The organism is Micromonospora sp. WMMD987 (assembly GCF_029581435.1).
Taxonomy (GTDB): Bacteria; Actinomycetota; Actinomycetes; order Mycobacteriales; family Micromonosporaceae; genus Micromonospora; species Micromonospora rifamycinica.
Genome location: NZ_CP120861.1, coordinates 6,321,782 through 6,379,452 on the forward strand (window position 1 = coordinate 6,321,782; position 57,671 = coordinate 6,379,452).

48 protein-coding genes (2 of these 48 running past the window's edge) are annotated in these 57,671 nt (G+C 73.4%); 20 read left to right on the forward strand and 28 right to left on the reverse strand.

The features are described 5' to 3' along the window. Positions 1-711 carry the 3' portion of a DEAD/DEAH box helicase gene (locus tag O7612_RS26925; RefSeq protein WP_282268455.1) on the forward strand. It extends 1,023 nt beyond the left edge of the window, so the window shows 711 of its 1,734 coding nt (coding positions 1,024-1,734); its start codon lies beyond the left edge, outside the window; the stop codon is at positions 709-711. A 297-nt stretch (positions 712-1,008) separates the two neighbouring features. Further along, on the forward strand, positions 1,009-2,226 hold the full coding sequence (locus O7612_RS26930) for an SAM-dependent methyltransferase (RefSeq protein ID WP_282268457.1): 1,218 nt from the start codon (positions 1,009-1,011) through the stop codon (positions 2,224-2,226). Between the two features lie 124 nt (positions 2,227-2,350). Here O7612_RS26930 and O7612_RS26935 read toward each other — a convergent pair whose 3' ends face one another. Then, complete coding sequence (locus tag O7612_RS26935; RefSeq protein ID WP_282268459.1) at positions 2,351-2,788, reverse strand: hypothetical protein; 438 nt, start codon at positions 2,786-2,788, stop codon at positions 2,351-2,353. A gap of 226 nt (positions 2,789-3,014) precedes the next feature. Between O7612_RS26935 and O7612_RS26940 the strand changes: the two genes are divergently transcribed. Next, positions 3,015-3,431 carry a helix-turn-helix transcriptional regulator gene (locus O7612_RS26940; protein ID WP_282268461.1) on the forward strand — a complete coding sequence of 139 codons (417 nt, stop codon included), beginning with the start codon at positions 3,015-3,017 and terminating at the stop codon, positions 3,429-3,431. A gap of 39 nt (positions 3,432-3,470) precedes the next feature. On the opposite strand, the gene O7612_RS26945 is transcribed toward O7612_RS26940, so the two are convergent. The 3 genes from O7612_RS26945 to O7612_RS26955 form a co-directional block, all read right to left on the reverse strand. After that, positions 3,471-4,529 (reverse strand): hypothetical protein, encoded by a 1,059-nt coding sequence (locus tag O7612_RS26945; RefSeq protein ID WP_282268463.1) that lies wholly within the window; start codon positions 4,527-4,529, stop codon positions 3,471-3,473. 217 nt (positions 4,530-4,746) lie between these two features. Continuing rightward, positions 4,747-6,909 (reverse strand): DEAD/DEAH box helicase, encoded by a 2,163-nt coding sequence (locus O7612_RS26950; protein ID WP_282274067.1) that lies wholly within the window; start codon positions 6,907-6,909, stop codon positions 4,747-4,749. A gap of 56 nt (positions 6,910-6,965) precedes the next feature. Then, the gene (locus O7612_RS26955; protein ID WP_282268465.1) at positions 6,966-8,912 is read right to left on the reverse strand and encodes a BTAD domain-containing putative transcriptional regulator; all 1,947 of its coding nucleotides are present in this window, start codon (positions 8,910-8,912) and stop codon (positions 6,966-6,968) included. A gap of 144 nt (positions 8,913-9,056) precedes the next feature. Here O7612_RS26955 and O7612_RS26960 point away from each other — a divergent pair, with 144 nt between their 5' ends. Together O7612_RS26960 and O7612_RS26965 are read left to right on the forward strand one after the other, a co-directional pair. Continuing rightward, positions 9,057-9,893, forward strand: a complete 837-nt coding sequence (locus O7612_RS26960) for a hypothetical protein (RefSeq protein ID WP_282268468.1) — start codon at positions 9,057-9,059, stop codon at positions 9,891-9,893. 216 nt (positions 9,894-10,109) lie between these two features. Then, positions 10,110-10,583: a hypothetical protein gene (locus tag O7612_RS26965; RefSeq protein WP_282268470.1), complete on the forward strand. Its 474-nt coding sequence runs from the start codon at positions 10,110-10,112 to the stop codon at positions 10,581-10,583. A gap of 122 nt (positions 10,584-10,705) precedes the next feature. On the opposite strand, the gene O7612_RS26970 is transcribed toward O7612_RS26965, so the two are convergent. Together O7612_RS26970 and O7612_RS26975 are read right to left on the reverse strand one after the other, a co-directional pair. Continuing rightward, the gene (locus O7612_RS26970) at positions 10,706-12,196 is read right to left on the reverse strand and encodes a transposase (RefSeq protein WP_282268472.1); all 1,491 of its coding nucleotides are present in this window, start codon (positions 12,194-12,196) and stop codon (positions 10,706-10,708) included. Positions 12,197-12,731: 535 nt separating this feature from the next. After that, the gene (locus O7612_RS26975) at positions 12,732-13,865 is read right to left on the reverse strand and encodes a glycerophosphodiester phosphodiesterase (RefSeq protein WP_282268482.1); all 1,134 of its coding nucleotides are present in this window, start codon (positions 13,863-13,865) and stop codon (positions 12,732-12,734) included. Between the two features lie 329 nt (positions 13,866-14,194). Between O7612_RS26975 and O7612_RS26980 the strand changes: the two genes are divergently transcribed. Then, positions 14,195-15,529, forward strand: a complete 1,335-nt coding sequence (locus tag O7612_RS26980; RefSeq protein ID WP_282268484.1) for a potassium transporter TrkG — start codon at positions 14,195-14,197, stop codon at positions 15,527-15,529. Continuing rightward, positions 15,519-16,187, forward strand: a complete 669-nt coding sequence (locus tag O7612_RS26985) for a TrkA family potassium uptake protein (RefSeq protein ID WP_282268486.1) — start codon at positions 15,519-15,521, stop codon at positions 16,185-16,187. The genes O7612_RS26980 and O7612_RS26985 overlap by 11 nt, the downstream gene beginning before the upstream one ends. 124 nt (positions 16,188-16,311) lie before the next feature. Here the strand turns inward: O7612_RS26985 and O7612_RS26990 are convergent, their stop codons facing one another. From O7612_RS26990 to O7612_RS27020, 7 genes are all read right to left on the reverse strand, one after another. Next, entirely contained in the window at positions 16,312-17,970 is a 1,659-nt protein-coding gene (locus O7612_RS26990; protein ID WP_282268488.1) for a serine/threonine-protein kinase, read from the reverse strand. A 71-nt stretch (positions 17,971-18,041) separates the two neighbouring features. Then, positions 18,042-19,595, reverse strand: a complete 1,554-nt coding sequence (locus O7612_RS26995; protein ID WP_282268489.1) for a fused MFS/spermidine synthase — start codon at positions 19,593-19,595, stop codon at positions 18,042-18,044. A gap of 36 nt (positions 19,596-19,631) precedes the next feature. Then, positions 19,632-20,645, reverse strand: coding sequence for a hypothetical protein (locus tag O7612_RS27000; RefSeq protein WP_282268491.1), 1,014 nt, complete (start codon positions 20,643-20,645; stop codon positions 19,632-19,634). Positions 20,646-20,953: 308 nt separating this feature from the next. After that, entirely contained in the window at positions 20,954-21,760 is an 807-nt protein-coding gene (locus O7612_RS27005; RefSeq protein WP_282268493.1) for an inositol monophosphatase family protein, read from the reverse strand. Then, complete coding sequence (locus O7612_RS27010; RefSeq protein ID WP_067310481.1) at positions 21,753-22,205, reverse strand: response regulator; 453 nt, start codon at positions 22,203-22,205, stop codon at positions 21,753-21,755. The genes O7612_RS27005 and O7612_RS27010 overlap by 8 nt, the downstream gene beginning before the upstream one ends. Next, the gene (locus O7612_RS27015; RefSeq protein WP_282268497.1) at positions 22,202-24,037 is read right to left on the reverse strand and encodes a sensor histidine kinase; all 1,836 of its coding nucleotides are present in this window, start codon (positions 24,035-24,037) and stop codon (positions 22,202-22,204) included. Before O7612_RS27015 ends, O7612_RS27010 begins: the two co-directional genes overlap by 4 nt. Next, entirely contained in the window at positions 24,034-25,278 is a 1,245-nt protein-coding gene (locus tag O7612_RS27020) for a fused response regulator/phosphatase (RefSeq protein WP_282268499.1), read from the reverse strand. Before O7612_RS27020 ends, O7612_RS27015 begins: the two co-directional genes overlap by 4 nt. A 243-nt stretch (positions 25,279-25,521) precedes the next feature. Here O7612_RS27020 and O7612_RS27025 point away from each other — a divergent pair, with 243 nt between their 5' ends. From O7612_RS27025 to O7612_RS27040, 4 genes are all read left to right on the forward strand, one after another. Further along, a complete protein-coding gene (locus O7612_RS27025) occupies positions 25,522-27,975 on the forward strand; it encodes a M28 family peptidase (protein ID WP_282268501.1) in 2,454 nt (817 codons plus the stop codon). Positions 27,976-28,057: 82 nt separating this feature from the next. Beyond that, positions 28,058-28,507, forward strand: a complete 450-nt coding sequence (locus O7612_RS27030; RefSeq protein WP_282268503.1) for a GNAT family N-acetyltransferase — start codon at positions 28,058-28,060, stop codon at positions 28,505-28,507. Positions 28,508-28,629: 122 nt separating this feature from the next. Then, on the forward strand, positions 28,630-28,887 hold the full coding sequence (locus O7612_RS27035; protein ID WP_282268505.1) for a hypothetical protein: 258 nt from the start codon (positions 28,630-28,632) through the stop codon (positions 28,885-28,887). Then, complete coding sequence (locus O7612_RS27040; protein ID WP_282268506.1) at positions 28,865-29,011, forward strand: hypothetical protein; 147 nt, start codon at positions 28,865-28,867, stop codon at positions 29,009-29,011. The genes O7612_RS27035 and O7612_RS27040 overlap by 23 nt, the downstream gene beginning before the upstream one ends. 266 nt (positions 29,012-29,277) lie before the next feature. On the opposite strand, the gene O7612_RS27045 is transcribed toward O7612_RS27040, so the two are convergent. The 3 genes from O7612_RS27045 to O7612_RS27055 form a co-directional block, all read right to left on the reverse strand. After that, positions 29,278-29,532 carry a Smr/MutS family protein gene (locus O7612_RS27045; RefSeq protein WP_067315484.1) on the reverse strand — a complete coding sequence of 85 codons (255 nt, stop codon included), beginning with the start codon at positions 29,530-29,532 and terminating at the stop codon, positions 29,278-29,280. Between the two features lie 68 nt (positions 29,533-29,600). After that, on the reverse strand, positions 29,601-29,795 hold the full coding sequence (locus O7612_RS27050; RefSeq protein ID WP_282268508.1) for a DNA-binding protein: 195 nt from the start codon (positions 29,793-29,795) through the stop codon (positions 29,601-29,603). Positions 29,796-29,870: 75 nt separating this feature from the next. Then, positions 29,871-30,083 (reverse strand): DNA-binding protein, encoded by a 213-nt coding sequence (locus O7612_RS27055; protein WP_282268510.1) that lies wholly within the window; start codon positions 30,081-30,083, stop codon positions 29,871-29,873. A 364-nt stretch (positions 30,084-30,447) separates the two neighbouring features. Here O7612_RS27055 and O7612_RS27060 point away from each other — a divergent pair, with 364 nt between their 5' ends. Next, entirely contained in the window at positions 30,448-30,627 is a 180-nt protein-coding gene (locus tag O7612_RS27060; protein WP_282268512.1) for a hypothetical protein, read from the forward strand. 32 nt (positions 30,628-30,659) lie between these two features. Here O7612_RS27060 and O7612_RS27065 read toward each other — a convergent pair whose 3' ends face one another. Beyond that, positions 30,660-31,028, reverse strand: a complete 369-nt coding sequence (locus tag O7612_RS27065) for a tetratricopeptide repeat protein (protein WP_282268514.1) — start codon at positions 31,026-31,028, stop codon at positions 30,660-30,662. A gap of 92 nt (positions 31,029-31,120) precedes the next feature. Further along, the gene (locus O7612_RS27070; protein WP_282268516.1) at positions 31,121-31,891 is read right to left on the reverse strand and encodes an ROK family protein; all 771 of its coding nucleotides are present in this window, start codon (positions 31,889-31,891) and stop codon (positions 31,121-31,123) included. A 701-nt stretch (positions 31,892-32,592) separates the two neighbouring features. Here O7612_RS27070 and O7612_RS27075 point away from each other — a divergent pair. The 3 genes from O7612_RS27075 to O7612_RS27085 all read left to right on the forward strand — a co-directional run bounded on the left by O7612_RS27075 (position 32,593) and on the right by O7612_RS27085 (position 35,529). After that, complete coding sequence (locus tag O7612_RS27075) at positions 32,593-34,230, forward strand: ABC-F family ATP-binding cassette domain-containing protein (protein WP_282268517.1); 1,638 nt, start codon at positions 32,593-32,595, stop codon at positions 34,228-34,230. A 37-nt stretch (positions 34,231-34,267) separates the two neighbouring features. Further along, a complete protein-coding gene (locus tag O7612_RS27080) occupies positions 34,268-34,582 on the forward strand; it encodes a hypothetical protein (RefSeq protein ID WP_282268519.1) in 315 nt (104 codons plus the stop codon). 221 nt (positions 34,583-34,803) lie between these two features. Beyond that, entirely contained in the window at positions 34,804-35,529 is a 726-nt protein-coding gene (locus O7612_RS27085; RefSeq protein ID WP_282268521.1) for a methyltransferase domain-containing protein, read from the forward strand. Positions 35,530-35,586: 57 nt separating this feature from the next. On the opposite strand, the gene O7612_RS27090 is transcribed toward O7612_RS27085, so the two are convergent. After that, complete coding sequence (locus O7612_RS27090) at positions 35,587-36,588, reverse strand: LacI family DNA-binding transcriptional regulator (protein WP_282268522.1); 1,002 nt, start codon at positions 36,586-36,588, stop codon at positions 35,587-35,589. Positions 36,589-36,728: 140 nt separating this feature from the next. On the opposite strand from O7612_RS27090, the gene O7612_RS27095 reads away from it, so the two are divergent. After that, entirely contained in the window at positions 36,729-38,240 is a 1,512-nt protein-coding gene (locus tag O7612_RS27095; RefSeq protein ID WP_282268523.1) for an alpha-N-arabinofuranosidase, read from the forward strand. Positions 38,241-38,307: 67 nt separating this feature from the next. On the opposite strand, the gene O7612_RS27100 is transcribed toward O7612_RS27095, so the two are convergent. After that, positions 38,308-39,804 (reverse strand): amino acid permease, encoded by a 1,497-nt coding sequence (locus tag O7612_RS27100; RefSeq protein ID WP_348774312.1) that lies wholly within the window; start codon positions 39,802-39,804, stop codon positions 38,308-38,310. Positions 39,805-40,388: 584 nt separating this feature from the next. On the opposite strand from O7612_RS27100, the gene O7612_RS27105 reads away from it, so the two are divergent. After that, positions 40,389-41,888: a family 10 glycosylhydrolase gene (locus tag O7612_RS27105; protein WP_282274068.1), complete on the forward strand. Its 1,500-nt coding sequence runs from the start codon at positions 40,389-40,391 to the stop codon at positions 41,886-41,888. Between the two features lie 82 nt (positions 41,889-41,970). Here the strand turns inward: O7612_RS27105 and O7612_RS27110 are convergent, their stop codons facing one another. Further along, positions 41,971-44,829, reverse strand: coding sequence for an adenylate/guanylate cyclase domain-containing protein (locus O7612_RS27110; protein WP_282268527.1), 2,859 nt, complete (start codon positions 44,827-44,829; stop codon positions 41,971-41,973). Between the two features lie 153 nt (positions 44,830-44,982). Next, the gene (locus O7612_RS27115; RefSeq protein ID WP_282268529.1) at positions 44,983-45,207 is read right to left on the reverse strand and encodes a zinc ribbon domain-containing protein; all 225 of its coding nucleotides are present in this window, start codon (positions 45,205-45,207) and stop codon (positions 44,983-44,985) included. Between the two features lie 56 nt (positions 45,208-45,263). On the opposite strand from O7612_RS27115, the gene O7612_RS27120 reads away from it, so the two are divergent. From O7612_RS27120 to O7612_RS27130, 3 genes are all read left to right on the forward strand, one after another. Further along, the gene (locus O7612_RS27120; protein ID WP_282268531.1) at positions 45,264-46,487 is read left to right on the forward strand and encodes a lytic murein transglycosylase; all 1,224 of its coding nucleotides are present in this window, start codon (positions 45,264-45,266) and stop codon (positions 46,485-46,487) included. 72 nt (positions 46,488-46,559) lie between these two features. Then, entirely contained in the window at positions 46,560-47,576 is a 1,017-nt protein-coding gene (locus tag O7612_RS27125) for a GNAT family N-acetyltransferase (RefSeq protein ID WP_282274069.1), read from the forward strand. A 163-nt stretch (positions 47,577-47,739) separates the two neighbouring features. Further along, on the forward strand, positions 47,740-51,012 hold the full coding sequence (locus O7612_RS27130; protein WP_282268532.1) for a lamin tail domain-containing protein: 3,273 nt from the start codon (positions 47,740-47,742) through the stop codon (positions 51,010-51,012). Positions 51,013-51,069: 57 nt separating this feature from the next. Here O7612_RS27130 and O7612_RS27135 read toward each other — a convergent pair whose 3' ends face one another. From O7612_RS27135 to O7612_RS27160, 6 genes are all read right to left on the reverse strand, one after another. Then, positions 51,070-51,651, reverse strand: coding sequence for a helix-turn-helix transcriptional regulator (locus O7612_RS27135; RefSeq protein WP_282268534.1), 582 nt, complete (start codon positions 51,649-51,651; stop codon positions 51,070-51,072). 755 nt (positions 51,652-52,406) lie between these two features. Beyond that, on the reverse strand, positions 52,407-53,390 hold the full coding sequence (hemB, locus tag O7612_RS27140; RefSeq protein WP_282268536.1) for a porphobilinogen synthase: 984 nt from the start codon (positions 53,388-53,390) through the stop codon (positions 52,407-52,409). Positions 53,391-53,408: 18 nt separating this feature from the next. Continuing rightward, positions 53,409-54,989 (reverse strand): uroporphyrinogen-III synthase, encoded by a 1,581-nt coding sequence (locus O7612_RS27145; protein ID WP_282268538.1) that lies wholly within the window; start codon positions 54,987-54,989, stop codon positions 53,409-53,411. Further along, positions 54,986-55,981, reverse strand: coding sequence for a hydroxymethylbilane synthase (hemC, locus tag O7612_RS27150; RefSeq protein ID WP_282268540.1), 996 nt, complete (start codon positions 55,979-55,981; stop codon positions 54,986-54,988). Before hemC ends, O7612_RS27145 begins: the two co-directional genes overlap by 4 nt. Continuing rightward, positions 55,978-57,369 (reverse strand): glutamyl-tRNA reductase, encoded by a 1,392-nt coding sequence (locus O7612_RS27155; protein WP_282268542.1) that lies wholly within the window; start codon positions 57,367-57,369, stop codon positions 55,978-55,980. Before O7612_RS27155 ends, hemC begins: the two co-directional genes overlap by 4 nt. Next, positions 57,366-57,671: the end of a redox-sensing transcriptional repressor Rex gene (locus O7612_RS27160; protein WP_282268545.1), read on the reverse strand. It continues 465 nt past the right edge of the window; only the last 306 of its 771 coding nucleotides appear in the window; the start codon falls outside the window, past its right edge; it ends in the stop codon at positions 57,366-57,368. The genes O7612_RS27155 and O7612_RS27160 overlap by 4 nt, the downstream gene beginning before the upstream one ends.

The following is a 57,671-nucleotide window of genomic DNA, read 5'->3' on the forward strand; positions in this document are numbered from 1 at the left end:
ATCAACTACGACTGCCCCGAAGACCAGGACACCTACACCCACCGGATCGGCCGTACCGGCCGGGCCGGGGCGACCGGCGTCGCGGTCACCTTCGTCGACTGGGACGACATGCCCCGGTGGCGGATCATCGACAAGACGCTCGGCCTGGACATGCCCGAGCCGCCGGAGACGTACCACACCTCCCCGCACCTCTACACCGACCTGGACATCTCGCCCGAGATGACCGGCACCCTGCCGACCGCCGAGCGGACCCGTGCCGGGCTCTCCGCCGAGGTCGAGGAGGACCTGGGCGGCCGGTCCGGCCGCGGCGAGGGCGGCGGCCGGGGCTCCCGGCGCGGCGAGGGACGCGGTCGCGGCGAGGGCGGCGGCCGGGGCACCGGCGGCGGTCGTGGCGAGCGGCGTCGGGGTCGCCCCGGCACCGACGCGCCGGACGCCCCCTCCGCAGCCGGGGAACCGGCCGAGGAGGGCACCCGCACCCCGCGCCACCGGCGTCGTCGCCGGGCCGGCGAGGTGGTCGCGGGCGAGGCGACCGCGGTGACCGGCGGGGAGTCCACCGACACCACCACCGGCGCCAGCGGCACGGCCACCGGCACCGCCGCCTCGGCCGCAGGGCCGGCCACCGAGGGCGAGTCGACCCGGCCCCGTCGCCGTCGGCGTCGGCGTGGCGGCGGTTCCGGCACGGACACGCCGGCCGAGGCCACCGCCGACTGACAGACCCCACCGACATCCCCCGGCCCGCACCGACGGTCCGGGGGATGTCTCGTCTGCACCGGACGACGCTCGTCGGTGCGGGGGCCACCATGATCAGATTGCGATGTCGTACACCCGCCTCGGCGTGTCGTCTCCAGAACTGCAATCTGATCTTGAGATCACTCTGAGTTGCGGGTTGCAGCGGGTGCAGCGGTCGCCAGGGGTGCAGCGGTCGCCGCGGGTGGGCACCGGTGCGGCGCGGGACACCCGGGGACGGCCCGGCCGCGGCACCGGTCGGGTGGGAAGGATGATGACAGGATGCCGGAATCGTTGGACGCCGCCCTGACCGAGGTCCGGGCGCTGCTGCTCGACCCCGCGCTGACCCGCGCCGTCGCCGCCGGCCGACGCCGGGGGCAACGTCCCTCCGTGGTACGCGCCGAGCTACGCCCGGTCGCCCTCAAGGCCGGCACCAGGTTGCAGATCTCCACCTCCGACGGGGTACGGCCGTACACCCGGAACGTGGTGCCGGGCGCGGACGCCGACGCGGCGGTCGACGCGCTGCTCGCCGAGCCGTTCGGCAACTGGCACGTGGAGACCGCCGGGGTGACCCTCCAGCTCCGGGTGACCAAATCCGGCGAGGCCCAGGTGCACCGGGCGGCGGCCAGCCGTCCGGCAGCCGGGCCGGACGGTCACGACCGGGCCAAGGAGTACCTGCTCGACCCGGGGGATCCGATCTTCGCCGAGATCGGTGGCAGCGCGGCCAAACGGCGACAGGTGGACGCCTTCCTGCGCGCGTTGGCCGCCACCCTCCCCGACGACCTCACCGGCCGGCTGCGCGTGGTCGACCTGGGCTGTGGCAACGCCTACCTGACCTTCGCCGCGTACCGGTACCTGACCGGCCGTGGGCTGGACGTGGAGCTCGTCGGGGTGGACGTCCGGGAGGACCAGCGGCGGCGCAACAGCGAACTGGCCGAACGCCTCGGTTGGGGCGACCGGGTGTCCTTCGTCGCCGGTACCATCGCCGACGCGGTGGTGGAGCCCGCCCCCGATCTGGTCCTCGCGCTGCACGCCTGCGACACCGCCACCGACGAGGCGCTGGCCCGGGCGGTGCGCTGGCAGGCCCGCTGGATCCTCGCCGCCCCGTGCTGCCACCACGACCTCGCGGCGCAGTTGCGTGCCCGACCGGCCCCGGCTCCGTACGCGCTGCTGACCCGGCAGGGCATCCTGCGGGAACGCTTCGCCGACGTGCTCACCGACGCGCTGCGGGCCGGGTTGCTGCGGGCGCACGGGTACCGGGCCGAGGTGGTCGAGTTCGTCGACTCCCGGCACACCCCCCGCAACCTGCTGATCCGCGCCCGCCGTACCGGCGGCGACCCGGGCACCGGCGGCGGTGCCACCCGCGCGGAGCGGGCACCCGGCGGACCGGCCGACGACGGGCTGCCGGACGAGTACCGGCAACTGGTGGACCAGTGGCAGGTCACCCCACGCCTGTCGACCCTGCTGGCCGACCACCCCGCCCCGACCGACAGCCACTGACCCCGGACTCAGCGAACAACGCTCGCCACGCCGACGGCTGAGCACGCAGGCCGGGCTCAAGTGATGCCGACGGCTGAGCACGCGGGCCGGGCTCAAGTGACGCCGGTGGGCACGCGGGCCGGGCTCAGCGACGCCGGTCGCCGCTCCGGCCGCCGGGCCGGTCGCCGGTGGACCGGTCGAAGACCGAGGAGACCCGTTCGCGTACCCCCCGCTCGTCGTCGCCGGACAGGGTGGGGAACGGCACCACCGTGCCGGACGTCCCGGCATTGCCGGCCGCGGTGAAGGCGTTCCAGGAGATGTCGACCAGGAGCCGTCTGACCTCGGCGTGCCGGGCGGCGGCGCTGCGTTGCAGGGCCAACCGGACGCCGAGCACCACCCCCACCAGGGAGGTGGTGACGGCTCCGGTGGCGGCCAGGACGTGCGCCCCGGTCACCGTGTCACCGGTCACCACCAGCACCACCAGCCAGCTCCAGAAGCCCACCGCGAACACGCCCGCCTTGGCGACGAAGAAGAGGCTGACCGCACCCGGGCGGTGCGGCACCGGGCGATCGGGCTCGGCCATACTGCTCCTCCTCGGTGCTGTCGGGACGGGTGGGTGGCCCCGCACCGTCCACTGACGGACGACCACCGCCGCCCCGACGACGACCACGATCCGGCTCGCGGCCCCACGATGGAGCTGCCTCCGACCCGGACGGCCGGTCGGGGAATCACCCCGACCGGCCGTCGTACTACCCTCGAAGGGCGCAGCGGACACCCGACTTCCCCGGAGAGGGGACGATCTCACCGGCATGGCTTCGACCGAGGTCTCACCACAGATGGCGTTCGCCCGTTTCGTGCGGCGGGCCATCGACGACGCCCGTGACGAGCGGGGTTGGACGGTGAGCGACCTCGCGGCCCACACCGGTGTCGGCCGGTCCACCGTCTTCCGGTGGCTCGCCGGTGACTGGCAGGACTACCCCGAGCTGGCCAAGGTGCGCGGCTTCTGCGCCGCCCTCGACCTGCCGGTGGCGGCGGCCTTCCGGGCGCTCGGCCTGCCCGACTCGGGGCCGGTGCCCCGCCGCCGCGCCGACGACGGCCCGGTGGAGGCGGACGTCCGGGTGATCCTCGACCGGCTGGCCGACCCGTCGGTGCCCGCCGAGGAGAAGCACCACATCCGCGACCTGCTGCGCTACCTGGCCCGCCGGCCGGTCCGCCGGGCCGGCTGAGCCGGGCTCACCCGAAGCCCAGGGTGAACTGAGCCGGGCTCAGCCGACGCTCAGGGTGAACTCGGCGGTCCGCACCACGCCCGCCACCTGGAAGTCCAGGTACATCCGGTAGCTGCCGGGACCGGGCGCGGTCAGCCAGAACGTCACCGTGTCCCCGGACGGCCCGGGCTCGGGGTGCACGTGCAGGTAGCCCAGGTCGCCTTCGCGGAGGGCGACCAGATGCCCGTACGCGCCGAGGTAGCGCTCCAGGGCGGCGGGCCGGCCGGCCCCGTCGCGGACCTGGAACCGCAGCGGTACGGCGGTACCCACCTGCGGGGTGCCCGCGTAGTCGACGGTGAACCCGGCCACGGTCGCCCGGGTGGCCGGGGCGGGCAGCGGGCGGGGCGTGTAGTCCCCCGGTGCGACCAGGTCCACGCCCAGCGTCGCCGGGGTCTGCCGGCCGTCGTCGGCGACCACGGTGAAATCCGTGTACGCCCGCCAGACGCCCGGCTGCGGCAGGGTCAGCGGGATCGACCAGGTGCCGTCGGCGGCCATCGTCGGGTGCAGGTGCTGGAATCCGGTGAGGTCACGGCGTACCACGATCAGGTGCATCGGCTTGTCGTGCACGACCGCGAACCGGGTGACCGGCCGCCGCTGGGCGTCCCGGATCTGGAACCGCAGTTCACCCGCCCGCCCGGCGGCGAACCCCCCGCCCGACGGGGTGAGCGTGTAGCCGTCGGAGGTGACCGACAGGCCGGTGGCCCCGTCGCCGGCCGGCTGGCCGGCGGTGGCGTCGTGCTGGTGTGCGCCGGTGCCCGGAGCGTGGCTGTGGTCCCCGGCGGTGGTCCCGACGGTCGCCGCCGCACGGTCGGTCGGCCGCCCGTCGACCCGGCCGAGACCGAAGCCGAGCAGGACGGCCAGCGCCAGTCCACCGACCACCAGCGCCAACCGCAGCGTGGCCCGGTCCGGTCCGACCGCCGGCTCCACCGATCGCGCCCCGGCCGGGGGCGACCCTCCGGACAGCGCCCACCCGGCGGGCTCCGGTGCCTCCCCGTCGCCGGCCGACACGCCATGCTCCGCGGGGTCGACCGGCCGGGTGACGGATCGCTGGTCGGCCATCCGACCACCGTACCGCCGTCCCGGTCGGTGACCGGGCAGCGGCCGGTCACCGTGGCGCCGGTCGCATTACCGCCGGCCGGGGAACTTCCCGCCGGTCGGCCCCGACCCGGTGCGGAACGGGCCGCCGCCCGGCGCGCGGGTCAGCCGGCGACGGCGAGTGGGACTCCGGCGACGGCGGGAGCGAACGGGCCGCCGGCAGCGGCGGGAGCGAACGGGATCAGCCGGCGACGGCGAGGGCGAGCGGGAGGACGTCGGGGGCACCGGCCCGGCGCAGCAGGCGGGCCGCCATCGTCATCGTCCACCCGGAGTCGACCAGGTCGTCGACGAGCAGCACCGGGCCGTCCAGCCCGGCCAGCGCTCCGGCCAGCGCGTCGGGGACGGTGAAGGCGTCGTGCAGGGCGCGTACCCGCTGGGCGCTGTTGCCGCGCGGCCCGCCGGCCCCGGCCGGGCCGACCGGGGTGACCGCACCGAGCAGCGGCAGCCGACCGACCGTGGCGATCCGCTCGGCGAGCGAGGCGACCAGGGTCGGGTGGCTGCGGGAGCCGACCGCGACCACACCGGCCGGGCGGCGCGGCCACGGGTCGTCACCGTGCGCCCACGCCTTCAGCACCTCCACCACGGCCGCCGTCACGTCGTCGGGGACCGGACCGTCGGCCGTGTCCGGGCCGACCAGGCCGCGCAGCCGGCCACCCCAGCCCAGGTCGGACAGCCGCCCCACGGCCCGACCGGGCAGCGCCTGCTCCGTCGGGGGGATCCGCCCCTTCAGCGGTACGCCGACCGCGTCGAGCCCGGTCGGCCAGAGCTTCTTGGGGGCGATCTGCACCCCGGGACGGCCGAGGAAGCTCTGCGCGGCGGTCAGCGCGGGGCCGGAGACCTCGGCAGTGAACAGCGGCGTGGCACAGCGGTCACACCGTCCGCAGTCGTCCGCCCCGCTGTCGTCCAGGCATTCCCGCAGGTACCGCATCCGGCAGCCGGGCGTGCCGGCGTACTCGCGCATGGCCTGTTGCTCGGCGGTGCGGGCCTGGGCGACCCGACGCAGCCGGGCCTCGTCGTAGGTCCACGGCTCGCCCGTGGCGAGCCAGCCGCCCCGGACCCGGCGGACCGCGCCGTCGACGTCGAGCACCTTGAGCATCAACTCCAGGCGGGTACGGCGCAGGTCGACGATGGGTTCCAGGGCCTGGGTGGAGAGCGGCCGGTCGGTGTGCAGGGCGGCCAACACGGTACGCACCTGCTCCTCGGGCGGGAACGCCAGCGAGGCGAAGTAGCGCCAGATGGCGGCGTCCTCGACCCCCGGCAGCAACAGCACCTCGGCGTGTTCGACGGCCCGACCGGCGCGGCCGACCTGCTGGTAGTAGGCGATCGGCGAGGGCGGCGCACCGAGGTGCACCACGAAACCGAGGTCGGGCTTGTCGAACCCCATCCCGAGCGCGCTGGTCGCCACCAGCGCCTTGATCTTGTTGTCGAGCAGGTCCTGTTCGGCGGCGCGACGGTCGGCGTCCTCGGCCTGGCCGGTGTAGGAGGCCACCGACCAGCCACGCGCCCGGAGGAACTCGGCAGTCTCGCCGGCCGCCGCGACGGTGAGCGTGTAGATGATCCCGGAGCCGGGCAACGCGTCCAGGTGGTCGGCGAGCCAGGCCAGGCGGTGCGCCGGGCTGGGCAGGTCGAGCACGCCCAGCCGCAGCGACTCCCGGTCCAGGGTGCCCCGCAACACCAGCACGTCGGCCCGTCGCGCGGCCCGGTCGGGCGCCGAATCCTGTTCGGTGCCGAGTTGCTCGGCGACGTCCCGGGTCACCCGCTCGTTGGCGGTGGCGGTGGTGGCGAGCACCGGGGTCCGCTCCGGCAGGTTGCCCAGGAAGGTACGCAGCCGGCGGTAGTCGGGCCGGAAGTCGTGCCCCCAGTCGGAGACGCAGTGCGCCTCGTCCACCACCAGCAGGCCGGTGGTGGCGGCCAGCCTCGGCAGCACGGTGTCCCGGAAGTCGGGGTTGTTGAGCCGCTCGGGGCTGATCAGCAGCACGTCCACCGCCCCGGCGTGGATCTCGGCGGTGATCTCGTCCCACTCGTCGAGGTTGGCCGAGTTGATGGTGCGCGCCCGGATACCGGCGCGGGCCGCCGCCTCCACCTGGTTACGCATCAGCGCCAGCAGCGGCGAGACGATGACCGTCGGCCCGTGCTCGCCGCGCTCGCGCAGCAGGGCGGTAGCCACGAAGTAGACCGCCGACTTGCCCCACCCGGTGCGCTGCACGCAGAGCACCCGCCGCCGGTCCACCACCAGCGCCTCGATGGCCCGCCACTGGTCCTCACGCAGCCGGGCGTGCGCACCGGCCAGCCGACGCAGCACCGCCTCGGCCCGCTCCCGCACCGCCGCCCGGTCCCCACCCACCATCCGGTCCCCACTCACCCGACATGTCTACCAGCCCCGACCGACCCTTCCACCGGTCAGCCATCCGTCGGCGGTACCAGCCCGCCGGGTGGGGTGGAGGCAGGCACACCGGACGCATACACACCGGGCGGCGGAAGGAAGACCAGGACGTCACGGAGCGCTTCGGTCGTCGCGAGTGGCAACGCGCAGCGCCCGGCCAGCTCCTCCATCGACCCGTACGGCCCACGGAGCCACCGGTCCATGACCACCTGACGGCCCTGCGGTTCCGTCAATTCGGCAAGGGTGAGGAGCACCTGGTCGGCGACTGCGTTGACATCGATCAGGCCACCGTCGTCGAAGGTGCGGAACAGGTCGGGACGGCCGATGGCGAACTGGTACCGGCTGGCCGGGTGGTGGTGCAGCAGGTACCGGGCCTGCTCGCGGCGTACCCGCTGTTCCTCGGCGCGGAGCTGCGGGCCGGCGGCCCGGCTGGTGATCGCCCCCCACACCCGCCGACTGAGCAGGAGCACGTGCCCGGCGCCCACCGGCCAGCAGAGGAGCACCAGGCCGAGGCCCAGGAACGCCTGCCACCCCGGCGCTTGCACCGCGGGGTCGAACCGGGCGATATCGTACACGAGCCAGGAGGTCGCCGCGAGGTATCCGACGCCCGCCACCGCCAGCCGCCAACTGCGCCGCCAGATCGCGTACCCGAGGATCACCAGCCAGGTCACGCAGCCGAACGAGAGCAACACCAGCGCCGTACCGACCACCGTGGCGGTGTTGCTTATCCAGCGTGGCACCGGGTCGCGGGGCCCGGGCCGCCGGTGCGGCGCGTCGAGAGGCGGGGGCCGCAGCGCCAACGGCGGCGGCACCGGGGACGGACCAGGCAGTGGTGGGGCGGCGGCCCACGACGTCGACGCGCTGCCGGTGGGCCGACCGTCCACCGGGTGCACCGGTGCAGGGGGCAACGGCCCGTCGGCCCGGGTCGCCGGCCAGCCAGCCAGCCCGCCGCCGACGTCACCCGCATCATCACCTCCGGTCCCGGCAGGCCCCGTGCCGGGAGAACCGGTGCCGGCAGGCCCCGTGCCGGGAGAACCGGTGCCGGCAGGCCCCGTGCCGGGAGAACCGGTGCCGGCAGGCTCAGCGCCGGCAGGCTCAGCGCCGGGAGAACCGGTGCCGGCAGGCTCGGTGCCGGCAGGCTCAGTGCCGGGAGAACCGGTGCCGGGATGCTCGGCGCTGCGGGCGGCAGGGGGAGAAAGCGTCGGGTCGGCGCGGAGGATTCGTCGGTGCAGCTCGCGCAGCGCCTCCCCCGGTGCGATGCCGTGTTCCTCCCGGAGCAGATCGTCGATCTCGCGGTAAGCCGCCAACGCCTCGGCCTGCCGACCGCTGCGGTACAGCGCCAGCATGAACTGGTGCCGCAGCCGCTCCCGCACCGGGAACTCGGCCACCAGTTCCACCAGCTCACCGATCAGCTCCCGATGCCGCCCCTGGTCCAATCGGAGTTCAGCCCATGACTCCAGCGCGCTGGCCCGGATCTCCACCAGGCGATGCCGGGCCGCCTCCAGCACCGGCCCGGTGAGTCCGCCGAACGGCTCGCCGTGCCACAGTTCCAGCGTCGCCCGCAGCTCGGCTGCCGCCTCATCGGTACGGCCCGCAGCCCGGTGCTGCTCCGCCTGCCGTACGCCTCGTTCGAAGCGGACCGCGTCCACCGCTGCCGGATCTATCCGCAGCAGGTAACCGGCGTCGGTGCGGGTGATCACCTGTCCGGGAGCCCGGGGTGACCGTTCCGGCTCCAGCACCCGGCGTAACCCCGCGACGTACTTCTGCACCACGTTGGGTCCGTTCGCGGGCGGGTCCTCCGGCCAGACCGCGTCGATCATCTGGAAGGTGGGCACCGGTCGACCGGCGGAGAGGAGCAGGACCGCCAACACCGCGCGCTGCTTTCCGGGACCGAGATCGACCAGCCGGTCCCCGCACCAGGCGAGCTGCGGCCCGAGCACCTGGAAACGCAACGGCTCTGACACGCGGTTTCCGCTCCTGACGCCCCCGGCCGTGCGGCACGGCAGTGCACGGCAGCCGGACGGCAGCATAACGGCAGCGGTACGGCGGTGCTGTCCATGCAGGATCTCCCCGGCAATCGGCCAGCACAGTGAAGGTGAGTCAACGACATGACGCAGCGAACCGGCACCACCGGAAGCATCCGACGGATCGCGGCTACCGGGAGCGCCCTGCTGACCGCCGCCGCTCTCCTCGCGGGTTGCGCCGCACCCGACCGGAGTTCCGCCGGGTCGACGCCGCCTGCTCCGTCGACGTCCCCCTCGCCCGATCCCAAGACCACCCTGCTGGCCGCAGTGCCGGACGACAACGACCCGCGTTTCCGGTTCACCCACTCTGGGGGTGCCGACAAGTTCTCCGGGGTGGTCGACCCGGCGGCCAGGGCGACGGAGCTGACCTTCTCGCAGCGGAGCACCGATCCCGCCTTCACGATGACCATGTCGATGCGGGTGATCGGCGACCGGGTCTGGATGCGGGTGAAGCTGACCGGCATCGACGGCCTGCACGAGGCGATGAAGTTGCCGAAGCGCTGGATGAAGCTGGACCCGTCCAAGATCAAGGGCGAGGCTGACAACCTGGTGTACGAGGGCGCCGACCCGGGCAACACCGGCGTGCTCATCGGGAGCGCGTCAACGGTGCGGGACAAGGGCTCCGGCACGTACACCGGCTTCATCGATCTGACCGTGAGCGACCAGGCGACCCAGGCGGCGGACGACGTCGACGTGGCCGCGCTCGGCCCGGCTGCCAGGCAGGTGCCGTTCACCGCGGTCGTCGGAGCGGACGGGAACCTCGGTTCGCTGACCCTGAAGATCCCGGCGGCCGGCAAGGAGAAGGCCCGAACCGTGGTCACCCGCTACTACGACTTCGGCAAGGCGCCGAGCCTCACCGCACCGAGCGGTGACCAGGTGCAGACGGCGCCGGCCTCGGCGTACGAGCTGCTGAACGGCTGATCCACAGGTACCGGCACCGGGCGGGGCGCGGCCACACGGGGGGCCTCGCCCCGCCCGGTGCCGCACCTACCGTCCACCGCCGGACGACGAACCGGCGGGTTGTCCCGTGCCGGCTGCGCTCGCCCCCGCCGTAGTCTCGGACCACGATGTCGCGGGTTCCCGGGCCGCCCCGCCTGGCAGGGCTCAGCGTGGGGACCGGTCCGCTACGGTGGGCCGATGCGGCGACTCACCGACGAGACGGTCATGGCCGTCGGCAGGCTGACGCTGGCCGCGACCGAGCTGGAGTACCTGCTCGCCGACATCGGCGCCGGCCACACCGGCCCGGACAGCCACACCGGCCCGGGCCACCAGTCCGACAGGAACCACCAGGCCGACGGGGACAGCCACGCTGGCCGTCACGACCTCGCTGCGATCTTCACCGCTACCGGCGGGCCGGTGCCGGCGGCACGCCGCCGCGCCCAGCAGGCCGAGCCGGCCCACCGTGCCGAGTTCGTCGGGCTGGTCGAGGCAGCCGCGACGTACCTCGTGCAGAGCCGAACGGCCATACGTACGTTGTGGCTCGACGGCAACCGGGTCGATGCGGCGACCTTCGACGAGATCGCCGGTCTCCTCCTGCGCTGCCGGGAACGGCTCCAGGCGCTATGCGACGACCTCGGGCAGCCGGCGGCCGCGTTCCCCCGTCCCCGCTGACCGCCCGCCGGCACCTTCGCGCAGGCACCACCCCGGGCCGCCCGCGCCGAGGCCCGGCAGAGCGCGGACCCGCCGGCAGCACCCCCACGGACCACGCGGCCGAGCGGTTCCCGCCCAGTCTCTTAGTAGTGCTTTGTTAGGTTGGTACCAGTTGGTGGCAGAGTGGGCAGAATCCGAGCCAGGTCGCGAGGTGGTATTGCAGCTCGCGGAGGACGGCGTAGAGGCTCAGGTCTGCCCTGTTGCTTTTGGGTCTGCGAGTCGTAACTGGGTGAGGAACAGTTGGGCGGCTGCGGTGAGGGTGACGTGGCGGTGCCAGCCGATCCAGGATCGGCCTTCGAAGTGGTCGAGGCCGAGGGCGGTTTGAGTTCGCGGTAGTCGTGCTCGATGCGCCAGCGGCTCTTGGCCAAGCGGACCAGTTCGGCCAGCAGGGTGTCGGTGGGCAGGTCGGACAGCCAGTAGTCGGTGGGTTCGTCCTGGTCGGGTGGCCATTGCACGAGCAGCCAGCATTCGGGGAGAACACCGTCGTCACCACAGTGGGGTCCACGTTGGATGGCCCGGCCTGCCGGCCGGACCCGTAGGGCGAGGAAGTGCCCGGCCAGGTCGCGGGAGGTCTGGCCGGGGGCACGATCGGCGGTGGCGATCCGGTCGCGCCAGCGCACCTGCCGGGCGTGGTGGGCGCCGTGAGCGAGGGCGAGATCTTTGAGGCTGCGGGCGGGCTGTGGGTATCTCGGTTTCGGGTGCATACCGACCCCGGCGTAGGGGACCTCGACGGGTTGAGCGTCGCCGGACTGGGCGGTGGTCGACGAGGTGGTCGCCACGATGTAGCCGATGCCGCGTTCGGTCAAGCCCTGGCGGAACTCGGCGACCTGCCCGTAGCCGGCGTCGGCGGTCAGCAACGGCGGACGCAGGCCCCACCCGGCCAGCTCGTCGAGCATTTCCAGGGCCATCATCCACTTTGGCCGATACCGCTGCTCGTCAGGCAGCTTTGAGGCTGACCGTCGCCGCAGGATCTGGTCGATCTGCTCGGCGGGTGGCGGCCGTAGGCGCTCGTGTGGCTTCTTCGCTCCGGCCTGGTCACGGGTCACGGGTTGCTGGCGCAGCCTGCGGGCGTGCGGGTTGGCCACCTTCCCGTCAGTGTCCGCAACGCAGGTCTCGTCCCAGGACTCAGGCACGAACAGCCGCCAGTCGAGCACCGCCGACGCGGTGTCACTCGCGGCGTGGACACTCACGGCGATCTGGCAGTTCGCGACCTTACCGAGGGTGCCGGAGTACTGCCGGGCCACGCACGCTGACGCTTTGCCGTCCTTGGGGAAACCGGTGTCGTCCACCACCCACACCTGCGGGCACACCAGGTCAATAGCGGTCCTCGCCAGCCGCCGCCGCACATCACTGACATCCCAGGTCGACGAGGTCAGGAACTGCTGCAACTGCTGGTGATCCACCCCGAGGCGCTGCGCCATCGGCTGCATCGATTTGCGCCGACCGTCCAGCATCAGCCCCCGCAGATACCGCAACCCGGTCCCCCGCTGATCCGACCGCGGCAACCCCGCGAACAGCCCGGCCGCGAAGTCCTCCAACCGCGTCCGCACCCGTGTGAGTCCTCGCTCGTCCACGCCCGGCAGCCAAACACAACCCAAAGAGCCCTACAAGCGACACACCGGAACAACCTAACAAAGCACTATTAGTGGATTGTGGAGAGTTGTTGTCGCTCGGGCGACAACAACTCTCCACAATCCGATGACCGTGCGGCACTCCGTACTCCGACCCAACCCGGACCCCGGACCGGACCCGCACCCCGACCCACCCTGGACCCCGGACCAGACCCGCAGCCCGACCCCGACCCGGCCCCGGACCAGACCCCGGCCCGACCTAGGCCCAGACCCGCACCCCGACCCACCCTGGACCCCGGCCCGACCCCGGCCCAGACCCGCAGCCCGGCCCGGCCCCAACCGGACCCCAACCCGGATCCGGACCGGAGCCGACCCCGCCCGGACCGGACCCGACCCCCGTCAGCAGCGACAACAGCCGTCCGCCACAGCGACAGCGACGCAGCACCGCAGCGCCCTGAGCCGAGGTGTGCGGTGTCCGGGGCGACCGGACACCGCACAAGCCCCGGGAAAATGCAGCCCGCGCGGGGATGCGGAAGAGTCAGCGGGTGGCCAGGCCGGCGCGGGCGGCGACGGCGGTGTCGGGCTGGTCGGCGAAGACGCCGTCCAGGCCGAGGCCGAGGAAGAGTTCGTACTCGGCGGTGATGTCGCCCCGGGCGTTCGGGTCGGCGCCGATCCGGAAGTCGACCGGGAGGAACTGGTTCTCGGCCCGGAACGTCCAGGCGTGCACCACCAGCTTGTGCCGGTGCGCGTCGCGGATCACCGTGGTCGGGGCGAGCAGCTTGCCGGTGGCGTCCCGGGGGACGATCAGGTTCTTGTTCAGGCCCACCCCGTCGGCGTACCGGGCGATCCCGCGCAGGCCGGCGGCGGTCGCCAGGTCCCGGTAGGTGCGCGGGTCACCGGTGGCGGTGAAGTCGTACGGCTGGCCGGTGGCGTCGAGGAGCTGGACCAGCGGCACGTCGGTCATCCGGTCGAGCTTGCGCAGGTTGGCGGTCTCGAAGGACTGGATGAAGACCGGGTCGCCACGGTGGGTCAGCCTGTTGCGGCGCAGCACCGCGACCAGCGGCTCCTCCAGCGACAGCCCGATCGAGGCGAAGTAGCTGGGGTGCTTGGTCTCCGGGTAGACGCCGATGGTGCGGCCCCGCGCCCTGGACTCGGCGCGGGCCAGGTCCAGCACCTCCTGGAAGGTGGGCACCTCGAACCGGCCGTCGAAGGCGGTGTTCGCCACCCGCACCTGGGGCAGCCGCTCCTTGGCCCGCAGCGTCTTCAGCTCGGCCAGGGTGAAGTCCTCGGTGAACCAGCCGGTGACCGGCACCCCGTCGATGGTCCTGGTGGCCTTGCGGCCGGCGAACTCGGGGCGGGTCGCCACGTCGGTCGTACCGGAGATCTCGTTCTCGTGCCGGGCGACCAGCACCCGGTCCCGGGTGGAGACCAGGTCCGGCTCGATGTAGTCGGCCCCCATCCGGATCGCCAGCCGGTACGCCTCCAGGGTGTGCTCCGGGCGGTAGCCGCTGGCCCCCCGGTGGCCGATCACCACGGGCCGGTGGGTGGCCCGGTCGGCGCGGTCGGCGTCGTCCTCGCGGGCCGAGGCCGCGCCGGGCACGGCCACCGGAACGGCGACGGCCACGGCGAGCAGCGCGCCGGCCACACCGAGGGCGGAAAGGGTACGTCGCAACGCGATCTCCTTGGTCGATGGGCTTCCGGCCCAGCACCGGTACGCCCCAGCGGGTGTCGAGGGCGCTCACAGCAGACCGGGCGCGGCTGACCACCAGTTGCCCGTCGACTGGCCGCCAGGTGAACCCTGCGGGGAGACCGGCGGGAAGACCCAGGGGGAAAGCCGGCGGGCAGACCGGCGGGAAGACCCAGGGGGAAAGCCGGCGGGCAGACCGGCGGGAAGACCCAGGGGGAAAGCCTGCGGGCAGACCGGCGGGAAAGCCGGCGGGAGGACGACCCGGGATACGCGATTCACCGACCCGAGCGCGCTGGAATCGACAGGATTGTCTGGTGCGCCGGTTCCTTCGTCACCCCGTCCGGCTGGTGCCGTTCGGTTTCCTGGTGGCGATCGTGATCGGCACCGGCCTGCTGATGCTGCCCTGGGCCACCAGCGAACACCGCTACACCCCGCTGCTCACCGCGCTCTTCACCGCCACCTCGGCGGTCTCGGTCACCGGTATGAACGTCACCGACACCCCGAACTACTGGAACGGGTTCGGGCTGGTGATGATCACCGTGCTCACCCAGGCCGGCGGCCTCGGCATCCTCACCGGCGCGGCCCTGGTCAGCCTGGCCGTCACCCGCCAGCTCGGGCTGCGCAACCGGCTGCTGGTGCAGGCCGAGTCCACCGACTACGGCATCGGCGACATCCGTCGCCTGCTGATGCACATCGCCGGCACGGTCTTCGGCTGCGAACTGGTGATGACCACCGTGGTCACCGGACGGCTCTGGCTGACCTACCACTATCCCCCGGGCCGGGCGCTGTGGTCCGGGGTGTTCCACTCCGTCCAGGCGTTCAACAACGGCGGTTTCAGCCTCTACTCCGAGGGCCTGGTCGCCTTCGCCCGCGACCCGTGGGTGACGCTGCCACTGGCCCTCGGCGCGATCGTCGGCGGGCTGGGCTTCCCCGCCCTGTTCGAGGCGTTCCGGCAGCGACGTCGCCCGGCCCGCTGGACGGTGGCCACCAAGCTGACCATCTGGGGCAGCGTGGTGCTGCTGGCCACCGGATTCGTCGGCCTGCTCGCCGCCGAGTGGGCCAACCCGTTCACCATCGGCACCTACGACACCGCCGGCAAGGTGCTCGCCACGTTCGCCCAGATCGCGCTCAGTCGCACCGGCGGCTTCGACGTGATCAACGTGGCGGCGTTGAGCGAGGAGAGTTATCCCCTGCTCATCGCCCTGATGTTCATCGGCGGGGGCAGCGCCAGCACCGCCGGTGGCATCAAGGTCTCCACGTTCTTCCTGCTCGGATTCGTCATCTGGGCCGAACTGCGCGGCGAACCCGACGTCACCGTGGGCCGCCGCCGGATCGCCATGGCCAGCCAGCGCCAGGCCCTGACCGTGGCGCTGCTCAGCGTGGCGCTGGTGACCGTCGGCACGCTCGCCCTGACCGTGCTGACCACCGGCGTCCGGTTCAACGACACGGTGTTCGAGGTGGTCTCCGCGTTCAGCACCACAGGGCTCACCATCGGGCTCGCCGAACGGTTGTCCTGGTCGGGCCAGCTCGTGCTGACCGTGCTGATGTACATCGGCCGGATCGGGCCGCTCACCCTCGGCTCGGCGATCGCGTTGAACACCCGACGTCGGCTGTACCGCTACCCGAAGGAGCAACCCGTTGTCGGCTAGGGACGAGGACAGCGGCGACATCGCCGTGATCGGGCTGGGCCGGTTCGGCTGTCACCTGGCCGGGGCGTTGGCCCGGCTCGGCCACCAGGTGCTCGCGGTGGACCACGACGCCGCGCGGGTGCAACGCTGGTCGGTCGCGCTGGACCGGGTGGTGCAGGCCGATGCCACCGAGGAACAGGCGCTGCGGCAGCTCGGCATCGCCGACTTCCGCCGGGTGGTGGTCGCCATCGGCGCCTCGGTGGAGGCCAGCGTGCTCACCGTGCTGGCGTTGACCGAGGTGGGCGTACCGCAGATCTGGGCGCGGGCGACCTCCCGGAAACACGCCAAGATCCTGGCCTCGGTCGGCGCGCACCACGTGGTCTTCCCCGAGGCGGAGACCGGCGAGCGGGTGGCCCACCTGATCGTCAGCCGGATGCTCGACTTCATGGAGTTCGGCGACGACTTCGCCATCGCCAAGGTGCCGGTCCCCCCGCCGCTGGTCGGCCACCGCCTCGACGCGCTGGACCTCCAGGAGCGGTACGGGGTGATGGTGGTCGGTGCGAAACCGGCCGGGGAGCCCTTCCGGTACGCCGAGCCGGACACCCTGCTCGGGCCGGGCAGCATCCTGGTCGTCGAGGGTGGGATCGCCCAGGTGCAACAGTTCGCGGCCCTGCGCTGACCGCACCTGTCGCGGCCTCAGCCCCGCTGCCCCCTGCCGGGACCACCACCCGGACCCCCGACGGGGCCACCTTCCGGACCCCCGACGGGGCCGCCGCCACCGGTGCCGTTGCCTCCCTTCCCCGTCACCTTCCCGCTTTTCCCTTGGCCGCACCCGCCCCCTTGCCCGCCGCCGGGCCGGGCCCCTTGCCGGGCTTCTCGGCCTTCGGCTTGGGCTTCGCCGGGGCGGCCCCACCGGAACCGCCCTTGCCCGATGTCTTGCCGGACGCCTTCGTCGACTTCTTCGCCGCCGGCTTCTTCACCGTCGGCGGCTTCACCACCGGGGCGCTGCCGGCCACCCCGGAGACCCGTACCCCGCAGCTCGACCCGCCGACGGTGAACTCCAGCGGCAGCGGGTTGCCCCCGGTGTACCGGCCGGTCAGCGCGACCTTCTCCGACGCTCCCGGGGCCAGCGCGGCGCGTCCGGCCGCCGGGGTGACCCGGACCGTGCGCCCCTCCTGGCGTACCCCGGGGGTGGTCGTGGTGACGGTCTGCTGGCCGGGGAAGGCGAAGCTCATCGTCCAGTCCCGCAGCTCCCGGGGGCCGGTGTTGGTCAGCGTGAGCTGGGCGGCGAAGTCCCTGCCGGAGTCGCTGCGCAGCGCGTACTCGACCTCGCACGGGGTGGGTTCGGCCAACCCCATCCGGGCCTCGGTGGGCCGGTCGACCCCGCCGCTGGCCGGGCTGCGTGAGGTCACCCCCCAGATCGCCGCGGTCACCGCGACGAGACCCACCGCGACCACCCCGGCCTCGATCCGGCGGCGGCGGGCGGCGACCCGGCGGTTGCGGGTCCGGCCCGAGAAGGGCAGCGCGTCGGTGTCGGCCGACCAGGGCAGGATCGTGGTGCCCGCGTTGGCGAGCAGGGCCGGATCTCCCCGCCCGGGGGCCGGGGACACCGGCACGGCCGCGACCATCCCGGCCGCGCCGGCGAGGGTACGCGCCACCTCGGTCGTCGCCGGCCGGTCCTCGGGACGCTTGGCCAGGCAGCGGCCGACCAGCTCGACCACCTCGTCGGGCAGCCCGCGCACCGGCGGCATCGGCTCCGGGTCGTGGTACATGTGCGCCCGCAGCATCTGGGTGGTGGTGCTGGCCTGCCAGGGCAGCCGCCCGGTGAGCATCCGGTAGAGCAGCAGCCCGACGGCGTACACGTCGGTGGCCGGGGAGACCTGGCCGTTGTCGAGGCGTTCCGGGGCGAGGTAGGCGGGAGTGCCGAGCAGGGCACCGTCCGGTCCCTTCTCGCTCTCGCCGACCAGCGCGGAGATGCCGAAGTCGACCACCTTCACCCCGGTGGCGGTCAGCATGACGTTGCCCGGGGTGACGTCCCGGTGCACCACCCCGCGGGCGTGCGCGGTGGCCAGCGCCGAGGTCACCTCGGCCCCGATGGTCACCGCCTCCCGCCAGGGCAGCTGCCCGTCGCGGCCGAGCCGCGCGGTGAGCGGGCCGCCGTCCACCAGCTCCATCACCACGTACGGCACGGTCAGCCCGACCTGCTCGGACTCGCCGTAGTCGTACACGTTGGTGATGTTGGGGTGGCAGAGCCGGGCGGCGGCCTGCGCCTCGATCCGGATCCGGTGTCGGAAGGCCCGGTCGGTGGCCAGCCGGGAGGCGAGCACCTTCACCGCGACCTGACGGCCGAGCACCTGGTCGTAGCCGCGCCACACCACGGACATGCCGCCCGCGCCGAGCTGCTCGATCAGCCGGTACCGCTCACCGAGGAGCTGGGCGGCGTTGCGCACTCCTGCACCCATGGTCGACCGAGTTGCCCGGGTAGGCCCCCGCTACACCTCGCTGGGCGTAATCGGTCAGGAAAGTCACCCGTTCAGGCGGTCGCGAGCAGTTGGTCCACCGGAGCGTAGTCGTCGGTCAACACCAGGGCGTCGTCGACGAACCGGGTGACCTCGCTGCCGGCGAGCAGATCCGGGATCTTCGCCAGCGTGCCCAGCCGGGTCCGCAGCGCGTCCAGCGGCAGCGGGGCGTCCGAGGCGACGATGAGGAAGTTGCTGCCCTGCCGACCGGCGATCGCCTCCGGCGGCGCGACCAGCGCCACGTGGTCGAACTCGGCGGCCACCGTGGCCAGCTCCGAGCGGATGAACCGGTCCGGCGGGTAGTCGATGACGTTCTGCACGTAGATCCCGCCGGGGCGGAGCACCCGGTCGACCTCCGCCGCCATCTCCCGGGTGGCCAGGTGCCAGGGCACCACCAGGTGCCCGAAGGCGTCCCCGACGACCAGGTCCCGGCTGTCCGCCGGCTCCCCGCCGACCAGCATCCGGGCGTCCCCCACCGTCGCCCGCAACCCCGGCCCGGTCCGGACGCCCAGCTCCCGCCGGTCCAGCTCGACCAGCTCACCGTCGATCTCGAAGACCACGTTGTCGGTGCCCGGCCGGGTGGCGCTCAGGTAGCGGGGCATGGTGAACCCGCCCCCGCCCAGGTGCAGCGCGTCCAGTCGCCGCCCCTTCGGGGCGGCCACGTCGGCGACCGCGCCGATCCACTGGGTGTACTCGTACTCCAGGTGCGTCGGGTCGTCCAGGTCGACGTACGAGTGCTGGGCCGAGTTGAGGTAGAGCGTGCGGCCGCCGGCCCGGTCCGGATCACGCTCCACCCGGGCGCAGTGGTAGGCGGTCTCCACGTCGCACGGGTTCGGCGCGACCGCGCTCAGCCCCGCCGCGACCAGCCCGAGCACCGCCAGGGTCGCCTTCAGCCGCGCCGGACCGGGCAACCCGGCGGCCTCCTGCCGGCGCAGGTAGACCCCGAGCGCCAACCCGACCACGCCGAGCGCCGCCGCCAACCCGATCAGGATGACCGTGCTGGGCAGCGCCGCCACCAGCACGAACCCGGTGGCCAGGGTGGCGGTGATGCCGCCGAGGGTGCCGATGCCGGACAGCCGCCCGACCACCTGGCCGGTCCGCCGCAGGTCGGCCAGTTGCAGCTTCACCACCAGCGGGGTGACCGCCGACAGCAACGCCGCCGGCACGAACACCGCCAGCGCGGTGAGCAGCAGAATGCCGCTGACAGCGCCGCCGCGCAGCAGCTCACCGGCGTACCGGACCACCGGCAGGGTGACCGCGGCGGCGATGCCGGCCAGGATCAGCGCCGGGGCGAGCAGGCCCCGCGGATCCCGCCGGTCGGCCAGCCAGCCGCCCGACCAGGCCCCGTACGCGATGGCGGCCAGCGCGATGCCGATCACCGAGCTGGTCACCTGGAGCGTCACCCCGACGTACGGGCCGACCAGGCGCAGCGAAACCGTCTCCAGCACCAGCACCGCACCGCTGGAGAAGAAGACCAGGAACGCGGCGAGCCCGTTGGGCAGGGCGCGGGAGGGGACCGGCGCGGAGGCTGCCGGTACGGTCACGACGTCGGACGATGAGCTGCTCACCGTCGCGATGCTACGTCCCGTTCCTGGGACGAACCGTCAGTACATCGAAAGGTGAACATGGTTTGTGTGGTCGGCGGCCGGGCTGCCCGACCCGCTGTACGCCCGCCAACCGGTGTTCGGCATCCAGATCTGCCGGTACCAGATCACGTAGAGCACACCGAGCCGGTTGGCGTTGTTCCGGAAGTAGTTGGCCAGGCTGTCGCCGTACGCCTTGTCCCCGCCGGTGGCCGTCTCGTCCTTGAAGCCGCTGGTGGCGGCGGAGAAGTCGCAGGCCCGGCCCTTGGGGTGCTCGCCGCCCCCGCCGCTGCGGTAGCAGGACACGTACCGCTTGTAGCCGGCCGCCTTGGCCTGCTGCATGGCGTGCAGGGTGCGCGGGGTGATGCAGCCGGAGGTGGTCGGGTCGTTCACCGAGCACGACTCGCCCGGCCAGGACCCGTCGGAGTTGCGCGGGGCCGGCTTCGCCGAACTCGACCCGCCGCTGAAGCCGGCGCTGCTGCCCGAGCTGACCGTGGCCAGGGCGCGCTCCGCGTCCCGCTTCTTCTTGGCCAGCGTGGCGAGCTGCTTCTGCTGCTCCCGGACCTCGGCGTTGATGTCGAGGGTGGCCTGGGCGGCGTTGTGCCGAGCCTCGGCCAGCGCGCGGAGCTGCTTGCCGTCCCGCTGGGCCATCATGTCGAGGTCGGCCGCCCGCTTGAGGAACGCCTCCGGGCTGGCCGTGTTGAGCAGCATCGACGTCGGCGTCAGCCGACCCACCCGGTACGACTGCGCGGCCACCTCACCCACCTGGGTGGTCAGCTCACCCAGCCGACCCTCCAACACCTTGAGCTGGGCGGCCAGCTCGGTCTGCCGCCGCTTGGAGCTGTCCAGCTTGGCCTTGGCCTCGATGTGCCCCTTCGCCGCCGCCGTCAGCGCGTCCTTGAGCTGCTTGGTGCCGCCCTCGCCGGGCTCCGCCGAGGCGGGCACCGCGCCGACACCGAGCAGTAGCGCCAGCGCGGCGAGCAGTACGGTCAACGGCCGATGCGCGCGGGGCCGGGTCAGGCTGGTCCTGGGCACGGAGGTGTCCTTCCCTCTGCCGCCGACGCCCGGCGACAGGCCGGTCCGGCGGCGGTCCCGCCGGCCCCGGTTGGCGGCCTGGGGGCGGAGACCGCCGGTCACGATACCGCAACCACAGCCGGCGACCGGTCCCGTGACGACACCGGACGGCAACGCTCGACGCGGCGTGTCGAACCGGTCGCCGAGGGTCCTGTCCATCGATGCCCCGGCGGCCCGCCGGGGTGCCCGCCACCGGCACCACGGCCCGCCGCCCCGGCCGGGTCGGGGCGGTCCACCGCCGGCACCGCCGGTTCGGCGGGAGGTGGCCGTCAGTCGCCGAGCAGGGCGGTCCGGACCTCGTGCCAGGTCTGCTCGTCCACGGCGACCAGCAGCCCCGGGCCGTCGTCGGCCGGGTGGTACTCGGTGCCGTCGAACCGCCGGGCCACCCCGCCCGCCTCGCGGACCAGCAGCGCACCGGGCGCATGGTCCCAGGGCAGGGTGCGCCAGAACATGACGAACTGCTGGTCCCCGGTGAGCAGGTCGAGGTACTCCCGGCCGGCGCAGTGCTGGCCGGGCAGCAGCTCCCCGATCCGGCCCTCGCCGGCCGCCACCCGGTCCCGGGTGGCCTGCGGCAGGTACTGGACCATCGCGGTGCCGCGCAGCCGGCCGGGCGCGACGGCGGCAGCGGCCCGCACCGGTCGGCCGTCCAGCCGGGTGCCGTCCCCGGCGCGGGCCACGGCCATCGTCCCGGCCAGCGGGTCGAACACCCACGAGGCGGTCGGCTCGCCCGCCCGGAGCAGGGCCACCATCAGCGCGAACGGCCGGCGACCGGCGGCGAAGTTGCCCGTGCCGTCGACCGGGTCGACCACCCACACGTCACCGCCGTCGCGCAGGTGCCGCAGCAGCGACCCGTCCTCGGCCACCGCCTCCTCGCCGACGACCAGCGACCCCGGCAGCAGCCGACGCAGCTCGGCCGAGATCCGCTCCTCGGCCCGCTGGTCGGCGATGGTGACCAGGTCACCCGGTGCCTTCTCGGTGACGTCGGCGTCGTCGAGCCGGCGGAACAGCGGCAGCACCACGTCCGCCGCGGTCTCCCGCAGCAGCGTGTCGACGTCGACGAGCAGGTGGTCAGCCACGCGGCGGCAGCTTGACCACGCTGACGAAGAACTCGTCGATCTGACGGACCACCGAGATGAAGCGCTCGAAGTCCACCGGCTTGGTCACGTAGGCGTTGGCGTGCAGCTGGTAGCTGCGCAGGATGTCCTCGTCGGCCTGGGAGGTGGTGAGCACCACCACCGGGATGCGGCGGAGCTGCTCGTCGTTCTTGATCTCCTCCAGCACCTCCCGGCCGTCCCGGCGCGGCAGGTTCAGGTCGAGCAGGATCAGGTCCGGGGTCACCGCGTCCGCGTACCGGCCCTCGCGCCGCAGGTAGGCCAGCGCCTCGGCGCCGTCGGAGACGACGGTCAGCCGGTTGCGCAGCTTGTGCTCCTCGAACGCCTCCTGGGTCATCAGCACGTCACCCGGATCGTCCTCGACCAGCAGGACCTCGATCGGGCTCTTGCCGTCCGCCGGCGCGGTCATCCGACCCTCTCCTTCGTACCACCCGTGGTGCCTTGCCCCGGCGGCCCGCCGGGTGGGTCCTCGTGTCGCCCGCCGGCCGGCTGCCGCCCGACCGTCGGCCCGTCCCCGGCGACCTCACCGACCGGCACCGGCGGCTCCCCGACCGGGCGGTCGCTCGTCGCCGGGTCGTCCGGGCCGGTCGTCGCCGGGTCGTCCGTCCCCGTCGTCGTGGTGCCGTCCCCGTCGGTCGGGGCGGTCGCGTCGGCCGTGGCGTCCGCGTCGGCGGTCGCCTTCGCCGCCTCGACGTCCTCCGGGCGGGCCGGCAGGGTGAACCGGATCGCGGTCCCCTCGGCCTGGTCGGTGTCCACCCAGACCCGACCGCCGTGGTACTCGACGATCTTCTTGACGATGGCCAGGCCGATACCCGTCCCCGGGTAGGCGTCCTTGGCGTGCAGCCGCTGGAAGATCACGAAGATCTTGTCGGCGAACTCGGGCTCGATGCCGATGCCGTTGTCCTGGCAGGTGATCTCCCACTCGGCGTCGACCAGCCGGGCCGAGACCCGCACCCTGGGCGGGACGTCCGGGCGGCGGAACTTCACCGAGTTGCTGACCAGGTTGACCAGCAGGTTGGTGAGCAGCGGCTCCTCACCCCGGATCACCGGCAGCTCGCTCCAGGTCAGCTCGGCGTCGGCGTACTGGCGGCCCGGCTCGGTCTGGCTGGCCACGTCGGCCATCACCCGGTTCAGGTCGACGTCGACGAAGCCGGTGGTGAGCCGGCCGATCCGGGAGAACGCCAACAGGTCGTTGATCAGGCGCTGCATCCGTTGCGCGCCGTCCACCGCGAACGCGATGTACTGGTCGGCCCGCTCGTCGAGCTGCCCGGCGTACCGGCGCTGGAGCAGCTGGCAGAAGCTGGCCACCTTGCGCAGCGGCTCCTGGAGGTCGTGCGAGGCGACGTAGGCGAACTGCTCCAGGTCACGGTTGGAGCGGGTCAGCTCCTCGGCCTGCTTCTGCAACTGGTTGTTGACCCACTCGATGTTCTCCCGGGCGGCCCGCACCTCGGCCAGGTCCTTGGCGATCTTCTGCCGCATCACGTCCACGTCGTCGGCGAGCCGGCGGAACTCCGGCGGCCCCGACCCGGCGATGTGGTGCTGGTAGTCACCGGCGGCGACCTCCCGCACCTGCTGGGCCAGGCCGGTCAGCGGCCGGATCACCATCCGCTCCAGGGAGAGCAGCATCAGGGTGCCGGCGATGACCACCACCACCGCCGCGACGATCAGCAGCATCACCAGCATGTTGCCGGTGCGCTCGATGTCCCGGGCGCCCTTCTCCCGCTCGGCCAGGATCGCCGTCTGGAGGTCACCCACCGACGCCCGGATCTGGTCGAACTGCTGCCGCGCCTGGGCGGTGATCAACGCCTGGCCGGCGGCCGTGCCGCTGCTCCCGGTCGTCGCGATCACCGGCTCGGCCACCGTCCGCCGCCAGTCCGCCGCCTGCTGCTGCGCCGTGCGCAGCGCATCCATGATCGCCGGGTAGTCACGGCCCAGGTCGGCGATCGTGGCGGACACGTCGCGCTCCTGCCGCACCCCCTGCTCGTACGGGGCCAGGTCGGCGCGGTTGCCGCTGACCGCGTACCCGCGGACGCCGGTCTCCTGGTCGAGCAGCACGTTGAGCAGCTCCTGCCCCTGCACCCGCAGCGGACCCGTCCGGGTGAGCAGCGTGTCGGTGTAGGCGCGGTTCTTCGCCGCCACCGCCGCCTCGGCCACGGCCAGCCCGATCAGCAGCAGGCCCACCACGGCCAGCAGCGCCAGCACCCGACGACGCAGGGTCCACCCCCGACGGTACGTGTTCACCGGCCACCGCCCCGGGTGACCAGCAGCATGGCCACGTCGTCGGCGAGCGGCCCACCGTTGATCTGCTCGGCCCGACCGACCAGCCAGGCGGGCAGCTCCGACAGCGGCACGGCGTGGTTGGCCCGCTCCTGGAGCAGGCCGGTGAGCCCGTCGACGTCCAACCGGTCGTCGCCGTCACCCACCCGCCCCTCGATCAGGCCGTCGGTGTACATCAACAGGGACCAGTCATCGGTGTCGAACTCCAGGTCGAACGCGACGGGACGGCGGGGTCGTACGCCGAGCAGCAGGCCACCCCGGGCCGGGACCGGCGCGACCTTGCCGCCGGACAGCAGCAGCGGCGGCGGGTGGCCGGCCAGCCGGACGGTGGCCCGGTTGGCGGCCAGGTCGAGCCGGGCGGTGGCGACGGTGGCGAAGATCTCCTGGAGCCGGCGCTCGCTCATCAGCACCTGCTCCAGGGCCGGCAGCACCTCGTCGTCGGGCACCCCGGCCAGGATCAGCGCCCGCCAGGCCACCCGCAGCTCGACGCCGAGGGCGGCCTCGTCCACGCCGTGCCCGCAGACGTCGCCGACGATCAGATCGACCCGGTCCGGCCGGGTCTGCACCACGTCGAAGAAGTCCCCGCCGATCAGCGCCGCGTGCCGGCCCGGCCGGTAGAAGGTGTGCACCGCCACCTCGTCGGTGGTCATCAGCGGCTGGGGCAGCAGGCCCCGTTCCAGCCGGGCCGACTCGGCCTGGCGCAGCTCGACCTCGCGCAGCCGACGGGCGTTCTCGTCGGCCCGCTTGCGTTCCACCGCGTACCGCAGGGCGCGGGTCAGCAGAACCCCGTCGACCTGCCCCTTGACCAGGTAGTCCTGGGCGCCCTCGGCGACCGCGACGATGCCGAGGTGCTCGTCGGAGCGGCCGGTCAGCACGCAGACCGCCGCGCCGCTGGACATCTCCAGCACCCGGCGCAGGCCGTCCAGGCCCTGCGCGTCGGGCAACCCGAGGTCGAGCAGGACGCAGTCGACCCCGACGATCCGCTTCCGGGCCTCGCTGAGACTGGTGGCGACCAGCAGGTCGATCATCGAGTTGGTCTCGGCGAGCAGCTCACCGACCAGGAAGGCGTCGCCCTCGTCGTCCTCGACCAGCAGCACCCGCAGCCGTTCACCCGGCGGCAGGTTGGGGTTGTGCCCGAGCCCGCCGTGCGGGTACGGCGCGACGGAGGGCCCGGCCAGGCCGGGCCCCCGGTGCGACCGGGTCACCGCCGCGAGACGCGGGAGTTCGCTGGTGATGTCGGGCTCCTTCCGAGTGCCCTGCTGATCCTGTATTAGACAACGGTCGCACACAACACGGTCCGCCCGGTCCAGGGCGTACCCGGGCAAGGCCGTCACCGGATGAGCGTCCGGTCAGCCCCGCGCGTCACGGTTCGGTCCCGGTACGCCCCCGCTCCTTCCCGGCCGGGGCAGGATGATGCCCACCCCCGCACCACCTCCGAGGAGTTCCCCGTGGGCGTACCCCCCGCCTCCGCCGCCGACCGGGCGCTGACCCGGCCCCCGCGTCGCCCGCTCGCCGCCCTGGCCGCCCTGTTGGCGCTGGTCGCGGTGGGTGCCGCGATGCTGGTCACCCTGGCCACCCCGACGCCCCGGCCGGCGGACGCCCCGGCCGACGAGTTCAGCGCCGGGCGGGCCTACCGGACCGTGCAGACGGTGGCGACCCGACCGCACCCGGCCGGTAGCGCCGTCAACGACCAGGTCCGTGAGCACCTGGTCGGGACGCTGCGCGGGCTGGGCCTTCAGACCGAGGTGCAGGACACCGTCGCCCCGGAGGCCGGGCAGCTCAGCGGGGCGGCCGGCGGGGCCACCGTCGCCCGGGTCCGCAACGTGGTGGCCCGGCTGCCCGGCACCGCCTCCACCGGCCGGGTCTTCCTGGTGGCGCACTACGACTCGGTGCAGACCGGCCCGGGTGGCAACGACGACGCGGCCGGCACCTCCACCGTGCTGGAGGTGGCCCGCGCGCTGGCCGCCGGCCCTCGGCTCCGCAACGACGTGGTGTTCGTGCTGACCGACGCCGAGGAGGCGTGCCTGTGCGGGGCGGCGGCGTTCGCGGCGAGCCACCCGCTCGCCGCCGACGGCGGGGTGGTGCTCAACCTGGAGGCCCGGGGCTCCACCGGGCCGGTGATCATGTTCGAGACGTCCCGGGACAACGCCGGTCTGGTGGCCGCCTTCGGCCGGGGCGCACCGCACCCGGTGGGCACCTCGTTCGCGGTGGAGATCTACCGGGCGCTGCCCAACGACACCGACTTCACCGCCTTCCTCGACCACGACTTCGTCGGGTTGAACTCGGCGTACATCGACGGGGGCGCGATCTACCACACCCCGCTGGACACCCCGGCGGCGATGGACCGGGGCAGCCTCCAGATGCACGGTGACAACGCGCTCGGCCTGGCCCGGGAGTTCGGCCGCACCGACCTGACGGCGTTGCGGTCCGGCCACGACGCCACCTACTTCCCGGTGCCGGGCGGGCTGGTCCGCTACCCCGGCTGGTTGACCTGGCCGCTGGCCGCCCTGGCGGTGCTCGGGGTGCTGGCGCTGGGCTGGCTGGTCCGGCGTACCGGCCGGGCCGGCACCGGCCGGCTGGTCGCCGGGTTCGGGCTGGCGCTGGTGCCGATCGTGGCCGCGCCGCTCGCCGCCCAACTGCTCTGGGCGGGGATCACCGCGCTGCGCCCCGGCTACGCCGAGCTGCTCGACCCGTACCGGCCGGTCTGGTACCGGCTGGCGGTGGGGGCGCTCGCCGCCGCGATCCTGCTCGCCTGGTACGCGCTGGCCCGCCGCCGGGTCGGCCCGGCGGCGCTGGCCGTCGGCGGGCTGGGCTGGCTGGCCCTGCTCGGGCTGGTGCTGGCGGCGCTGGTGCCCGGCGGGGCCTACCTGGTCACCCTGCCGGCGCTGGCCGGCGCGCTCGCCGGCCTGGTGGCGCTGCGTACCCGGATCGACGGCCCGTGGCCGGTGGTCGCGGTCACCCTGGCCGGCGCGGTCGCCGTGGTGATCCTGCTGCCCACCGTGGTGCTGCTCTTCCCCGCGCTGGGGATGGCGATGGGCGGGGTGGCGGCGCTGTTCGCGGTGCTGCTCGGGCTGGCCGCGCTGCCGGTGCTCGACCTGCTGCACCCGGCGGCCAGCGGCCAGCGCGGCCCGGTCGCCGGCGACGAGCGCGACCCGGCCCCCGGCGGCGAGCCCGGCCCGGTCGCCGCCCGGGCGCGCCGGCTCGGCGCGCTGCCGGCCGTCGCCGCCGCGCTCGCCGCCACGGTGTTCGCCGGGGTCGGCCTGGCGGTCGACCGTTTCGACGCCGACCACCCCGTTCCCACCCATTTGATGTACGCCCTGGACGCCGACACCAACGAGGCGCAGTGGATCACCCGGGAGGAGGAACCTCAGCCGTGGACCAAGGAACACGCCGGTTCGCACTTCACCGAGTACCTGGGCGCAGCATTTCCCGGCCTGGGTAGGGAGTCGGTATTTACCGGGGTGGCCCCGGCGGCGAACCTGCCCGCGCCGACGGTGCAGGTGCTGGCGGACACCACCGCCGGCGGACTGCGCACCCTGCGCCTGCGGCTGCTCCCCCAGCGCACCGTCCGGCTGGCCACCCTGCACGTGGATGCGAACACCGCCGAGGTGACCCGGGCCGAGGTGGCCGGCCGGGAGGTGCCGGTCGGACGGCAACTGACCGTCGAGGAGGCGTCGCTGGACCGGTGGGGCTTCGGGATCGTCTTCCACGCCCCGCCTGCGGAGGGCGTCGAGATCACCCTGACCGTACGACCCCGGGCCGGGCAGGTCGCGTTGCGGGCGATGGACGCCAGTGACGGGCTGGAGGCTCTGCCGGGGTTCCGGAAGCGGCCGGCGGGGGTGGGGGTGGTCGGCTCGCACACCTCGGAGATGCTGGCGGTCGCCCGCACCTACCCGCTCTGACGACGTGGCCGGAGGCGGTCGGTCATCCGTGGCCATGGATAACCGGTCGCCCGGACCGGCGGGGCGGACTACGGTCCGCAGGATGCGGCTGGAGAAGGTCACCCCGGAGAACTACGAGGCGGCGCTCAAGCTGTCGGTACGCCCCGACCAGGAGGATCTGGTCGGACCGGTGGTCAAGTCCCTGGCCGAGGCGTACGTCTTCCCGGACATCGCCTGGCCGAGGCTGATCTTCGACGGCGACCGGCTGGTCGGCTTCCTGATGGCCTTCCTCGACTACGCGTGGGGCGACAACCCCGAGGACGTCCGGTCCGGCCTCTGGCGACTCAACATCGCCGCCGACGCCCAGGGGAAGGGTTACGGGCGGTTCGCCGTCGAGGCGGTGTGCGCGGAGATCCGCGCCCGGGGCGGCGACCGGGCGTACGTCACCTGGGTGCCCCGGGAAGGTGGGGCGGAGGGCTTCTATCTGAAGCTGGGCTTTCGGCCGACGGGCGAGCAGAGCGAAGGGGAGACGGTCGCCGTCCTGGACCTCTGACCGGGCATCGTGATCGGGCGCGGGTCACCAGCCGGGCTGACTCACCTTCCTAGGGATTTCGGGCCGACACAGCCTCAGCTGGTTGTCCGGCTCCGGGACCGTCCAGCGTTACCGTGACCTCCATGACCGCCGCACACGCGTTCGAGTATGAGGTTCCGCCTCATGCCGGTCCGCCGTCTGAAGCTGTCGAGGCGGCTGAGGAGGGCAACGTCGTCTACCTCAGCCACCAGGGGCAGCGGGTGGCGGCGATCGGGCCACCGACGGCGCTCGATCCGCAGGGGCTGGAGAAGATCAGACAGTATCTGGAAGGGATAGCCAGAAACCCGAACCGGACGGACGCTCTACGCGCCTCGGCTCGTGAGCAGCTTGCGCCAGCTTGACGAGATCATCGAACAGGCGATCAACGAGGAGGACGCCCAGGCATGCGACGACGCACTGGCGTCGATGCGTGCTGGTGAGTCGACACAGCCGTGGAGCACGGTCAAGCGGGAGCTCGACCTGTGACATGGAAGATCGAGCTCACCAATGCTGCGGCGCGCGAGCTGGCCAAGCTGGATCGCACCACCCAGGTCCGGATCGGTTCCGCGATCGATCAGCTGGCGAGTTGACCCTCGACCCACCGGCTGCGTGAAGCTCTCCGGCGGAGATACCAAGGGGCGAATCCGGGTAGGTGATTTTCGGGTCATCTACCTGATCCTGGAGACCAGGTGCTGATCGCCGTCGTGCGAATCGCCCATCGCAGAGAGGTGTACCGGTCTTTCTAGGGCACGTCACTTCCAGCGGAAGTGGACGAAGAGGCGGCCGAAGTTCTTGGAGTCCTTCTCGACCCGGTGGTAGAGCTGCTTGACGTCCTTCTGGTCGAGGAAGCGCAGCACCTTCTTCTTGAGCTGGCCGGACCCCTTGCCAGGGATGATCTCGACCAGGGTGGCCTTCTTCGCCACCGCCTCGTCCATGATCCCGCGCAGGGCACGGTCGATGTCGTGACCCTTGTTGAAGATGTCGTGCAGGTCCAGCTTGAGCTTCATCCCGCCTCCCCCACCTGCGCAGCCGCCATGGCAGGCCCATCGTAGGCCGGCACGCGTCGGAGCGAGGCTCAGGCTTCGTCGGGCAGGTTCGGCCGGTACTCGCGGATCCAGGCCTCGATGTCCTCGGTACGCCAGATCCGACCGGTGGCGAGCGTCTCATAGGGCTTCGGCCAGTCGGGGCGCTTCATCAACTGCTCGACGCGTTGCCTGCTCACGCCCAGCCTCATCCGGATCTCGTACGCGCCCATGAGATGCCGGCCCATGAACGGAGGCTACCGGGCGGGCTGGCCACTCTCTGTGACGAGTGGTCAGCCAGATAGCTGCCCGGCGTACTGGAGTCAGGCGAGCTGTTCCTCGTCGTCTGCCTCGCCGAGGTGGGGGCGGTGTTCACGAATCCACGCCTCGACCTCTGCCTTGAGCCACACAGCACCCATCCCGAGCCGGTCGTACGGCTGGGGGAAGTCGGGCCGGTCGATGATCTGGCGCGCTCGTTGTCGGCTGACGCCGAGCCGCGTCGTGATCTCGCCTGCCCCGTAGAGATGGCGTGGCACGGCGCGAGAGTAGCCAGACCGCCAGTGGTCAAACCGCAGCTAGCCGAACTACACCTTGCCTAACGCACCCTTGCACCTTGACAAGCGGCGAGCGGGCCAACACGCTGGGGTGATGTCACAGCAGTCCCCCGCGACCCCCTCGGCCCACGCGCTGGTGGCCGACGCCACGGAGAATTCGATGGACCTCAGCCGGAGCAGTCCCAGCAGACCGCGTGACCGGTTCGGCACCGAAACGCAACGAAGCTCGAACGCCTCGCCGGTCCACGCCCGCCCTGGCGGGGCCGTGCGGCCACACGTACCGATGCGGCCCCTCTGGTTGTGCCGGGTGTGTGCCGCGCCGTGGCCGTGTCAGCCCGCCCGGCTGATGCTGACCAGGGACTACCGGCGGGACCGCGTCGGGCTGTCCGTCTACATGGCCGGGCGGCTGTTCGACGCCACCGGCGACCTGGTCACCCTCAACCCGAACGCCGTCCCGGCCCCGGCGGAGCTGTTCGACAGGTTCCTGGCCTGGACGAGACGCAGAACCGGGCCGGGAGAAGAGTAGAAGCCCTCCCCCGGCCCGGCGCGATCAGGGACTCAGCGGCCGTTGCCGACCCGGCTCTCCACCCGGCGCAGCGCGGTCACGTAGTCGTCGTTGGCCGAGTGCATGGCCGCCGCGATGCGCAGGTGCCGCAGCGCGTCCGGGTAGCGGTTCAGCCGCTCCAGCGTCCGACCCAGCACGTGGTGGGCGTAGTGGTCACTGGGATCGCGGTCGACCAGCTCCCGCAACTGCTCCTCGGCGCGGCCGAGCTGGGCGGTCTGGAAGTACGCCCGGGCCAGCAGCTGACGTACGGAGGAGTTGCCGGGCTCGGCCGCCACGATCGGCTCCAGCAGCCGGACCGCTCCGCTCGGGTCACCCATCTCGAAGTACATGGTCGCCCGCCGGTACTCCGCCAGAAGATCCATCCCGACCCACCCCCTCGCGTCACGTCGTCATTGCTCCGACGCTGGCACAACACCGGGCGTACCGCGAGTGTTCCTGGGGGTGGACTTGTGGCTCAGGAGGCCGGATCGTCCCGTTCGCCGGTCAACTGCCAGGCCCGCACCCCACCGACGATCCCGGCCGTGTTCGGCACGATCACCACGTCGTCGCCCATCCGGGCCACCTGCTCGGGGCGGATCAGCCGCGAGTTGCCGCCGCCGAGGTAGAGCCGGTCCCAGCGGAACACCGGGCGCAGCCCGTCCACCACCTGCCGGATCCGCCGGGACCAGAAGGCGTCGCCGAGCCGCCGCCGCTCCGGCTCCCCGACGTACGTGTCGTAGGTGGTGCCCCAGCGGACCGGGGCGTGCGACAGCTCCAGGTGCGGGGCGAGCCGCCCACCGTCGAAGAGCGCGCTGCCCAGCCCGGTGCCGAGGGTCAGCACCAGCTCGCAGCCGGTTCCGGCGACCACCCCGGCACCGTGCACCTCGGCGTCGTTGAGCACCAGCGCCGGCATCCCGAACGCCTCGGTGACCGCCCGGCGGGCGTCGTACCCGGACCACTCGGCGAGCAGGTCCGGGTCGACCCGGCTACGCGGCCCGGACCGGGTCACGTAGTGCGGCGTCGCCACCACCACCCCGTGCCGGATCATGCCCGGCATCCCCACCGTCACCCGGTCCGCCCGGGGCAACCGCCCGGCCAGCTCCACCAGCGTCTTGACGAACAGCCCGGGCGGCAACGGGTACGGGGTGTCGACCCGGATCACCGGTGCCCGCAGGGTGCCGTCCCCGTCCAGCACCGAGCCCTTGATGCCGCCGCCCCCGCAGTCAACCGCGAACGTCAATCCCACACCCCCACCTTGCCCCACCCGCCCCCGTTCCTCCCGCCCCTCCCCCACCTTTCGCCGACCGGGACCGGCCAGCCCGATCCCGGCCACCGGGCCGCCCACCGACCCCACGCCAGCCCACCCCACCCATCGAGCCCACCCACCGCCCCCGGGCCAGTCCCAACCCGACCACCGACCCGGCAACCCGACCCCGACCACCGACCCGGCTTTCCGGCCCGGAAGACCCGACGGCAGAGGTGACAGGCGGCGGTGTGCGGGTTTGTGGAGAGTTGTTGTCGCCATAGCCGCAAGAACTCTCCACAATCTGGAGCACGGACCACCGTGCCCGTCGGCTGCCGGCCACGATGCCGAGCTGCGCTTCCGGGCCGTCCACCACGACGGCGGCACGGACGACCGTGCCCGTCGGCTGCCGGCCACGACCGGAATCCCACGGCCACCGCATCCACCCACCGCGAACCGGCCAGCCACCACACACCACGACCGAGCCGGCGCACACCACGACCGAGCCGGCGCACACCACGACCGAGCCGGCGCACACCACGACCGAGCCGGCGCACACCACGACCCAGCCAGCACAGGCCGCGAACCGGCCGCCACAGACCACGACCCAGTCAGCACAGACCGCGAGCCGGTGGCCGGGACAGCAGCAGGGCGGGCCGCGCGGCGTCCGCACCCGGACCGGCGGGCGATAGGCTCGGGGCCTCATGAGCGCCACGATGATCGTCAAAGGACTCGCCGCCGGGCACGGGGAGCGGACGCTCTTCAGTGACCTCGACCTGGTGGTCGCCCCCGGTGACGTGGTGGGGCTGGTGGGCGTCAACGGAGCGGGAAAGTCCACGCTGCTGCGGACGCTGGCCGGGTTGCAGGGCGTGGAGGAGGGCAACGTCTCGGTGAGCCCGCCGGGTGCCTCGGTGGGCTACCTGCCGCAGGAGCCGGAGCGGCGGACGGGCGAGACGGTCCGCGACTTCCTGGCCCGTCGGACCGGGGTGACCGGCGCGCAGGCGGCCCTGGACGCCGCCACCGACGCGCTCACCGCCGGCACGGCCGGGGCCGACGACGCGTACGCCGGGGCACTGGAGCGGTGGCTCGACCTGGGCGGCGCGGACCTGGACGAACGCGCCGCCCAGGTCGCCGCCGAACTGGGGCTCACCGTCGAGCTGGACCACCCGATGACCGCCCTCTCCGGCGGCCAGGCGGCCCGCGCCGGGCTGGCCTCGCTGCTGCTCAGCCGCTACGACGTCTTCCTGCTCGACGAGCCCACCAACGACCTGGACCTGGCCGGTCTGGACCGGCTGGAACAGTTTGTCACCGGGCTGCGTGCCGGGACGGTGCTGGTCAGCCACGACCGGGAGTTCCTCACCCGGACGGTGACCCGGGTGCTCGAACTCGACCTGGCGCAGCAGCAGACCCGGCACTACGGCGGCGGCTACCGCGCCTACCTGGAGGAGCGGGAGGTGGCCCGCCGGCACGCCCGCGCCGACTTCGAGGAGTACGCCGACACCCGGGCCGCGTTGGAGGCCCGGGCCCGCACCCAGCGGGCCTGGATGGAGAAGGGCGTGAAGAACGCCCGCCGCAAGGCCACCGACAACGACAAGATCGGCCGGAAGTTCCGGGCCGAGGCGACGGAGAAGCAGGCGGCCAAGGCCAAGCAGACCGAGCGGCTGATCGAACGCCTCGACGTGGTCGAGGAGCCGCGCAAGGAGTGGGAACTACGGATGGAGATCGCCGCCGCGCCCCGGGCCGGTGCGGTGGTGGCCTCGCTGCGCGACGCGGTGGTCCGTCGGGGCGACTTCACCCTCGGGCCGGTGAACCTCCAGATCGGCTGGGCCGACCGGGTGGCGATCACCGGCCCGAACGGCTCCGGCAAGACCACCCTGCTCGGCGCGCTGCTGGGTCGGCTGCCGCTCGACGCCGGGCACGCCGCGCTCGGCCCCGGGGTGGTGGTCGGCGAGGTCGACCAGGCCCGGGGGCTGTTCCTCGGCGACCAGCCGCTGCTGGAGGCGTTCGGGGCCGCCGTACCCGAGATGACGCCGGCAGACGCGCGGACGCTGCTGGCCAAGTTCGGCCTGCGGGCCGCGCACGTGCTGCGGCCGGCGGCGACGCTGTCGCCGGGCGAACGGACCCGGGCGGCGCTCGCGCTGCTCCAGGGCCGGGGGGTCAACCTGCTGGTCCTGGACGAGCCGACCAACCACCTCGACCTGCCGGCCATCGAGCAGTTGGAGTCGGCGTTGGCCGGCTATCCGGGGACGTTGCTGCTGGTCACCCACGACCGTCGGATGCTGGAGGCGGTCAGCGTCGACCGGCGGCTGCGGGTCGCCGACGGGCGGATCGCCGAGGACTGATCCGCGCCGTCCGGCAGCGACGGGATGACAATGGGTCATGCTCAAGTGGGAGTACGCGCTGCTGGTACGGCGTCGCCAGCCGACCGCCTCCGACCTCAGCTGGGAGGTCGTCTTCGTCTGGTACGGCCCCGACGGCTCGATGATCGACGTGACCGCCTACGGGGACACCGCGCTGGCCCACCTGAACCGGGCCGGCGACCAGGGGTGGGAACTCGTCGGGATGAGTGAGGACCCGTCCCTGGCGGGCCACAACGAGCTGCACCGCTACCACCTCAAGCGGCCGAAGGTGGCCGGCGCACCCCGGCAGCGCAGCCGGGGTGCCGGCCGGTCGATCCGCCGCAACGGTGGCTGACCAACCGGCCCGCAGCGAGTGGCGCCCCCGGTCGGCGGCTGACCGTCGGCCCGCGCCGGTCGGCGGCTGACCGCTGACGGCTGACCGCCTCACCGCTGACCGCTGACCGCTGGCGGCTGGCGGCTGGCGGCTGGCGGCTGGCGGCTGGCCCGTAACGGGTGACACCCCGGTCGGGTGGTGTGCCGGGCCGGAGAGCGGGTAACGGCCGGCGGGAGGTGGCCATGGTCGCGTTGGCGCAGGCACCGCCCTCGGCCGAACGGCTGCGGGCGCTCGACGGGTTCCTCGACGCGGCCTGGGCCGAGCAGGCCCGCCACGACGAGCGGTTACGCGGACTCGCCGTCGAGGTGCGGTTCGACCGGGGGGTCGCCCACCTCGCCGGGGAGGTGGCCGAGCCGGGTCAGTTGCGGCTGGTGCGCGAGCTGGTCGGCCGGCTCGCCGGGGTGTACGGCGTGTGGGGGCGGGTACGGGTCGCCGGTCGGGATCCGGTGGTGGTGGACCTGGGCTGCGGCGGCCAGAAGCAGTACCCGACGAGCCTGGGGCTGGACATCTTCCCGGCGCCCGGGGTGGACGCGGTGGCGGACCTGTCCGGGTCGCTGCCGCTGGCCGACGCCTCCGTCGACGTCATCTTCACCGTGCACATCCTGGAGCACCTGATCGACTTCCTGCCGCTGCTGGACGAGTGTCACCGGGTGCTCCGACCGGGCGGGGTGCTGCACGTGATGAGCCCCTGGTGGGGGCACGTGAACGCGGTGGCCGACCCGACCCACGTCCGGCTGCTGGACGTACAGACGATCAAGGGGGTCTGCGGCCAGCGCCCGCCGGGTACCCCGCGCTGGTATCCGCTGCACGCCGGCTGCGACGGCGCGTCCATCTTCGCCGACCTCACCCCGCTGCCCGCCGACGCGCCACCGGTCGCCCCGGCCCACCTGGCCCGCTTCTTCGACTGACTACCGGTCGGGGGTGCCGACGACCCGACCGCTCCGACGCAACGGCGGCCGCCGGGGTCAGGTGGTGCTCTCGCGGGGGGTCAGGCGGTGCGGGGCGGTGAGTTCCCGTGGGGGCGCGTCCCGGTCGCCGGCCAGCCGGCCGGCGAGCAGGTCGACCGCGAGCCGGGCGATCCGTTCCTTGTCCGGGGCGACGGTGGTCAGGGTGGGCACGCTGAACCGCCCGTCCTCGATGTCGTCGAAGCCGGCGACGGCGACGTCGGCGGGGATCCGGAGCCCCGCCTCGTGCAGGGCGCGGAGCGCGCCGAGGGCGAGGGTGTCGTTGAAACAGAAGACCGCGTCCGGGCGGGCTCCGGAGGCGAGCAGGTGACGCATGGCGGCGGCCCCGTCGGCGCGGTGCCAGGCCGGGGTGGCGGCGACCAGGCGCTCGTCGTACCCGAGACCGGCCTCGGCCAGGGCGGCGGTGTAGCCGGCCAGCCGGAGGCGGGCACCGGCACCCTCGGGGGTGTGCTGCGCGCCGACGGCGGCGATCCGGCGACGGCCGAGGCTGACCAGGTGGGCGGTCATCTCGCGGGCGGCGGTCACGTTGTCGATCACCACGTGGTCGGCGGTGCCGTGGTCCACCCGCTCACCGAGCAGCACCATCGGCAGGCCGTCCAGGCCGGTGAGATCGTCGGCGGTCAGGGACAACGGGCTGAAGATCAGACCGTCGATCATGTGGTCGCCGATGCCGGCGGCGGCGACCCGTTCCCGCTCGGGGCCGCCGCCGGTCTGGTCGATGAGCACGGTCCAGCCGTGGTCGGCGGCGGCGGCGACCACGTGCCGGGCCAGCTCGGCGAAGTACGGGATGTCCAGCTCCGGGACGGCGAGGGCGATCACGCCGGTACGCCCCTTGCGCAGGTTGCGGGCGGACAGGTTGGGCCGGTAGCGGAGTTCGGCGATGGCCGCCTCGACCCGCGCCCGGGTGTCCGGTCGTACGTGCTGGTAGCCGTTGACTACGTTCGACACGGTCTTGACCGACACCCCGGCCCGTTCGGCCACATCCTTCAGTCTGTGCCGCACGATCGGTCACCTCCCGCTTCCGACTCCGGACTCTATCGCGCGCCGGACGAGCCCTTTACAACGTTGGTTACAACGTTGTAGAAACACGGGTGGCGGCGTGACCGCCGTCACGGAGCAGGGCGAGGAAAGGTGGCACCCCCGTGCGTACAGCCCGGTTGACGATCGACCCGGCCTTCGCGATCGGAGCCGTGGACCGACGGCTCTTCGGCTCCTTCGTCGAACACCTCGGACGCTGCGTGTACGGCGGCATCTACGAGCCGGGCCACCCCGAGGCCGACCCGCTGGGCCTGCGGCGCGACGTGCTGGCGCTGACCCGGGAGCTGGGTGTCTCGATGGTCCGTTACCCCGGCGGCAACTTCGTCTCCGGCTACCGCTGGGAGGACGGCGTCGGCCCGGTCGACGACCGCCCCCGCCGGCTGGACCTGGCCTGGAAGACCATCGAGACCAACGCGTTCGGCCTCGACGAGTTCATGGCCTGGGCCGCCGCCGCGCAGGTCGAGCCGATGATGGCGGTCAACCTCGGCACCCGGGGCGTCCAGGAGGCGTGCGACCTGCTGGAGTACGCCAACCACCCGGGCGGCACCCGGCTGTCCGACCTGCGTCGCGCCCACGGCGCGCAGCAGCCGTACGGGATCCGGCTGTGGTGCCTCGGCAACGAGCTGGACGGCCCCTGGCAGGTCGGCCACAAGACCGCCGAGGAGTACGGCCGGCTCGCCGCCGAGACCGCGCGGGCGATGAAGCTGATCGACCCCTCGGTCAGCCTGGTCGCCTGCGGCAGCTCCGGTCGGGGCATGCCCACCTTCGCCTCCTGGGAGGCGACCGTGCTGGAACACACCTACGAGCACGTCGACTACATCTCCGCGCACTCCTACTACGACCCGACCGACGGTGACCGGGCCAGCCTGCTGGCCTCGGCCGTCGACATGGACGCCTTCATCAGCGAGGTGGTCGCCACCGCCGACCACGTGGCCGCCCGGCTACGCCAGACCCGCAAGCTGAAGATCTCCTTCGACGAGTGGAACGTCTGGTACCAGTCCCGCGTCCAGGGCGACCTGGACGGGCGCGGCTGGGTCGAGGCGCCGGAGCTGCTCGAGGACGACTACACCGCCGTCGACGCGGTGGTGGTCGGCGACCTGCTGATCACCCTGCTCCGGCACGCCGACCGGGTCGGTGTCGCCGCCCAGGCCCAGCTCGCCAACGTGATCGCCCCGATCCGGACCCGTACCGGCGGGCCGGCCTGGCGGCAGAGCATCTTCCACCCGTTCGCGCTGACCGCCCGGTACGCCAGGGGCACCGTGCTGCGCACCGAGCCCGTCTCGCCGACCTACCCGACCAAGCGGTACGGCGACGTACCGGTGCTGGACACCGTCGCGCTGCACGACGAGGAGTCCGGCGGGCTGACCGTGTTCGCCGTCAACCGGGGCACCGACGACCTCCCGCTGGAGGTCGACCTGCGCGGCCTGTCGGGGCTGCGCCCGGTGCAGCACCTCAGCCTCGCCGCCGGGGACGACCCGGAGGGGGTCAACACCGAGGCCGAGCCCGACCGGGTGACCCCCCGGGAACTCCCCACCGCCACCGTCGACGGCGACCGCTGCGCCGTACGCCTGCCGGCGGTCTCCTGGAACGTGCTGCGGTTCGCCCCCCTGCCCTGACCGGCATCCGGGGTCGACAGCCCGGGTGCCGGCCGGCGGAACGACAGGGCCGGCACCCGGTCGGTGGTCAGGCCGGTGTGGGCTCCGAGTCGCGGTCCTCGACGGCTTCGCCGGTGGCGAGGCGGTTGCGGCGGTACCCGTAGCAGAAGTAGATGATCCCGCCGAGCGCCATCCAGATGAGGAACCTGATCCAGGTCTCGATCGACAGGTTGAGCGTCAGGTAGAGACAGGCCAACGCGGTGAAGATCGGCAGCACCGGGGAGAACGGAACCCGGAACGGCCGTTCGAGGTCCGGGCGCTTACGGCGCAGGATCGGCACCGCGATCGAGACGATCATGAAGGCGCAGAGCGCGCCGACGCTCACCAGGTCGGCCAACGCGGACAGCGGCAGGAAGCCGGCGAGCAACGCCACCGCCAGGGTCATCAGCGCGGAGATCCGGTACGGGGTGCCCCAGCGCGGGTGGATCCGGGCGACCGAGGGCGGGAGCAGCCCGTCCCGGGAGATCGCGAAGCCGATCCGGCCCATGGCCACCAGGTCCACCAGGATCACGCTGGTCAGACCGGCCACGGCGGCGATGGAGACGAGCACCCCGGCCCAGCTCGCACCGACCGCGTTGAAGGCCGCGGCGATCGGAGCACCCCGGTCGATCTCGCCGTACGGCACCATGCCGACCACGACCAGCGAGACGCCGACGTAGAGCGCGGTGGAGATCAACAGGGTGCCGAACAGGCCCAGGGTCAGGTCCCGCTTGGGCCGCCGGGTCTCCTCACCCAGGTTGGCCACCGCCTCGAACCCGGTGTACGCGAAGAAGACCACGGCGGCGGCGCTGAGCACCCCGACGAAACCGAAGACGGACGGCTCCAGCCCGAACAGCGCCTGGATGACCGGCTGCTTGACCCCGTCGTCGCCCGCGCCGGCAGGTTCGGCCGGCGGGATGAACGGGCTGAGGTTGGCGGCCTTCACGAAGAACAGCCCGGCGACCACGACGAAGACGCAGATCGCGACCTTCACCACGACCAGCAGGTTGGTGATCCGGGCGGACTCCCGGATCCCGAAGATCGCGATCACGCCGAGCAGCAGCACGATGCCGATCGCGCCGACGTTGACCACGCTGCCCTCTTCGGCGAACCAGGCGCTCGGCAGGCCGAACAGCTCGGCCAGGTAACCGGACCAGCCGCGGGCCACCACCGCCGCACCGAGGGCGAACTCCAGCAGCAGGTCCCAGCCGATGATCCAGGCGACGATCTCACCCATCGTGGCGTACGCGTAGGTGTAGGCGCTGCCGGCGGTCGGCACGCTCGACGCCAGCTCGGCGTAGCAGAGCGCGGCGAGCAGGGCGACCGCCCCGGCGATGCCGAACGAGATCACCACGCCCGGCCCGGCGCTGTCCCGCGCCTCGATGCCGGTGAGGGTGAAGATGCCGGTGCCGATCACGATGCCGATGCCGAATCCGGTGAGGTCCCGTGCGCCCAGCCGCCGTTTCAGGCCGGGGCCACCGTCACTGCCGTCGGCGTTGCCCTGGGCAACCACGTCCTTGATCGGTTTGGTTCGCAGCACGGACACTGCGCTCACCCCTCCCACCACCGCGACCACCCTGCTGGCGGCCGGTGCCGGGCGTTGCTACCCAACCCGGACCCCCGCCAATCACCCGGCCCCACCCCGGTTCCCTGACCCTGAGTCCTCCTACTGACCACTTTCGGTCACCCACCGGACCCCTCTCCGCACGCCCCCGCCCTCACCTCCTCCACCTGCTCCGCCCCACCCCTCCCCGCCCGCTCCCGGACCCACCTCTCCCGCGGTCCGCCCTTGCGCCAACCCGCCCGGGTATGAAAATTTCCCATCAGCACTCCATCCACCCCGATGAATACCGCACCCGCGGGCACGGACCCGGGGCGGACCTGGGAACGGGTGGGGCTGACGAAGGGATGTGGGGCGTGGGAGTGACCCGGTCGGGTGTGGCGGGGCTGGTGCTGGCTCTGCTCGCGGGGCTCGGTGGCGTCGGTCCGGCCGCGGCGGCCACTGCGGGCGGGGCCGCCTCCTCCGGCGGGACCACAGCCGGCAGCGGAGCCAGCGCCACCGCCAGCGGCCGGGCCGGCGGGGTGGCGTGCGAGGTCGATCCGGCGGTGCCGAAGCGGCAGTTCCGGGCCATGTGGATCTCGTCGGTGGTGAACATCGACTGGCCGAGCGCGGGTTCCCGGACCGCCCCGGACCGGATCGCCGCCCAGCAGGCCGAGTACCGGGGCTGGCTCGACCTGGCGCAGCGGCTGAACCACAACGCGGTGGTGGTGCAGGTCCGCCCGACCGCCGACGCGTTCTGGCCGTCGCGGTACGAGCCGTGGTCGGAGTACCTGACCGGGGTACGGGGGCAGGACCCGGGCTGGGATCCGTTGGCCTTCCTGGTCGCCGAGTCGCACCGGCGGAACCTGGAGTTCCACGCCTGGTTCAACCCGTACCGGATCTCCATGCCCGCTCCCGGCGGCGCGGGCGCGGATCTCGGGCAGCTCGCCCCGGACCATCCGGCCCGGCAGCACCCCGGGTGGGCGTTCGCCTACCCGCCGGCCGGTGTCGCCGGCAGCCGGCTCTACTACGATCCGGGCGTCCCGGAGGTCCGCGCGTTCGTCCAGACCGCGATGATGGACGCGGTCTCCCGGTACGACATCGACGGGGTGCACTTCGACGACTACTTCTACCCGTACCCGAGCGGCACCTACCCGGTGCCCGACGACGCCACGTTCGCCGCGTACCACCGGGGGTTCACCGACCGGGCCGCCTGGCGACGCGACAACATCGACCTGCTCATCCAGGAGATGGGTGCCCGGATCAGGGCGGCGAAGCCGTGGGTGAAGTTCGGGGTGAGCCCGTTCGGCATCTGGCGCAACGCCAGCGCCGACCCGAACGGCTCGGACACCACCGGCAGCCAGTCGTACGACATCGTCTCGGCCGACACCCGCACGTGGGTCCTGCGGGAGTGGATCGACTACATCGTGCCGCAGCTCTACTGGTACATCGGCCAGTATCCGGCCGCCGACTACGCCCGGCTGGTGCCCTGGTGGGCGCAGACCGTACGCGGCACCCGGGTGCAGCTCTACATCGGCCAGGCGGACTACAAGAGCGGCGACCCGGCCTACGGCACGTACTGGATGAACCCGCAGGAACTGTCGAACCACCTGACGCTCAACCGGTCCTACCCGGAGGTGCTCGGCAACGTGCACTTCTCGGCCGTCCAGGTGCGGGCCGACCGGCTCGGCGCGACGAGCGCCTACGCCACCGCGCACTACTCCCGCCCGGCACTGGTGCCGCCCATGCCGCACCTGCCGGCCGGGCCGCTGCTACGCCCGGCGCTGACCGGGGCCGAGCGGACCACCGACGGGGTACGGCTGCGCTGGCGTCAACCGGCCGGCGGGAGAGGTCCGCTCGGCACCGCCACGTCGTACGCGGTCTACCGGGTCGACGGCACCGGCCGGGTCGACGCGTGTGACCGCGCCGACGCGGCGCATCTCGTCGGCACCGTCCGGGCCACGCCGGGGCGGTCGCAGTCCTGGGTGGACGCCACCGCCCAGCCGGGCCGGACGTACACCTACCAGGTGACCGCCCTGGACCGGCTGTGGAACGAGAGCACCGCCTCGACGGCCCGGGTGGTCCGCTGACCGCCACCGGCTGAGGTGGCCGGCTCGGACTGCCGCACCCCGACCGACCGCGCCGTTTCCGTGCCAGCGGGCGACGCGGCGGTCAGGCCCACTCCTCCCGACGGTCCGCGTCCCGCCGGTTGATCGGCCGGGGATTCATCGGAAGGGGATTCATCGGGCGCGGTGTCACCGGGCCGGTCGTCCGGAACCGCACCGAGTCCGCGGCCATGTCCGGGTGCTCCACCGCGAACGCCAACGCCGCCGCCTCCTCCAGGCCCAGCTCGCCGCCCTCGCCGTACGCGGCGTCGAAGGCCGCGTCGCCGAGCACCCGCCGCAGGTCGGCCTGCCGTTCCAGCCAGTACGTCCCGAAGATGCCGGGGGTGCCGCGCAGCCTGGCCCGGGTGGCCTGCGCCGCGCCGAAGAGCCGGGCCGCGGTCAGCGGTTCCCCGCCCAACGCGCAGCGCACCGCCACCGCGTTCACCGTGTCACAGGCCCGCCCGTGGTAGCCGTGCCCCATCCGTGCCCGCAGCGCCACCAGCAGGTGTTCGTGCGCGGCCACCAGGTCACGCCGGGCCAGCGCCACCATGCCGAGCAGCATGTCCACCGACCGGCGACCACGCTCCACCGGCCGGGTGGCCTCCACCAGCCGGACCGCCCCGAGCAGTTCCGCCGCCTCCGTCAACGCGCCCCGCCGCCACAGCAGCTCGGCGAGGTTGTAGCTGGCCAGCAGCGCGTCACCGCTGACCCCCTGCTCGTCGGCCCAGTCGATGACCTCCCGGCAGATCCGCTCCGCCTCGGCGAACTGCTCCATGTCGATCAACGGGACGGCCCGCCCGGCGAGCACCCGGGCCAGGAGCCCCGCGTCACCGGCCTGCCGGGCCGCCGCCTCCGCCCGCTGGGAGAACCGCAGCTCCTCGCCGAACTCACCGTCCGCACCGGCGTGCAGCGAGTGCAGGTGGTACGCCGCCGCCAGTTCCGCCTCGGGAATCGCCTCGCCGGTCTCGGCGATCCGCCCGTACAGCCGGAACAGCCACAACCGGGCCTCCCGGGACAGCCCTCGTTCCCGCCACCACTGGTCCAACCCGGCGGCCAGCCGCAGCCCGGACCGGGCGCTGCCTCCGGTGGCCGACCAGCGCAGGGCCGCCCGCAGCTCGTCGGCGAGCGGGTCCAACGCGTAGAGCGACAGGGTGACCGGGCGGCCGTCCGCCCCGAGGTGCGCCCGGTGCAGCGCGTGCTGCGCCCAGGCCACGTGCCGGTCCCGGGCGGCGTGTTCCTCACCGGTCTCGACCAGCCGCCGCGCCGCGTACGCCCGGATCGGGTCGAGCATCCGGTAGGTGCTGCCGGAGGCGTGCCGTTCGGCCAGCATCATCGACTTGTCGACCAGCACCGACAGCGGATCGAGCGAGTCGTCGCCGAGCAGCCACTCCACCGTGGCCAGGTCCACCGGCCCGGCGAAGACCGCCAACCAGCGCAGCAGCCGGGACGCCCGGGGCCCCAGCGTGCGGTACGACCAGGTGACCGTGGCCTGCATGGTGAGGTGCCGTTCGGTGGCCGACCGCTGCACCGCCCGGTGCGCCGGGCTCGGCGGTGTCTGGCCGGTGGCGGCGGCGACCAGGTCCACGGTGTCCTGCTGGTTGCCCGCCCAGCCCCGGTCGACCGGGGGTTCCGGAGTGTCCCGGCCGGCGTCGAGGGTGCCCAGCACGTCGTCGAGCCGGGCGGCCAGCTGGCTGGCGGACAGCACCCGCAGCCGGGCCGCGGCCAACTCGATCGCCAGCGGCAAGCCGTCCAGCCGCTGCACCACCCGGCGCAGGTCGGCGGCCTCCGTCCACTCCGGCGGACGACCACCCCGGGCCGACGCCGTGCGGTCCAGCAGCAACGCCACCGCGTCACTCTCGGTACGCCCCGGCTGCGGGTCGACCGCCAGCGGTGGAATCCGCCACACCAGCTCCCCGGGCAGACCGAACGCCTCCCGGCTGGTGGCCAGTACCCGGACCCCGACGCCACCGGCCAGCAGCCGGGAGATCACCTCGGCGCAGGCGGCCGGCTGGGCGTCACAGGTGTCGAGCACCACCAGCATCCGGCGCAGGGCCACGTGTTCGACCAGGGTGTCCACGATCGGGCGGCCCGGTTCCGGACGCGGCCCGAGGACGGCGGCGATCGCGAAGGCCACCAGCCCCGGGTCGGTGACCGTGGCGATGTCGACGAACCACACCCCGTCCGGGTACGCCTCCACCTGGCCGGACGCCACCTCCACGGCGAGCCGGGTCTTGCCGGCCCCGCCCGCGCCGACCACCGTGACCAGCCGGTGCCGGCGGGTCAGCAGGTCCAGCTCGACCCGTTCGGTCTCCCGGCCGACGAACGACGTGACCTGGGTGGGCAGGTTGTGCGCCAACGCCTCGGCGGTACGCGGGCGGGGGAACTGCCGTTCCAGCCCGGGCGCGACGAGCTGGAACAGCCGCTCCCGGTCGTCGAAGCCCCGGAGCCGGTGCAGGCCCAGGTCGAGCAGGGCGGCCCCGGCGGGCAGCGGGTCGGCCAGCCGGGCCGTCGAGGCCGAGCAGAGCACCTGCCCGCCGTGTGCGGCGGCGGCCACCCGGGCGGCCCGGTGCACCTCCGGGCTGGCGTACTCCCCGTCGCGGGGTTCCGCGTAGCCGGTGTGCAGACCCATCCGTACCCTCGGCGCGGCCTCCGGGTTGGGCCAGTCGTGGGTGGACAGTGCCCGTTGCGCGGTCAGGCAGGCGGTCAGCGCCGCCGACGCGTCCGGGAAGGCGAGGAAGAAGGAGTCCCCCTCGGTCAGCAGCTCCGCGCCGTCGGTCTCGGCGAGGGTGTCGCGTAGCAGCCGACGGTGCTCCCAGAGCACCGGTCGGTAGTCCGGTCCGAGTAGCTGGGCCAACCGGGTGGAACCTTCGATGTCCGTGAACACGAAGGTCACCCAACCGCTCGGGAGGTGGATCCGTGGCGACATGCGTGGCACCTCCGCCCTGACGTCGGGTTCATGCTGCCCTATGGTCAACCGGTCACGCATCGTGAGAACGGTCGGGCGATATCAGACCCAAGGGGTCACTGATTCCGGCGCACCGGTGCGCCGTGTCGTTACATCGGCCGGTGGCCGGACGGTTCAGCAGCCGCAGCCGCCGCCGCAGCAACCACCACCGGCGGGCGCGACCGGGGCGTTCCCGGTCGCGGAGCCGGCACCCCGGCCGGTGACCGCCACCGTCGACAGGAGCTTGACCGTGTCGGCGTGACCCTGGGGGCAGTCGGCCGGCGCACCGGCCTCGGCCATCGGTCGGTTGACCTCAAAGGTGTCGCCGCAGGCGCGGCAACGGAACTCGTACCGGGGCATGTCCCCACCCTACGACCGGACCTGACGCCTGGGCCGACATGGGTGATACTCAAACGGTGGTGAGCGGCGAAGATTCGACGGTACGGCCCCTGCGGGCAGCGACCCCACCCGAGGATGCGCCCGCCGCTCCGCGTCGGGGCTGGATTCCCCGCCCCCGTCGCCCCCGCCGCGATCCGGCCGTCCCACCGGCCACCCCGGCCGACGACGCCCCGCAGGTGGGCGGCCCCGCCCCGGGCGGCACACCGGAGCCCAAGGCGACGACCGAACCCGACGGCACACCGGAGCCCAAGGCCACGACCGAACCCGACGGCACACCGCAGACCGCGGTGGGTCGGCGGCGACGGATACCGTTCGCGCACGCCGTCCGGCTGCCGCCGCCCCGGCAGGCGGTGGGGGCGGCGACCCGGGCCACCCGGGCGTGGTCCCGCCGTCCGAGCGGTCGGCTGACCCTGCCCGGCCTGTTCCTGTTCGGGCTGGTCGCGGCGACCGCTGCGGTCGGCGCGGTGGTGGTGCCGAACGCCGTCCGGGCACCCCGCCCGGTCGCCGTGGACGAGACCGCCGTCGGTTCCGGCGCCCCGACGGGCGGGGCGACCCCGGTGCCGGTGGTGCCGGGCGCGACCGTGCCCACGCCGCCGCTGGGCAGCCTGCCGCCGGGCGGAACAGTGCCGACCGGGCCGACCGGCCCGCCCGGACCGACCGTCGGCGGCCGGCCCGCCGACGCGCTGGGCGACTGGGCCCGGGTCACCGGCAGCAAGGTGGGCATCTCCCCGATCGCCATGCAGGCGTACGGCTACGCCGAGCTGGTGCTCGCCCAGACCAACCGGAGCTGCCAGCTGAGCTGGACCACGCTCGCCGCGATCGGCTACGTCGAGTCCCGGCACGGGCAGGCCAACGGCGCGACGCTCGGGCCGGACGGCCGGGCCGTACCGGAGATCATCGGTGATCCGCTCGACGGCAAGGGCGGACGCTCCCTGATCCGGGACACCGACGGTGGGCTGTTCGACCGGGACACCGTCTACGACCGGGCGATCGGGCCGATGCAGTTCATCCCCACAACCTGGGAGCAGGTCGGCGCGGACGCCGACAACGACGGCCGCAAGGATCCGCACGACCTGGACGACACCGCGCTCGCCGCCGGCAATTACCTCTGCCAGGGTGGCCGCAACATGACCATCCCCGGCGACTGGTGGGGCGCGATCCTCTCCTACAACGATGTACGCCGGTACGCCCAGGACGTCTTCGACAAGGCCCAGGAGTACGGACGCGCAAGCCGTACGTGAGGTGATCGTTCGCATACATTGCCGGACCGGACACTTCCCCCGGGAAGCCGTTGACGGCAAGCTAGACGTGTGATGGTGCGCGAGTGGGATCCTCGAACCGCGTCGTCCGCCGAGATCGGCTCCGTGCTGGACACGCTGAACGCGGTCCTCGCGGTCGACCTCCCGCAGGATCCGCCCTGGCGGGAGGACTCGCTGCGGGAGTACCTCTCCGAGGTGATGCCCGGCGAACGACGCATCTCCTGGGTGGCCCAGGCCGACCAGCCGGCCGAGGGGGTGCCCGGTGTGATCCTCGGTCACGTGCACGTGCTGCTGCTCGGCGACATCGGCGTGCTGGAGGTGCTGGTGCACCCGACGGTACGCCGGACCGGGCTCGGCCGGGAGCTGGTGCTGATCGCTGCCCGCCGGGTCTACCAGGAGGGCTTCCGGTCGCTCGGCGTCGAGGTGGTCGGCGACACCCCGGCGATCGGTTTCTACTCGTCGCTGGGCTTCACCCGGGAGTACGTCGAGACCCGCAGCGTGCTCGACCTGGGCACGGTCGACTGGACGGCGCTCACCGAGATGGCCGCCGGGGTCGGTCCCGGGTACCACCTGGAGTTCTACCCGGGCGGGCCGTCCGACGACCTGATCGAGGCGTACGCGCGGGCGAAGGCCGAGGTGCGCGACGTCGAGGACGGCGACCTGCGCCCCAGCTCGTACGACCCGCAGCGGCTGCGGGACAGCCTCGACACGCTGCACCGCCGGGGGATGAAGCCGTACATCGTGCTCGCCCTGCACGAGCGCACCGGAGCGGTGGCCGGCCTGACCGAGGTGGTGGTGCCGGTCCAGCACCCCACCCGCGCCGACCAGTACGACACCATCGTGACGCGCGACCACCAGGGCTACGGCATCGACCGGGCGATCAAGGCGCGGATGCTGCTGGAGCTGCGCTCCGCCGAGCCGGAGCTGACCGAGGTGCAGACCTGGAACACCCAGGCCAACGAGGCGATGCTCAAGGTGAACGCCGAACTGGGCTACCAGCCCGACCGGGACTGGTGCGAGTACAGCGTGGACGTGGCCGAACTGGTGCACCGGCTCGACGCCCACCGCTGACCCGCCGCGCCGTCAGGCGGCAGCGCGCCGGGCCGGGCCGCCGGGGACGGCCACGTCGGACGGCACTGTCGTGAATTCACCACAGCGCCGCCCGGGGGATGGACGGCGGCCAGCGGCGCACCTTAACGTGCGTTGGTTCCCGTCCACCCATCGTGGAGGCCCCATGCGCCTGCGCCGCAGATTCGCCGCGCTCGCCACCGTCGCCGCCGTCGCCGTACCGGTGCTCGGCGTCGCTCCCACCGCGGCCACCGCCGCGCCCACCGACCTGTTCATCTCCGAGTACGTCGAAGGCTCGTCGAACAACAAGGCGATCGAGCTGTACAACGGCACCGGCGCGGCGGTCGACCTGACCGCCGGCGGCTACCAGCTCCAGCTCTATTTCAACGGGTCCACCACGGCCACCACGATCGCCCTCACCGGCACCGTCGCCGCCGGGGACGTCTTCGTCTTCGCCGCCGCCTCGGCCGGCCCGGCGATCCTCGCCCAGGCCGACCAGACCACCGGCGCGAGCCTGTTCAACGGCGACGACGCGATCGTGCTGCGCCGGGGTGGGACGGTGCTCGACGCGATCGGCCAGGTCGGCGTCGACCCGGGCAGCGAGTGGGGCAGCGGGCTGACCAGCACCGCCGACAACACCCTGCGTCGGCTGCCGTCGGTCTCGGCCGGTGACACCGACCCGTCCGACGCGTTCGACCCGGCCACCCAGTGGGCCGGCCACGCCACCGACACCGTCGACGGGTTGGGCGCGCACACCCTCGACGGCGGCGGCCCGGTCGACCAGCCGGCCGTGCTGACCTGCGGCGGGACGTTGACCGTCGAGGCCGGCGCGACGGGCACCCGGCAGGTCACCGGCACCGACCCGGACGACACGATCGTCGACCTGGCAGTCACCGCGGTCGCCCCGGCCCCGGCGAGCGGCTCGGTCAGCCGTACCGCGTTCACCCCGGCGACCGCACCGGGTGGCACGGCGACCGCGACGGTCACCGCCACCGGCCTGCCCGCCGGCACGTACGCGGTCACCGTGACCGCGACGGACGCCGACGGCGGCACCGCCAGCTGCCCGCTCACCGTGCAGGCCAACGGGGTGCTGTCGGTGGGCCAGGTGCAGGGCCAGACCCGGGACGACGAGAACCCGCGCACCGACCGGTCGCCGCTCGCCCCGCCCTCCGGCACCGGCACCAGCCCGCTGCTGTACGACGTCCGCGGCGTGATCACCCAGAAGTCGCTGACCCGTACCTCGGCCGGCGCCGACCAGTACGGCTTCTACCTGCAGAGCCGCACCGGCACCGAGGACGGCGACCCGCTCAGCTCGGACGGGATCTTCGTCTTCATGGGCGCGTTCACCACGCTGATCGGCGGCTACGCGCCGACCGTCGGGGACGAGGTGCTGCTGCGCGGCCGGGTGTCGGAGTACTTCGACCAGACCCAGCTCTCCGGTGCCTCGCTGGTCCGCCGGCTCGACACCGGCCTGGACGTGAACACCGCCGTGACCGTGGACGACGCGGTCCCGCCGGCCGACGCGGCGGCGGCCGACCGGTTCTGGGAGCGGCACGAGGGTGCCCGGCTGCGGGTCCGCAGCGGCTCCGGCGTCACCGGCCCCCGGGACGTGTTCGGCTCCACCGCCGACTCCGAGGTGTGGGTGGTGGACCGGGCGGACCCGCTGCTCAAGCGCGCCGACCCGTACGCCCGTCGGGTGTTCCGGGACGCCCACCCGCTGGACGACGTGCCGGGGCAGGTCTTCGACAACGGCAACGGCCAGCGCATCCTGCTCGGTGGCGGCGGTGTGAAGGCCACCGCCGGTGACTCGACGGCGCTGCTCCCGCCGGCCCGGACCTTCGACACCCTCACCGCTGACGCGTTCGGCGCGGTGTCGTACGGCTTCAGCAAGTTCAGCGTGCAGCCGGAGTCGCTGGCCCTGACCCCCGGGGTCGACCCGGCGGCGAACAACCCGCCCCGCCCGGCGGACCGGGCCCGGGAGGTCGCGGTGGCGACCTACAACGTGGAGAACCTGTACGACTTCCGCGACGACCCGTTCGACGGCTGCGACTTCACCGGCAACGCGGGCTGCCCGGGGGTGTCCCCGCCGTTCGACTACGTACCGGCGGGTGAGGCCGACTACCGGGAGCACCTGTCCGAGCTGGCCGCGCAGATCCGCACCGACCTGCACGCCCCGGATCTGATCCTGGTGCAGGAGGCCGAGGACCAGGACATCTGCTCGGTCTCCGGCAGCAGCCTGGTCTGCGGCACCACCGACAACGCCGACGGTGCCCCGGACACCCTCCAGGACCTGGCCCTGGCGATCCGGGCCGCCGGTGGTCCGGCCTATCTGGCGGCGTACGACCGCACCGGCGCGGACGCCCGGGGCATCACCTCGGCGTTCCTCTACCGCGCCGACCGGTTGTCGCTGGCCGGGGCGGGTGCCACCGATCCGCTGCTCGGTTCCGCGCCCACCGTGCGGTACCGGTCGGCGGGGCTGGCGTCCAACGCCGACGTGCAGAACCCGAAGGCGCTCAACGCGGTGCTGCCGGCCGACACCGACACCTCGACCGGCAGGGACGGCGACAACGTCTTCACCCGGGCCCCGCAGCTCGGCAAGTTCGTGGTGAAGGCGACGCCCGGCGGGTCGGAGTCCTACCTGCTGTACGCGCTGAGCAACCACTACTCGTCGGGGCCGGACAGCCGGGTCGGGCAGCGTACCGAACAGGCCGCGTACGGTGCGGCGATCGTCACCGCGATCGAGGCGGCCGACCCGGACGCCCGGGTGGTGTACGGCGGGGACCTGAACGTCTTCCCCCGCCCGGACGACCCGATCGCGACCGGCGCGAACCCGACCCCGTCGGATCAGCTCGGCCCGCTCTACCGGGCCGGCCTGCGCAACCTCTGGGACGACCTGGTGGCCGACGTGCCGTCGGCGGCGTACTCGTACAGCTTCCAGGGGTCGGCGCAGACGCTGGACAACCTGTTCGTCAACGACGCGCTGCACGACGACCTGGTGCAGATCCGGGCCGCGCACGTCAACGCGGACTGGCCGGCGGAGTTCACCGGGGACGGCACCCGGGGGGCCAGCGACCACGACCCGCAGGTGGCCCGGTTCCGTAGCCAGCCGTCGTTGCGGGTGGCAGACGCGTCCGTGGTGGAGGGCGACCGGGGCACCAGCACGCTGACGTTCCAGGTCACGGTGTCCCGCCCGCTGTCCCAGCCGACGACGCTCTGCGCCGCCACGGTGGGGCTGACCGCGACCGTCGTGCTGGACTTCGACCCGTACGTCGGCTGCCGGGTCCTGCCCGCCGGCCAGACCTCGCTGGCGTTCCCGGTGACCGTCCGCGGTGACCGTCGGCGCGAGTCGGACGAGAAGATCGCGTTCGCGGTCGCCGGGTCGCTGAACCTGCGGTTCGCCGATCCGGTGGCGACCGGCACCATCACCGACGACGACTGACCGTCCCGCACCTCCGACGGCCCGTCGACCCGGCTTCCCCGCCGGGCCGGCGGGCCGTCACCGTGCCGGGCGCACCACCCGGGGCGGCGGTGGCACATTGCGGTACTTCGCCACCCGCACCTCCCACTGGCTCCGGCGGCGCATCGCGTCCCGGACGGCCCGGTTGCGGTAGAACGTCTCCGGTGGCCGGGCGAGCCCGTAGACGTCCGCCCACCACTCACCGGGTTCCGGGTCGAGGATCGTGTCCAGGTGCGACGGGTAGCGGCGACCGGCACCGTCCCGGGCGTCGTCGCGGTCCCGCATCGGGGTGAGCACCCGACCGGCCTCGTCGACCACGGCCAGTTGGAAACCGGCCGCCGCGATGATCCGACGCAGCAGGGCGATGCTCGGGGTGAGCGCACCCGCCTCGATCCGCCCTACCGTGCCGTGGTGCACCCCCGCCCAGCGCGCCAGTTCCCGTTGACTCGCATCGGCACGGCGCCGGACCGCCCGCACGATCCCGGCGACCGGCCAGGGCAGCTCGTACGGTCTGGTGGGAAAGATCGGCGGCCCGTCACTCCCCCCGTCCGGAGCAGGAGGGGAGGTCGCAGCCGGGGTCGGGTGGGCGGCGGGTTCGGGCGGCAGCGCGGGGTCGGTCATGTCGCCACCGTCGCGCCCGGCCGGGCCTCGCCGCAACCCCACCGTCGTCACCTGTGGACAACACCGCGACCTGTGGAAAACTCTCGCCCGGCGCGCGCCCTGTCCGATCACACCGGGTTACTCCACCACACCAACGCCTCAACTACTAAAGGTGACGTCAGCGCAAACGGCCCCTTCCATCATCCTGATCAACAAAAGCGCATAGAGCAGCCAGAACACCCTTCCTCTCTCCACCCCACCCACAACCCCCACCGAAGCTTTGCTCTGCTGCCTTACGCGCGACAGGCACTCACAGTGAGTTTCGCGTAGAGGGCAGCAGAGCAAAGCGTGCGAATGAGAGTGAGGGTAGGAGAGCGATAAAATGCGGAGAGTAATCGAACCGGTTGCCCGTCGAGTGGAGGGTTGCCGCCGACATGGACCGGCATCGCCGGCAGTATCCGCTCGCCGACGACGGGTCCGCAGGTCGGCAGCCACGGGCCGGGACCAAGCAGAGGCACGGCCGGAGGCACGGCCAGGGCACGACAGGGGGCACGGCCGGAGGCACAGCCGGGACACGACAGGGGCACGGCCGGAGGCACAGCCGGGACACGACAGGGGCACGGCCGGAGGCACAGCCGGGACACGACAGGGGCACGGGTCGGGGCGGTGTTGTGGACCGGAGGAGAGACGGAGGGGGTGGCAGGGCTGGGAACGGAACCGGATGACGGGGGCGAGGGCGGGCCACGGCGCTCGCGGGACGCAGTCCGCCCCCGGGATCAGAGCCGCTGGCGGAGCAGGCCGGCGGCCTCGACCGCCCAGTAGGTGAGGATGATCTGCGCGCCGGCCCGGCGGATCGAGGTGAGCGTCTCTAGGATCACCCGCTCGCGGTCGATCCATCCGTTCGCGGCAGCCGCCTCGACCATCGCGTACTCGCCGGAGACCTGGTAGGCGGCGACCGGCACGTCGACGGCGGCCCGGACCGCCGCCACCACGTCGAGGTAGGGCAGGGCCGGCTTCACCATCACCAGGTCCGCGCCCTCGGCCACGTCCAGCTCGACCTCACGCAGCGACTCCCGCAGGTTGGCCGGGTCCTGCTGGTAGGTGCGCCGGTCCCCGTCGAGCGCGGACTCGACGGCGTCCCGGAACGGGCCGTAGAAGGCGGAGGCGTACTTCGCCGCGTACGCCAGCACCGCCACGTCGGTGTGACCGGCGGCGTCCAGCGCCCGGCGGACCACCCCGACCTGCCCGTCCATCATCCCGGACGGGCCGACCATGCCGACCCCGGCGTCCGCCTGGGCCACCGCCATCTCGGCGTACGCGGCCAGGGTGGCGTCGTTGTCCACCGCACCGTCGGGGGTGAGCAGGCCGCAGTGCCCGTGCGAGGTGAACTCGTCCAGACACAGGTCGCTCATCACCACGGTGGCGTCCCCGACCTCGGCCACCACGTCGCGGATGGCGACGTTCAGGATGCCGGCCGGGTCGATCCCGCCGGAGCCGGTCGGATCGCGCCGCTCGGGCACCCCGAACAGCATGATCCCGCCCACCCCGGCCCGGACCGCCTCCACGACCGCCTTGCGCAGCGAGTCCCGGGAGTGCTGGAGCACCCCCGGGAGCGACGCGATGGCCCGTGGCTCGGTCAACCCCTCCTTGACGAACATCGGCACGACCAACTCGGCCGGGTCGACGCGGGTCTCGGAGACCAGCCGCCGCACCGCCGCGTTACGGCGCAGCCGGCGGGGCCGGATCTCGGGGTACGGCATGTGGGCCTCCCAGTGCGGCTAGCGGAACCTCAGGGCGGTCGGCCCCTGCACCTTGGAACCGCGGCGCTGCTTCGCCGGCATGGCGGCGAGCTTCTCGCGCAGTTCGACGGCGTAGGCGGCGAGCGCCTCGACCAGGTCGGGCACCGAGGCGTGCGGCGGCTGCACGTCGACCCGCAGGCCGAACTCCGTCGCGGTCTCCGCCGTCTTGGGACCGATGACCGCCACCACGGTACGCGCGTGCGGCTTGCCGGCGATACCTACCAGGTTGCGTACTGTCGAGGACGAGGTGAAGAGCACCGCGTCGAATCCGCCCGACTTGATGGCGTCCCGGATCTCGGCGGGCGGCGGGGCGGCCCGGACCGTCCGGTAGGCGGTCACGTCGTCGACCTCCCACCCGCGTTCGGTGAGCCCGGCGGCGAGCGTCTCGGTGGCGATGTCGGCGCGCGGCAGCAGCACCCGACCGACCGGGTCGAGGATCTCGTCGTGCGGGGAGAACTCGGCCAGCAGCCCCTCGGAGGACTGCTCCCCGGTGGGGATCAGCTCCGGCTGGATGCCGAACGCGCGCACCGCCTCGGCGGTGGCCTCACCGATACAGGCGATCTTGACGCCGCCGAAGTGCCGGGCGTCCAGACCGTGCTCGGCGAACTTCTCCCAGACCGCCCGGACCGCGTTGACCGAGGTGAAGACCACCCAGGCGTACCGGCCGTCGACCAGGCCCTTGACCGCCCGCTCCATCTGGGCCGGGGTACGCGGCGGCTCGACCGCGATGGTCGGCACCTCGCACGGGATCGCCCCGTACGCGCGCAGCCGGGCGCTCATCGCCCCGGCCTGCTCCTTGGTCCGGGGGACGAGCACCTTCCAGCCGTACAGCGGGCGGTTCTCCCACCAGCTCAGCCTGTCCCGCTGGCCGACGCCCTCGCCGACGGTCAGCACCACCCGGCCGGTGAAGCCGAGCGCCGCCGCGACGAAGGAGTCCACGCTCGACGTGGTGGTGTACTGCGTCTCGCCGGTGCCGTCGCCGGTCACCCCGACCCCGGTGGTGCCGTCCACCCCGGCGGCCAGCAGCCCGTCCCGGACAGCGGCCAGGTCACCGGCGTCGACCGCCAGGGCCAGCGAGCCCCGCGCGACGGCGGCGGCGAGCGCGTCGAAGTCCAGCGTGCCGACGTCCTCGACGTCGGCGGCGGTGCGTACCCCGGGCAGCGGCACCCCGGCGTAGGTGGCCACACCCTCGGCCTGGCCGACGCCGGGCACCACCTCGAAGTGCGCGGCGGTACGCGCGACCGCCTGCACCTCCTTGACCACCGAGTCGTGGCCGAACGGGTCTCCGGCGACCAGGTGCACCGCGTTGAGCCCGGAACGGGCCGCGCTGATGAGCATCTTGGCCACGTCGCCCGGCACGCCCTCGGCGGGGCTGAACTGGGCGTCGGAGCGGGCCTGGGCGCGTACGACGTCGAGCAGCGACTCGGGGACTCCCCGGTCGTACACCACCTGGTCGGCGTCGACCAGGGCGTCGTGGGCGCGGCGGGTCAGCAGGCCCGGGTCACCGGGACCGGCGCCGACGAACGCGATGCGGCCGACGGGCTTACGGGTGCGGGTCATTCTGTGCTCCCAAATTGCTGGGTCCCCGGGCCGGTGGTTCCTTCGTGGCCGAGGATCGAGTCGGCGCCGAGGTCGAGGAGTTCGGCGGCGAGTGCCTTGCCGATCTCCGCCGCGTCGGCGGGCGTTCCGGTGCGGGACAGCCGGAGGTCTCGGGAACCGTCCGGGCTGATCACCGCCCCGCGCAGGTAGATCTCGTGGACGACATCGCCTTCGGCACCCGAGCCGGTTGGCTCGCCTTCGGCGACGACGGCATAGGCGGCGACCGGGGCGGAGCACCCGGCCTCCAGGGTGGCCAGCAACGCCCGTTCCGCGGTGACCGCGGCCCGGGACGGTGCGTGATCGAGCGCGGCGAGCAGCTCGACCAGGTCGGAGTCGTCGACCCGGCACTCCACGGCCAGTGCGCCCTGGGCGGGCGCGGGCAGCATCAGCATCGGGTCGAGCGTTTCGGTGATCACGTCGGTCCGGTCGAGCCGGGCCAGTCCGGCCCGTGCCAGGACGACCGCGTCGAGGTCGGCGTCCGGGCCGAGCACCCGGCCGAGCCGGGTGTCGACGTTGCCCCGGATCGGGGTGACCTCCAGTTGCAGGCCGAGGGCGTGCAACTGGGCGATGCGGCGCAGCGCGCCGGTGCCCACCACGGCCCCCGGCGGCAACTCGGCGAGGGTACGGCCGCCGGTGGCGACCAGCGCGTCGCGTGGGTCCTGCCGGGGCGGCACCGCCGCGACGGTCAACCCGTCCGCCGGTGCGGTGGGCAGATCCTTGTACGAGTGCACGGCGAGGTCGATGGTGCCGGCGGTCAACGCGTCGCGCAGCGCGGAGACGAAGACGCCGACGCCGAGCCGCTGCACCGGCGCGGACGAGCGGTCACCGGCGGTGACCACCTCGACCAGTTCCACGGCGCGGCCGGTCGCCGCGGTGATCGCCGCCGCGACGTGGCCGGACTGGGCCATGGCCAGGGCGCTGCCCCGGGTGCCCAGGCGCAGGGGGCTGGTCATCGTTCACCTCCGCTGGACGGCTGGTCGGTGCCGGTCGTCGGGACGCCGGCCACCTCGAACGACGCGCGGCCGTCGACGGTCTCCACCACCTCCGGCACCGAGCCGACCCCGGAGGTCTGCGGCACCTGCAGGTCGAACAGCTCGCGCAGCAGCGCGGCGTACTGGTCGCCGCCCGGCTCGGCGGCGAGCTGGCGGACCTTGACGGTCGGCTGGTGCAGCAGCCGCTGCACCACCCGGTGCACGGTCCGGGCGACCTCGGCGCGCTGGTCGTCGCTGAGGTCGGGGCGACGCTGGGCGAGCCGGCGCAGCTCGGCGCTGACCACGTCGTCGGCGCGGCCGCGCAGGGCGGCCACGGTGGGTGCCACGTCGGCCCCGCGCAGCCAGCTCAGGAACGCCTCGACCTCGGTGGCCACGATCCGGCCGACCTCGGCGGCGTCCGCGGCGGCCGGGCCGCCCGCGAGCAGGGTGGCCATCCGGTCGATGTCGATCACCTCGACGCCGGGCAGCGCGGCCACCTCGGGCGCGACGTCCCGGGGCACGGCGAGGTCGAGCAGGACGAGCGGCCCCCGGTCGGGGTCACGGCGGGCGAGCGCCCCGGTCACCACGTCGACGGTGAGGACCGGTTCGGTGGCCGCGGTGGCGGCCACTACGATGTCCACTGTGGAGAGCGCGGGGACGAGGTCGGCCAGCGGTACGGCGTGCGCCCCGTACGACTCGGCCAGCCGGACGGCCCGGTCGGCCCCCCGGTTGGTGACGGTGAGCGGCCCGGCCTCCCGGCGGGCCAGCGTCGCCACGCTCAGCGCGCCCATCGCGCCCGCGCCGACCACCAGGGCCGGCCGGCCGGCGAGGTCGCCGTCGAGCAGTTCGGCGGTGAGGTCCAGGGCGGCGGTCACGACGCTCTGCCCGGCCCGGTCGATGTTCGTCTCGGCGTGCGCCCGCTTGCCGACCCGCAACGCCTGCTGCATCAGCTCGTGCAGCAGCCGCCCGGCGGTGTCCGCGCCGGAGGCCCAGTGGTAGGCGTCGCGGAGCTGGCCGAGGATCTGCGCCTCACCGACCACCATGGAGTCCAGCCCGGCGGCGACCCGGAAGACGTGGTCGACGGCGGCCGAGTCGTAGTGCACGTAGAGGTGGCTGGCGAACGCGGCGGGCGGGGCACCGGCCTGCTCGGCCAGGACGGCGCAGATGTCGCCGAGGCCGCCGTGGAAGCCGGACACGGCGGCGTACACCTCCACCCGGTTACAGGTGGAGACGAGCACCGCCTCGGCGACGTAGGGCTGGGCGACCAGCCGGTCCAGGGTTCGGGTGAGGTCGGCCGGGGGGACCGCCAACCGCTCCAGGGTGACGACGGGAGCAGTGCGGTAGGACGCGCCGACGACGAGCAGCTTCACGTGCCGATCGCCTCCTGGGTGTCGGGGGTCGCGAGCCCGCCGGGCAGCGCGGTGAGAGCGGAGCCGCCGGCGGCGGGCAGCGCGGTCAACGACGCCTTGCGGTGCTCGTGGAAGGACAGGATCTGCAGCTCGATGGCGAGGTCCACCTTGCGCACGTCGACCCCGTCCGGCACCGAGAGTACGCACGGCGCGAAGTTGAGGATGCTCGTGACGCCGGCGGCGACCAGTTGCTCGGCCACCGCCTGGGCGGCCGGGGCGGGGGTGGCGATCACGCCGATGGAGATCGCCTCCTCGGCGGCGAC

Bases quoted from the DNA above. Each gene is read 5' to 3' on its own strand.
- O7612_RS27135 (WP_282268534.1), bottom strand. From the start codon at position 51,651: ATGACCGACCCCGCGCTGCCGCCCGAACCCGCCGCCCACCCGACCCCG.
- O7612_RS26930 (WP_282268457.1), top strand. From the start codon at position 1,009: ATGCCGGAATCGTTGGACGCCGCCCTGACCGAGGTCCGGGCGCTGCTG.
- O7612_RS27065 (WP_282268514.1), bottom strand. From the start codon at position 31,028: ATGGATCTTCTGGCGGAGTACCGGCGGGCGACCATGTACTTCGAGATG.
- O7612_RS26945 (WP_282268463.1), bottom strand. From the start codon at position 4,529: ATGGCCGACCAGCGATCCGTCACCCGGCCGGTCGACCCCGCGGAGCAT.
- O7612_RS27045 (WP_067315484.1), bottom strand. From the start codon at position 29,532: ATGAAGCTCAAGCTGGACCTGCACGACATCTTCAACAAGGGTCACGAC.
- O7612_RS27115 (WP_282268529.1), bottom strand. From the start codon at position 45,207: ATGCCCCGGTACGAGTTCCGTTGCCGCGCCTGCGGCGACACCTTTGAG.
- O7612_RS27105 (WP_282274068.1), top strand. From the start codon at position 40,389: ATGTGGATCTCGTCGGTGGTGAACATCGACTGGCCGAGCGCGGGTTCC.
- O7612_RS27145 (WP_282268538.1), bottom strand. From the start codon at position 54,989: ATGACCCGCACCCGTAAGCCCGTCGGCCGCATCGCGTTCGTCGGCGCC.
- O7612_RS27075 (WP_282268517.1), top strand. From the start codon at position 32,593: ATGAGCGCCACGATGATCGTCAAAGGACTCGCCGCCGGGCACGGGGAG.
- O7612_RS26935 (WP_282268459.1), bottom strand. From the start codon at position 2,788: ATGGCCGAGCCCGATCGCCCGGTGCCGCACCGCCCGGGTGCGGTCAGC.
- O7612_RS27060 (WP_282268512.1), top strand. From the start codon at position 30,448: ATGCTGACCAGGGACTACCGGCGGGACCGCGTCGGGCTGTCCGTCTAC.
- O7612_RS27085 (WP_282268521.1), top strand. From the start codon at position 34,804: ATGGTCGCGTTGGCGCAGGCACCGCCCTCGGCCGAACGGCTGCGGGCG.
- O7612_RS26965 (WP_282268470.1), top strand. From the start codon at position 10,110: ATGCGGCGACTCACCGACGAGACGGTCATGGCCGTCGGCAGGCTGACG.
- hemB (WP_282268536.1), bottom strand. From the start codon at position 53,390: ATGCCGTACCCCGAGATCCGGCCCCGCCGGCTGCGCCGTAACGCGGCG.
- O7612_RS27080 (WP_282268519.1), top strand. From the start codon at position 34,268: ATGCTCAAGTGGGAGTACGCGCTGCTGGTACGGCGTCGCCAGCCGACC.
- O7612_RS27030 (WP_282268503.1), top strand. From the start codon at position 28,058: ATGCGGCTGGAGAAGGTCACCCCGGAGAACTACGAGGCGGCGCTCAAG.
- O7612_RS27035 (WP_282268505.1), top strand. From the start codon at position 28,630: ATGACCGCCGCACACGCGTTCGAGTATGAGGTTCCGCCTCATGCCGGT.
- O7612_RS27125 (WP_282274069.1), top strand. From the start codon at position 46,560: ATGGTGCGCGAGTGGGATCCTCGAACCGCGTCGTCCGCCGAGATCGGC.
- O7612_RS27110 (WP_282268527.1), bottom strand. From the start codon at position 44,829: ATGTCGCCACGGATCCACCTCCCGAGCGGTTGGGTGACCTTCGTGTTC.
- O7612_RS26960 (WP_282268468.1), top strand. From the start codon at position 9,057: ATGACGCAGCGAACCGGCACCACCGGAAGCATCCGACGGATCGCGGCT.
- O7612_RS27130 (WP_282268532.1), top strand. From the start codon at position 47,740: ATGCGCCTGCGCCGCAGATTCGCCGCGCTCGCCACCGTCGCCGCCGTC.
- O7612_RS27050 (WP_282268508.1), bottom strand. From the start codon at position 29,795: ATGGGCCGGCATCTCATGGGCGCGTACGAGATCCGGATGAGGCTGGGC.
- O7612_RS27010 (WP_067310481.1), bottom strand. From the start codon at position 22,205: ATGACCGCGCCGGCGGACGGCAAGAGCCCGATCGAGGTCCTGCTGGTC.
- O7612_RS26940 (WP_282268461.1), top strand. From the start codon at position 3,015: ATGGCTTCGACCGAGGTCTCACCACAGATGGCGTTCGCCCGTTTCGTG.
- hemC (WP_282268540.1), bottom strand. From the start codon at position 55,981: ATGACCAGCCCCCTGCGCCTGGGCACCCGGGGCAGCGCCCTGGCCATG.
- O7612_RS26990 (WP_282268488.1), bottom strand. From the start codon at position 17,970: ATGGGTGCAGGAGTGCGCAACGCCGCCCAGCTCCTCGGTGAGCGGTAC.